General features: G+C 70.6%; 57 protein-coding genes and 4 pseudogenes (1 of these 61 cut by a window edge). 30 read left to right on the top strand and 31 right to left on the bottom strand.

Annotation, left to right across the window (positions count from 1 at the left end):
• Positions 1–306 precede the first annotated feature (306 nt).
• From E0504_RS29990 to E0504_RS30015, 6 genes and pseudogenes are all read left to right on the top strand, one after another.
• Positions 307–690 (top strand): SHOCT domain-containing protein, encoded by a 384-nt coding sequence (locus tag E0504_RS29990; protein WP_131626253.1) that lies wholly within the window; start codon positions 307–309, stop codon positions 688–690.
• Between the two features lie 19 nt (positions 691–709).
• On the top strand, positions 710–913 hold the full coding sequence (locus E0504_RS29995) for a hypothetical protein (protein WP_112107012.1): 204 nt from the start codon (positions 710–712) through the stop codon (positions 911–913).
• Between the two features lie 422 nt (positions 914–1,335).
• Positions 1,336–2,280, top strand: coding sequence for an ABC transporter permease (locus E0504_RS30000; protein WP_112107013.1), 945 nt, complete (start codon positions 1,336–1,338; stop codon positions 2,278–2,280).
• 83 nt (positions 2,281–2,363) lie between these two features.
• Positions 2,364–3,048, top strand: a pseudogene (locus E0504_RS30005) (ABC transporter ATP-binding protein).
• 263 nt (positions 3,049–3,311) lie between these two features.
• A pseudogene (locus E0504_RS30010) lies at positions 3,312–4,226 on the top strand (ABC transporter substrate-binding protein); the annotation flags it as partial.
• A gap of 103 nt (positions 4,227–4,329) precedes the next feature.
• The gene (locus E0504_RS30015) at positions 4,330–5,280 is read left to right on the top strand and encodes a TauD/TfdA family dioxygenase (RefSeq protein ID WP_112107015.1); all 951 of its coding nucleotides are present in this window, start codon (positions 4,330–4,332) and stop codon (positions 5,278–5,280) included.
• Positions 5,281–5,609: 329 nt separating this feature from the next.
• Here E0504_RS30015 and E0504_RS30025 read toward each other — a convergent pair whose 3' ends face one another.
• Both E0504_RS30025 and E0504_RS30030 read right to left on the bottom strand, forming a co-directional pair.
• Positions 5,610–6,305 carry a hypothetical protein gene (locus tag E0504_RS30025; protein ID WP_112107016.1) on the bottom strand — a complete coding sequence of 232 codons (696 nt, stop codon included), beginning with the start codon at positions 6,303–6,305 and terminating at the stop codon, positions 5,610–5,612.
• A gap of 98 nt (positions 6,306–6,403) precedes the next feature.
• Positions 6,404–7,273, bottom strand: a complete 870-nt coding sequence (locus tag E0504_RS30030; RefSeq protein WP_131626255.1) for a Fic family protein — start codon at positions 7,271–7,273, stop codon at positions 6,404–6,406.
• A 253-nt stretch (positions 7,274–7,526) separates the two neighbouring features.
• On the opposite strand from E0504_RS30030, the gene E0504_RS30035 reads away from it, so the two are divergent.
• Positions 7,527–8,609, top strand: a complete 1,083-nt coding sequence (locus E0504_RS30035) for an LLM class flavin-dependent oxidoreductase (RefSeq protein ID WP_112107018.1) — start codon at positions 7,527–7,529, stop codon at positions 8,607–8,609.
• 26 nt (positions 8,610–8,635) lie between these two features.
• On the opposite strand, the gene E0504_RS30040 is transcribed toward E0504_RS30035, so the two are convergent.
• A complete protein-coding gene (locus tag E0504_RS30040) occupies positions 8,636–9,214 on the bottom strand; it encodes a flavin reductase family protein (RefSeq protein ID WP_112107019.1) in 579 nt (192 codons plus the stop codon).
• An 81-nt stretch (positions 9,215–9,295) separates the two neighbouring features.
• A complete protein-coding gene (locus E0504_RS30045; protein ID WP_131626256.1) occupies positions 9,296–10,720 on the bottom strand; it encodes an LLM class flavin-dependent oxidoreductase in 1,425 nt (474 codons plus the stop codon).
• A 457-nt stretch (positions 10,721–11,177) separates the two neighbouring features.
• On the opposite strand from E0504_RS30045, the gene E0504_RS30050 reads away from it, so the two are divergent.
• From E0504_RS30050 to E0504_RS30060, 3 genes are all read left to right on the top strand, one after another.
• On the top strand, positions 11,178–12,080 hold the full coding sequence (locus tag E0504_RS30050; RefSeq protein WP_131626257.1) for a LysR family transcriptional regulator: 903 nt from the start codon (positions 11,178–11,180) through the stop codon (positions 12,078–12,080).
• Between the two features lie 16 nt (positions 12,081–12,096).
• Positions 12,097–13,095, top strand: coding sequence for an NAD(P)-dependent oxidoreductase (locus E0504_RS30055; protein ID WP_131626258.1), 999 nt, complete (start codon positions 12,097–12,099; stop codon positions 13,093–13,095).
• Positions 13,096–13,272: 177 nt separating this feature from the next.
• The gene (locus tag E0504_RS30060; RefSeq protein WP_243657682.1) at positions 13,273–13,704 is read left to right on the top strand and encodes a nuclear transport factor 2 family protein; all 432 of its coding nucleotides are present in this window, start codon (positions 13,273–13,275) and stop codon (positions 13,702–13,704) included.
• Positions 13,705–13,776: 72 nt separating this feature from the next.
• Here the strand turns inward: E0504_RS30060 and E0504_RS30065 are convergent, their stop codons facing one another.
• Complete coding sequence (locus tag E0504_RS30065) at positions 13,777–15,012, bottom strand: EAL domain-containing protein (protein ID WP_131626259.1); 1,236 nt, start codon at positions 15,010–15,012, stop codon at positions 13,777–13,779.
• 78 nt (positions 15,013–15,090) lie between these two features.
• Positions 15,091–16,344, bottom strand: coding sequence for a magnesium and cobalt transport protein CorA (locus E0504_RS30070; RefSeq protein ID WP_112107024.1), 1,254 nt, complete (start codon positions 16,342–16,344; stop codon positions 15,091–15,093).
• A gap of 221 nt (positions 16,345–16,565) precedes the next feature.
• On the opposite strand from E0504_RS30070, the gene E0504_RS30075 reads away from it, so the two are divergent.
• Positions 16,566–16,976 carry a helix-turn-helix transcriptional regulator gene (locus E0504_RS30075; protein ID WP_112107068.1) on the top strand — a complete coding sequence of 137 codons (411 nt, stop codon included), beginning with the start codon at positions 16,566–16,568 and terminating at the stop codon, positions 16,974–16,976.
• Positions 16,977–17,070: 94 nt separating this feature from the next.
• On the opposite strand, the gene fabG is transcribed toward E0504_RS30075, so the two are convergent.
• Both fabG and E0504_RS30085 read right to left on the bottom strand, forming a co-directional pair.
• A complete protein-coding gene (gene fabG / locus E0504_RS30080; RefSeq protein WP_020461636.1) occupies positions 17,071–17,832 on the bottom strand; it encodes a 3-oxoacyl-ACP reductase FabG in 762 nt (253 codons plus the stop codon).
• A 194-nt stretch (positions 17,833–18,026) separates the two neighbouring features.
• On the bottom strand, positions 18,027–19,445 hold the full coding sequence (locus tag E0504_RS30085; protein ID WP_112107025.1) for an MFS transporter: 1,419 nt from the start codon (positions 19,443–19,445) through the stop codon (positions 18,027–18,029).
• Between the two features lie 55 nt (positions 19,446–19,500).
• Between E0504_RS30085 and E0504_RS30090 the strand changes: the two genes are divergently transcribed.
• Together E0504_RS30090 and E0504_RS30095 are read left to right on the top strand one after the other, a co-directional pair.
• Positions 19,501–19,983: a helix-turn-helix domain-containing protein gene (locus E0504_RS30090; RefSeq protein ID WP_131626260.1), complete on the top strand. Its 483-nt coding sequence runs from the start codon at positions 19,501–19,503 to the stop codon at positions 19,981–19,983.
• A 337-nt stretch (positions 19,984–20,320) separates the two neighbouring features.
• Positions 20,321–21,964 (top strand): alpha/beta hydrolase, encoded by a 1,644-nt coding sequence (locus E0504_RS30095; RefSeq protein WP_235014177.1) that lies wholly within the window; start codon positions 20,321–20,323, stop codon positions 21,962–21,964.
• On the opposite strand, the gene E0504_RS30100 is transcribed toward E0504_RS30095, so the two are convergent.
• From E0504_RS30100 to E0504_RS30120, 5 genes are all read right to left on the bottom strand, one after another.
• A complete protein-coding gene (locus E0504_RS30100; RefSeq protein WP_112107028.1) occupies positions 21,918–22,985 on the bottom strand; it encodes a hypothetical protein in 1,068 nt (355 codons plus the stop codon). The two genes, E0504_RS30095 and E0504_RS30100, sit on opposite strands and share 47 nt — an antisense overlap.
• On the bottom strand, positions 22,982–23,326 hold the full coding sequence (locus tag E0504_RS30105) for a PadR family transcriptional regulator (protein WP_112107029.1): 345 nt from the start codon (positions 23,324–23,326) through the stop codon (positions 22,982–22,984). The genes E0504_RS30100 and E0504_RS30105 overlap by 4 nt, the downstream gene beginning before the upstream one ends.
• 100 nt (positions 23,327–23,426) lie before the next feature.
• Entirely contained in the window at positions 23,427–24,008 is a 582-nt protein-coding gene (locus tag E0504_RS30110; RefSeq protein WP_131626261.1) for a hypothetical protein, read from the bottom strand.
• Between the two features lie 129 nt (positions 24,009–24,137).
• Positions 24,138–24,752, bottom strand: a complete 615-nt coding sequence (locus E0504_RS30115; protein WP_112107031.1) for a TetR/AcrR family transcriptional regulator — start codon at positions 24,750–24,752, stop codon at positions 24,138–24,140.
• Between the two features lie 145 nt (positions 24,753–24,897).
• Positions 24,898–26,364: an MFS transporter gene (locus tag E0504_RS30120; protein ID WP_131626262.1), complete on the bottom strand. Its 1,467-nt coding sequence runs from the start codon at positions 26,362–26,364 to the stop codon at positions 24,898–24,900.
• A gap of 470 nt (positions 26,365–26,834) precedes the next feature.
• Here E0504_RS30120 and E0504_RS30125 point away from each other — a divergent pair, with 470 nt between their 5' ends.
• Entirely contained in the window at positions 26,835–27,581 is a 747-nt protein-coding gene (locus E0504_RS30125) for a dienelactone hydrolase family protein (protein WP_112107069.1), read from the top strand.
• A 39-nt stretch (positions 27,582–27,620) separates the two neighbouring features.
• Here E0504_RS30125 and E0504_RS30130 read toward each other — a convergent pair whose 3' ends face one another.
• Both E0504_RS30130 and E0504_RS50580 read right to left on the bottom strand, forming a co-directional pair.
• Entirely contained in the window at positions 27,621–28,925 is a 1,305-nt protein-coding gene (locus E0504_RS30130; protein WP_112107033.1) for a hypothetical protein, read from the bottom strand.
• A 364-nt stretch (positions 28,926–29,289) separates the two neighbouring features.
• Complete coding sequence (locus tag E0504_RS50580) at positions 29,290–29,478, bottom strand: hypothetical protein (RefSeq protein ID WP_207974613.1); 189 nt, start codon at positions 29,476–29,478, stop codon at positions 29,290–29,292.
• Between E0504_RS50580 and E0504_RS30135 the strand changes: the two genes are divergently transcribed.
• On the top strand, positions 29,411–30,346 hold the full coding sequence (locus tag E0504_RS30135) for a putative protein N(5)-glutamine methyltransferase (RefSeq protein ID WP_131626263.1): 936 nt from the start codon (positions 29,411–29,413) through the stop codon (positions 30,344–30,346). The two genes, E0504_RS50580 and E0504_RS30135, sit on opposite strands and share 68 nt — an antisense overlap.
• A gap of 128 nt (positions 30,347–30,474) precedes the next feature.
• Here E0504_RS30135 and E0504_RS30140 read toward each other — a convergent pair whose 3' ends face one another.
• Positions 30,475–31,173 (bottom strand): PHP domain-containing protein, encoded by a 699-nt coding sequence (locus E0504_RS30140; RefSeq protein ID WP_112107035.1) that lies wholly within the window; start codon positions 31,171–31,173, stop codon positions 30,475–30,477.
• A 305-nt stretch (positions 31,174–31,478) separates the two neighbouring features.
• Here E0504_RS30140 and E0504_RS30145 point away from each other — a divergent pair, with 305 nt between their 5' ends.
• The gene (locus E0504_RS30145; RefSeq protein ID WP_112107070.1) at positions 31,479–32,450 is read left to right on the top strand and encodes an epimerase; all 972 of its coding nucleotides are present in this window, start codon (positions 31,479–31,481) and stop codon (positions 32,448–32,450) included.
• Between the two features lie 119 nt (positions 32,451–32,569).
• Here E0504_RS30145 and E0504_RS30150 read toward each other — a convergent pair whose 3' ends face one another.
• Genes E0504_RS30150 through E0504_RS53585 form a run of 3 tightly spaced genes read right to left on the bottom strand, consistent with a single transcriptional unit; the run spans position 32,570 to position 35,175 of the window.
• A complete protein-coding gene (locus E0504_RS30150) occupies positions 32,570–33,262 on the bottom strand; it encodes a uridine kinase (protein ID WP_071063363.1) in 693 nt (230 codons plus the stop codon).
• Positions 33,259–34,278, bottom strand: coding sequence for an aminoglycoside phosphotransferase family protein (locus E0504_RS30155; protein WP_112107036.1), 1,020 nt, complete (start codon positions 34,276–34,278; stop codon positions 33,259–33,261). Before E0504_RS30155 ends, E0504_RS30150 begins: the two co-directional genes overlap by 4 nt.
• A 51-nt stretch (positions 34,279–34,329) precedes the next feature.
• Complete coding sequence (locus E0504_RS53585; RefSeq protein WP_112107037.1) at positions 34,330–35,175, bottom strand: pentapeptide repeat-containing protein; 846 nt, start codon at positions 35,173–35,175, stop codon at positions 34,330–34,332.
• A 259-nt stretch (positions 35,176–35,434) separates the two neighbouring features.
• On the opposite strand from E0504_RS53585, the gene E0504_RS30165 reads away from it, so the two are divergent.
• Together E0504_RS30165 and E0504_RS30170 are read left to right on the top strand one after the other, a co-directional pair.
• Positions 35,435–36,139: an SDR family oxidoreductase gene (locus E0504_RS30165; protein ID WP_112107038.1), complete on the top strand. Its 705-nt coding sequence runs from the start codon at positions 35,435–35,437 to the stop codon at positions 36,137–36,139.
• Positions 36,140–36,225: 86 nt separating this feature from the next.
• Complete coding sequence (locus tag E0504_RS30170) at positions 36,226–36,720, top strand: GNAT family N-acetyltransferase (protein ID WP_112107039.1); 495 nt, start codon at positions 36,226–36,228, stop codon at positions 36,718–36,720.
• Positions 36,721–36,768: 48 nt separating this feature from the next.
• Here the strand turns inward: E0504_RS30170 and rox are convergent, their stop codons facing one another.
• The 3 genes and pseudogenes from rox to E0504_RS52395 form a co-directional block, all read right to left on the bottom strand.
• Entirely contained in the window at positions 36,769–38,193 is a 1,425-nt protein-coding gene (gene rox, locus E0504_RS30175) for a rifampin monooxygenase (RefSeq protein WP_112107040.1), read from the bottom strand.
• A 255-nt stretch (positions 38,194–38,448) separates the two neighbouring features.
• Positions 38,449–38,583 carry a hypothetical protein gene (locus E0504_RS53590; protein ID WP_255565710.1) on the bottom strand — a complete coding sequence of 45 codons (135 nt, stop codon included), beginning with the start codon at positions 38,581–38,583 and terminating at the stop codon, positions 38,449–38,451.
• A 43-nt stretch (positions 38,584–38,626) separates the two neighbouring features.
• Positions 38,627–39,399, bottom strand: a pseudogene (locus tag E0504_RS52395) (dienelactone hydrolase family protein).
• Positions 39,400–39,669: 270 nt separating this feature from the next.
• Here E0504_RS52395 and E0504_RS30185 point away from each other — a divergent pair.
• From E0504_RS30185 to E0504_RS30200, 4 genes are all read left to right on the top strand, one after another.
• Entirely contained in the window at positions 39,670–40,200 is a 531-nt protein-coding gene (locus E0504_RS30185; RefSeq protein WP_165938650.1) for a toxin-antitoxin system HicB family antitoxin, read from the top strand.
• Between the two features lie 58 nt (positions 40,201–40,258).
• Positions 40,259–41,128: a hypothetical protein gene (locus E0504_RS30190; RefSeq protein WP_112107042.1), complete on the top strand. Its 870-nt coding sequence runs from the start codon at positions 40,259–40,261 to the stop codon at positions 41,126–41,128.
• 67 nt (positions 41,129–41,195) lie between these two features.
• Positions 41,196–41,453, top strand: coding sequence for a hypothetical protein (locus tag E0504_RS30195; protein WP_112107043.1), 258 nt, complete (start codon positions 41,196–41,198; stop codon positions 41,451–41,453).
• The gene (locus tag E0504_RS30200) at positions 41,429–41,635 is read left to right on the top strand and encodes a Tn3 family transposase (RefSeq protein WP_112107044.1); all 207 of its coding nucleotides are present in this window, start codon (positions 41,429–41,431) and stop codon (positions 41,633–41,635) included. Before E0504_RS30195 ends, E0504_RS30200 begins: the two co-directional genes overlap by 25 nt.
• A gap of 669 nt (positions 41,636–42,304) precedes the next feature.
• Here E0504_RS30200 and E0504_RS30210 read toward each other — a convergent pair.
• A complete protein-coding gene (locus E0504_RS30210; protein WP_112107045.1) occupies positions 42,305–42,505 on the bottom strand; it encodes a hypothetical protein in 201 nt (66 codons plus the stop codon).
• Positions 42,506–42,680: 175 nt separating this feature from the next.
• Entirely contained in the window at positions 42,681–43,016 is a 336-nt protein-coding gene (locus E0504_RS54405) for a hypothetical protein (RefSeq protein ID WP_112107071.1), read from the bottom strand.
• Between the two features lie 22 nt (positions 43,017–43,038).
• On the opposite strand from E0504_RS54405, the gene E0504_RS30220 reads away from it, so the two are divergent.
• The 3 genes from E0504_RS30220 (at position 43,039) to E0504_RS30230 (ending at position 45,658) form a co-directional block, all read left to right on the top strand.
• On the top strand, positions 43,039–43,614 hold the full coding sequence (locus E0504_RS30220) for a PaaI family thioesterase (RefSeq protein ID WP_165938651.1): 576 nt from the start codon (positions 43,039–43,041) through the stop codon (positions 43,612–43,614).
• Positions 43,615–43,860: 246 nt separating this feature from the next.
• Positions 43,861–44,076 (top strand): hypothetical protein, encoded by a 216-nt coding sequence (locus tag E0504_RS52400; RefSeq protein ID WP_235014183.1) that lies wholly within the window; start codon positions 43,861–43,863, stop codon positions 44,074–44,076.
• A gap of 346 nt (positions 44,077–44,422) precedes the next feature.
• Positions 44,423–45,658 carry an epoxide hydrolase family protein gene (locus tag E0504_RS30230; protein WP_112107046.1) on the top strand — a complete coding sequence of 412 codons (1,236 nt, stop codon included), beginning with the start codon at positions 44,423–44,425 and terminating at the stop codon, positions 45,656–45,658.
• A 235-nt stretch (positions 45,659–45,893) separates the two neighbouring features.
• Here the strand turns inward: E0504_RS30230 and E0504_RS30235 are convergent, their stop codons facing one another.
• Entirely contained in the window at positions 45,894–46,268 is a 375-nt protein-coding gene (locus E0504_RS30235) for an HAD family hydrolase (protein ID WP_207974611.1), read from the bottom strand.
• 189 nt (positions 46,269–46,457) lie between these two features.
• Here E0504_RS30235 and E0504_RS30240 point away from each other — a divergent pair, with 189 nt between their 5' ends.
• Positions 46,458–46,703: a hypothetical protein gene (locus tag E0504_RS30240; RefSeq protein WP_112107048.1), complete on the top strand. Its 246-nt coding sequence runs from the start codon at positions 46,458–46,460 to the stop codon at positions 46,701–46,703.
• A gap of 120 nt (positions 46,704–46,823) precedes the next feature.
• On the opposite strand, the pseudogene E0504_RS30245 reads toward E0504_RS30240, so the two are convergent.
• Positions 46,824–47,039, bottom strand: a pseudogene (locus E0504_RS30245) (ATP-binding cassette domain-containing protein); the annotation flags it as partial.
• Between the two features lie 133 nt (positions 47,040–47,172).
• Here E0504_RS30245 and E0504_RS30250 point away from each other — a divergent pair.
• From E0504_RS30250 to E0504_RS30260, 3 genes are all read left to right on the top strand, one after another.
• On the top strand, positions 47,173–48,315 hold the full coding sequence (locus E0504_RS30250; protein WP_112107049.1) for a sensor histidine kinase: 1,143 nt from the start codon (positions 47,173–47,175) through the stop codon (positions 48,313–48,315).
• Complete coding sequence (locus E0504_RS30255) at positions 48,312–48,968, top strand: response regulator transcription factor (RefSeq protein ID WP_112107050.1); 657 nt, start codon at positions 48,312–48,314, stop codon at positions 48,966–48,968. Before E0504_RS30250 ends, E0504_RS30255 begins: the two co-directional genes overlap by 4 nt.
• A gap of 244 nt (positions 48,969–49,212) precedes the next feature.
• A complete protein-coding gene (locus E0504_RS30260; RefSeq protein ID WP_112107073.1) occupies positions 49,213–49,692 on the top strand; it encodes a DUF6326 family protein in 480 nt (159 codons plus the stop codon).
• A gap of 348 nt (positions 49,693–50,040) precedes the next feature.
• Here the strand turns inward: E0504_RS30260 and E0504_RS30265 are convergent, their stop codons facing one another.
• Complete coding sequence (locus E0504_RS30265; RefSeq protein WP_131626265.1) at positions 50,041–50,715, bottom strand: transposase; 675 nt, start codon at positions 50,713–50,715, stop codon at positions 50,041–50,043.
• Here E0504_RS30265 and nhaA point away from each other — a divergent pair.
• A complete protein-coding gene (gene nhaA / locus E0504_RS30270; protein WP_112107052.1) occupies positions 50,714–52,009 on the top strand; it encodes a Na+/H+ antiporter NhaA in 1,296 nt (431 codons plus the stop codon). The two genes, E0504_RS30265 and nhaA, sit on opposite strands and share 2 nt — an antisense overlap.
• Before the next feature lie 101 nt (positions 52,010–52,110).
• On the opposite strand, the gene E0504_RS30275 is transcribed toward nhaA, so the two are convergent.
• From E0504_RS30275 to E0504_RS30290, 4 genes are all read right to left on the bottom strand, one after another.
• Positions 52,111–53,067, bottom strand: a complete 957-nt coding sequence (locus E0504_RS30275; protein WP_112107053.1) for a site-specific integrase — start codon at positions 53,065–53,067, stop codon at positions 52,111–52,113.
• A gap of 461 nt (positions 53,068–53,528) precedes the next feature.
• Positions 53,529–53,693 carry a hypothetical protein gene (locus E0504_RS50585; protein WP_165938652.1) on the bottom strand — a complete coding sequence of 55 codons (165 nt, stop codon included), beginning with the start codon at positions 53,691–53,693 and terminating at the stop codon, positions 53,529–53,531.
• Between the two features lie 116 nt (positions 53,694–53,809).
• Positions 53,810–54,598, bottom strand: a complete 789-nt coding sequence (locus tag E0504_RS30285; protein ID WP_131626266.1) for a hypothetical protein — start codon at positions 54,596–54,598, stop codon at positions 53,810–53,812.
• A gap of 178 nt (positions 54,599–54,776) precedes the next feature.
• Positions 54,777–54,841, bottom strand: the 3' portion of a protein-coding gene (locus E0504_RS30290) for a hypothetical protein (RefSeq protein ID WP_131626267.1). The gene runs 334 nt beyond the window's last position; the window shows 65 of its 399 coding nt (coding positions 335–399); its start codon lies off the right edge, out of view — the gene reads right to left on this strand; it ends in the stop codon at positions 54,777–54,779.

Consider the following 54,841-nt stretch of genomic DNA (forward strand, 5'->3'; position numbering starts at 1 on the left):
TCCCGGCCCGTGGGAGTGGGACCGGACCAGAACGAACGTGATTTCGCGGCGCTCGCCGAGGCCGCGCGGTCCGGACGGATCAGTACGGCAGGTCAACGAGCGGGGCCGGGGACCCGTCGGCATCGACCGTCCCCGGCCCCAGTGGCCCGGGTGAAGGCCGGCAGACCGCGAATGTCGTCGGCGGTCGGACCACGCGGGGGTGCCGGCGCGCTGTCAGGGACGACCGAGGGCGGGCGCCGAAACCGCGCGGCGGACCCGTGAGACGTCGTTGACGATCGTTGTTGACGCGCGCAAGGGGGCTCCGTAATGGATTATCCACTTCTGTCAGTATTCTGGATGATGCTGCTCTTCTTCGGGTTTGTCCTGTGGCTGTACCTGCTCTTCATCGTCGTATCGGATGTTTTTCGTAGTCGCGACCTCTCCGGCTGGGCGAAGGCCGGTTGGTTGGCGGCGGTAATCATCATTCCACTGCTGGGTGTCCTGGCATACACCATATTCCGTGGCGATTCAATGGGTGAGCGGGCGTTTGAGGACGCGCAGCGGCAGCATGCCTTGCATCAGGCATTTCGGCCGTCCGCGGTGCAGTCTCAGGGGGTTGCCGATGAGATGGCGAAGCTGGTCGCTCTCCGGAGGAACGGTGAGATCAGCGAGGAGGAGTTCCAGCAGGCGAAGTCGCGGGTCCTGGCCTGAGCGTGCTACGGATCTGTGAGTGTGTCGCTGCGGCGTCTGGCGCAACCTAGTCGGGCCCGGCACCAGCGCCCCGGCCGCGCCGGGGATCGCCCGCGTCCCGGACGAGTCGACGTTCCGCCGGGTCTTCGCCCTGCTCGACGCGGCCGCGCTGGATGAGGCTTCGACCACGACCATGCGGTCGTCCTCGGCCAGCTTGGCAGAGGTTCCGGGCTTTATCTACTAAATTGGTAGACATAGTTCTGGCCTGCCGGTACCGTCCCTGACATGAGCGGTCATGCAATCTTGGTCGACCGCCCGCACGTCGACTACGGGCGGGTAGCCAGCGCCCTCTGTCGACGCTGCCGCTGAGCCTGCCGCTCACTCCACGAAAGTCTCCTCGCTGATCGTCCGAACTTGCTCGTCTGACAGTTCCGACGTCGCGCACTCGTAGCTGTGCCATGCCACCAGCGCAACCGAACATCCCACCTGCGGCGGCGCCGGGCGGCTGGCCGGTCCCGCCTGGCAAACGCTCCGATGTGCGAGTTCGCCCTGACGGTCAGTCCTCCCGTCTGACACCGATTCCCGGCTGGGTGACGGCAAGGACGTCAGAGGGGACGGACGCGCTCGAACCACGTCACAGAATCAGCGCAGCAACGGAAGGCTGACATGTCACCACCCGACGCGTCGGACCTGCTCGTCGAGGCGGCGTCCCGGCAGGCGGTGCCCCCACCCGCGGTGACGTCCCGGCAGAAGGACGAATCCCCGCCAGCCTCGGACCCGCCGGGGGAGAGGGCCCGGCCCATGCCCGCCGTCGAGACGCTGTCCGGGGCCGGACTGCGGCAGCGGCGCAGCCTGCCCCGGCCGATCCGTCGGCTGTTCGGCCCCGTCCTGCTGTTGACGATCTGGCAGGTCGGCTCGGTCGTCGGTTACATCCCCGAAGACACGATCGCGGCTCCGAGCGCGGTGGCCGGCACCGGTTGGGACATGATCGTCGATGGTTCGCTGCCGGAGGCGCTGGCGGTCTCGTTGCGCCGGGTCGGCTACGGGCTGGTCCTCGGCGGGCTCGCGGGGCTGGTCCTCGGCCTGCTCTCCGGCCTGTTCCGGCTCGGCGAGGATCTCATCGACGCGCCCATGCAGATGCTGCGCACCGTTCCGTTCCTCGGCCTCATCCCGCTGCTCATCATCTGGTTCGGGATCGGCGAGGCCCCGAAGATCGCACTGGTGACGCTGGCGGTCGCCTTCCCGCTCTACCTGAACACCTACGCGGCCATCCGTGACGTCGACGAACGCCTGGTGGAAGCCGCCGGCACACTCGGGCTCAACCGCTGGCAGCTGGTCTGGCACGTCGTGCTGCCGGGATCACTGCCGGGCATGCTGGTCGGGCTGCGCTACGCCCTCGGGTTCTCCTGGCTGGCGCTGGTCATCGGTGAGCAGGTGAACGCCGACCAGGGCATCGGCTACCTGATGATGAACGCCCGCGAGTTCCTGCAGACCGACGTGATCGTGGTCTGTCTCGTCGTGTACAGCCTGCTCGGGCTTCTGACCGACGTCGTCGTCCGCCTGCTGGAAAAGGGGGCGCTGTCGTGGCGGCGCGGATTCTCGGGGCAGTGAAAGAAACCGCGGCGAACGAGAACACCGGGAATAAGAACACCACGGAGGAGAACGCCAGGCGTGGCGCCGTCACCGTACGAGGCCTGCGCCGGGTGTTCACCGATCCGGCCGTCGGAGAGAAGGCCGTCCTCGACGGGCTCGACCTGACGGTGGCCCCCGGCGAGTTCGTCGCGCTGCTCGGTCGTAGCGGCTGTGGCAAGAGCACACTGCTGCGCGTTCTGGCCGGCATCGACCGCGAGGTCGAGGGCGATGTGGTCGTCCCGACCAGACGCTCCGTCGCCTTCCAGGAGCCACGACTGTTGCCGTGGAAAAAGGTGTGGCGCAACGTCGCGCTCGGCCTCACCGGACCCGACGTGCGCCTGCGATCCCTGGCCGCGCTCGCCGAAGTGGGCCTCGACCACCGGACCGACGCCTGGCCGCTGACGCTGTCGGGTGGGGAGGCGCAGCGCGCCGCGCTGGCCCGCGCGCTGGTGCGCTCGCCGGACCTGCTGCTGCTCGACGAGCCCTGCGCCTCGCTGGACGCGCTCACCCGGCTGCGGATGCAGGCGCTGATCGTGGACCTGTGGCAGGCGGCACGGCCCGGCTGTCGTGCTGGTCACGCACGACGTGGAGGAGGCACTGCTGCTGGCCGATCGTGTCCTCGTGATGGCCGACGGCGGGATCGCCCAGGACGTCCCGGTCGAGGTCGACCGGCCTCGCCGGCTCGACGACCCCGAAGTCGGACGGCTGCGCACCCAGCTGCTCGGCCTGCTGGGGGTTCCGGTGTGACCTCGGCCGGCGCCCGCGCTGTTCCCGGCTCTCCCGCCGACGTCCCGAGAGACAGACAGACCGGCCGACGGGCCGGCCGACGGACCGAAACCGAAGGAGAACCACCCGTGTCCACCCTCGTCCGCCGCCGCCCGCGGTGGGTCGTCGTCCCGCTGGCCGCGGCGCTCGCCTTCGGTGCCGCCTGCTCGTCGAACGGCGACACCACCACCCCGGACACCGCGGCGGGCCCCGTCGACCTGTCGACGGTCACTCTCAAAGTCGGCGACCAGAAGGCCGGCACCAAGGCGCTGCTCGGCGCCGCGGGCCTCCTGGACGATCTTCCGTACAAGATCGAGTGGAGTTCGTTCACCTCAGGGCCACCCCTCCTCGAAGCGCTGGCCGCCGACGCCATCGACCTCGGCGGCGTCGGCGAGACCCCGCCGATCTTCGCGGCGGCCTCGGGTGCCGAGCTGACGCTGGTGTCGGCCTACGAGGGTGACTCGGCCGGCGCGGCGATCCTGGTCAAGGACGCCTCGTCGATCAGGACCGTCTCGGACCTGCGGGGCAGGAAGGTCGCCGTCGCCAAGGGCTCGTCAGCGAACTACCACCTGCTCGCCGCACTGGACAAGGAAGGCCTGACCTTCGGCGACATCGACCCGGCCTACCTGCAGCCGCCGGACGCGCTGGCGGCGTTCAACAACGGCAGCGTGGACGCGTGGGCGATCTGGGACCCCTACACCGCCATCGCCGAGCAGAACCTCGGCGCCCGGGTGCTGGTGAACGGCGAGGGCGGCCTCAGCACCGGCCTGACCTTCCTGGCCGCCCGCCCGGAGGCGGTGGCCGACCCCGGCAGGCACGCCGCGATCGCGGATTTCCTGGCCCGACTGCGTAAGGCCTACACCTGGACGACCGAGAACCCGGACGCGTGGGCGCAGGCGTGGGCCACCGAGACCGGTCTGACGACCGAGATCGCCAAGGTGGCGCTGGGCCGCGAGAACCGGGTCTGGATCCCGCTCGACGACGACGTCGCCAAGCGGCTGCAGGTGGTGGCGGATGCCTTCACCGACGCCGAGCTGATCCCCCGCGAGGTGGTGGTGGCCGACTTCGTCACCGACGAGTTCAACGACGCGGTCCCGGCGTCGGTCACTCCCTCAGCGGTGGCGTCGTCGTCCGTTCCGGCAACGCCGGCCAAATCGTGACCATCCACCCGCACTGGTTCCCGCCCGCCTCGCGCCCCGGGTTCTCCGAGCCGCCGCCCCTGATCCCGTCGGCCCGCAACTCCTCCCGGAAGGAAGCCGCACCATGACCAGCCCGGCCGTTGTGGACGTCGACCTCGACGTCACCCCCCTGACTCTCCGCATCGGCGCTCGCGTCGACGGTGTCCGCCTGTCCGGCGATCTCGACGCCGCGACCGTGGCGGCGCTGCGCCAGGCGCTGCTGAAGCACAAGGTGCTGTTCTTCCGGGGGCAGCATCACCTGGACCCCGACAGCCAGATCGCCTTCACCCGCACGTTGGGGGAGCTCACGCTGGCGCACCCGACGCAGACGTCGCTGGCCGGCTACCCGATCATCCACGAGCTGGACGCCTCCAAGGGCGGCCGGGCGGGCGCCTGGCACACCGACGTGACGTTCGTCGTCAACCCACCGGCGATCTCGGTGCTCCGGGGCGTGGAGATCCCGCCGACCGGCGGCGACACGGTCTGGGGCAACACCGCCACCGCCCTGACCGACCTCCCGCTCGAGCTCCAGGCGCTCGCCGAGAGCCTGCGGGTCTTCCACACCAACCAGCATGACTACGGCCTGCGTCGGCAGGACCTCGAAGGGCTGCCGGAGGAGTTCATCGCGAAGTTCGAGGAGTTCCGCTCCATCGAGTTCGAGGCGGAGCACCCCGTCGTCCGGGTCCACCCCGAGACAGGCGAACGCGCCCTGGTGCTCGGCGGATTCGTCAAGCAGCTCAAGGGAGTCTCGCAAACCCAGTCGGCACTGCTGCTGAACATCTTCGCCGAGGTCGTCAGCCGGCCCGAGAACCAGGTTCGCTGGCACTGGAACACCGGCGACGTCGCGATCTGGGACAACCGGGCGACCCAGCACTACGCCGTCAACGACTACACGACCGAGCCCCGAATCGTGCACCGCGTGACGGTGGCGGGCGACCTCCCGGTCGGTACCGACGGCCGGCCGAGTGTCGTCCGAGCCGGTGACTCGTCGGCCTACTCGCCGATCGCCGGTGCGCCCGACGCGCCTCGGCCCTGACCCCGCCTGTGGGCCGGTGTCAGCCGGGCACCGAAGCGGCGGCGAGTTCGCGGACGACCTCGGCGAACCCGGCCACGAGCGGGTCGGAGGCGCTGTTCACCCAGGCGAGGGCGACCCGTAGCGGCTCGACGTCTAGTTCGGGGCGACACAGCCCAGCAGTCGGCCGTCGCCGTCGAAGTACCCGGCCAGGAGGGGCAGGCGCGTGTCGCCAGGCCAGACCTCGGCCTGCCTGGACGCTACGCCCGCCTGCCATGGTGGGGAGATCGAGCTTGATCAGAACCCGCCGGGCAGATGGGGGTATCGACAGGCGCCTGCCACCTGTACAGCCTTCAGTTCTGCGTCGGTGCCTCCGGCTGGAGCCCCGGCTTGGTGGCGGTGATGCCAATGCACTCCCGAAGGATGCCGACGTTGAAGTCCGCGCCCGGATCGTTGACCGGGTGGTTGTTGACTTCTGTGATGTGTCCCACCTCGTGGAGCAGGGCGACGACCCGGAGCTCGTCGAGTGTCGGCTCCTGATCGAGCTGATACGTCCCGAAGATCGACCGCAGTGTCGACGCCGAGCTCTCATAGAAACTGGGGAAAAGTGTGATGACTCCCTTCTGTCCGCCCGGGAACACCACAGCATTCGCATCGTAGGTCGCGACAGTGTTCGGGACCTGCATGTCCGGAACAGGTGAACTGATGATGACGGCGTTGCGTAGTGCGTCCCTGGCCTGAGACCCCTCGAGTTCGGAGATGTGCCCGTTACAGCTATCGAAGGAGTCCAGGACGTACTGTGCCCTGTCCCGGACAGTGCGGAAGATCTCGGCGCGGGTGCGCTGTACCGGCGTCGGGGGCGGGGGCGGCGGGTTCTGCACCGGCACGAACTGCGGGTTCGGGTCGATGAAGCCGCCGGACCCGATGATCTCCCAGATGAACTGCTGGAGACAGTCGTCACTGGTATCCCAGACCGCGAACGCGCTCAGGTTGCAGGACACAGCCTCGGCCGGCGCCGGAACGGCGACGGCCTGGACCGCGCCGAGCATTGCGGTAGCCGCCGTCATCACAGCGAAGGAACGCCGTAGCCGCGCTCCGCGGCGTGGGCGAGCTTCCTCTCCGGTCGGTGCAGACGCCCGTCTGATCCTCATGGACGATGGCCTTCCTTTCGAAACGGTTCGGTGGAGGTGGGAGCGAGGGCGGCGGCATGGCCGCTGCGGCCGGCTGCCGGCGCGAGGACATCGGTCGCCGCGGTCGAGCACCGCAGTACCGAATCGGCGAAGAAGGCGCACCACCGGTCCACGTCCCCGGCGCGGTACGCCGCGTGCGCCGCCCGGTAGGCCGCCGCGTTAGCCAGGAAGTACAGACCCATCGGGGCCACCAGATCGCGGACCAGCCCGCGCCGGCGGGGCATCACCTGCAGCAGCCAGCGGCCCAGGCGGCCGTTGCCGTCCGTGAACGGGTGAATCAGGACGAGCTGTGCGTAGCCGATGGCGACCTGCGCCACCGGGCACAGGTCCTCCCGGTCCAGAAAGGCCGCCAGGTCGGCGAGCAGCCGGTCGAGTTCCTCGACCGGCGGCGGGACGAACTGCGCCCGAGCGGGCGTGGGCACACCGCCGATCCAGACGACACCGGTCCGCACGGTGCCCCCGCCGGGCGCGACGGCCCGGTGGGCGCGCCGCAGTTCGTCGGGGCCGATCCGGCGGGCGGTCACGGCGTCCGCGCAGGCCCGAGTGAATCGACGGAGCTGCTCGTCACCGACATGCCCGGGCGCCACCACGCGTCCAGCGGCCAGTGCGGCAATCTGCCGCGACGACAGGCATTCCACCCCGAGCAGCGCCCGGACGCGGGCACGTGTCCCCGCTCGGCCCGCCACAGCGTCCAGCAGCCGCATCCCGTCCGCGGCCGCGGTCAGCGTCGGCGCGCCGACCAAGTCGCCGACGAGTGCCGGAACAAGCATGTCGTACCGGGTGCCGTCCTTCCACACCCGGGTGACCCGCCGTTCGATACCTGCCATGCACACAATTCGCGCCGGGTGCGCCGCCGGATCACATCAGTTCGAGTTCCGGGCGGTGGGCCGGCCGGCGGCGCCGGAAGCGGTCCTTCGAGGGCTACGGCGATCACGCGCAAACGACCTCGCCGCATCACCCGGTCGCTGAGTTACCTCGACCGCTGAACCGACAGGACTGGCCGGTCTAAAGTTGACAGCGGCGTCGCGGAGTTGGCAGCGGGTGTGATTCCTCGCTTGATCCCGGTGGAGGCCGTCGGTCGTGAAGTTCCTGGCCAGCACGTTGGTACCCAAACAGAGCACCGGCGCCGGGCGTCCACCGCTCAGTCAGCGCGACCGGTTCCGTGAGGTCGTGGACCTTGCCCTGTGGGCCGAGCGGATCGGCTACGACGCCTTCGGAGTCGGGGAGCGGCACAACCCGGCCCTGTTGTCCTCGTCGCCGGCGGTGATCCTGTCGCACATCGCGGCGCGGACGACCCGGATTCGCCTGGTCACCACCGTCGCCGTGCTGTCCCTGACGGATCCCGTCCGGGCGGCCGAGGATTACGCGACCCTCGACCATCTCAGCGACGGCCGCCTCGATCTGATCATCGGCAAGGGCGGCGATCCGGTCGCACCGGGTGTCTTCGACGTCGCCGACGCCGATCTGTGGGACCGCCTGGAGGAGGGCTACGAACTGGTCCGCCGGCTGTGGCGGGAGGAGAACGTCACCTGGGAGGGCCGCTTCCGCCCGAAGCTGACCAACGCGACCATCGAGCCCCACCCGTTGCAGCGGCCGGCTCCCCGCGTGTGGCACGGCTCGGCCACCAGTCCCCGCTCCACCGAGCTCGCCGCACGCTGGGGTGATCCGCTGTACTCGGCCAACGGACTGCGCAGGGTCGACCACTATCTGGATCTCGTTCGCCACTACCGGGAGCGGCTCGCCTTCCACGGCCACGAGCCCGACACCGCCTTGGTCGCGGTCGGCGTGCACTCACCGATCATCACCGACCGCTCCCAGGACGCACTGGCGATCACCCGGCCCGCCTACGAGGTCTCGGTCCGCGAGCACTTCGGTGACCGGGCCGCCTTCCCGTTCGACTCCCTGGAAGATTTTCTGCAGAACGGATCGGCGCTGGTGGGAACGGCTGAGCAAATAGCCGAGAAGCTCATGGGCCTGCAGCAGAAGTTCGGCAATCAGGTCTTCGGGGTCGGCGTGGAGGGCTTCTTCTCCACCTACACGAACGAGCTGGGCTCGACCCGCGACCACCTCGAGCGTTTCTTCGCCGAGGTGGCCCCGATCCTACGGTCGGAGATCCCCAGCACGATCTGGGAGACAGGGCCGGTCGCCGCCCAGCCGGTGTAGCTTCCGGACCTGGCCACCCACGGCGTTCACCTGCTGGTGATCCCGCGCGCCCAGCGTTCGAGCCTGCGGAACTGGCTGGCGTGGAACACCAGTGGGCTGATGTCGTGGTCGGCGTCCAGGTCGTGCACGCGCAGCACGACGATGTCGTGGTCGCCGGCGCGTACCTGCTGGTCGATGCTGGTTTCGATCCAGGCGCTGGCCCCGTCCAGCAGAACGGCCCCGTCGTCGGTCACCCGCCAGCGCAGCTCGGCGAAGCGGTCGCCCTGCCTGCCCGCGAGCTGACGGGCCGCCCGTTCCTGCTCGGCGCTGAGGATGCTCAGCCCGAGCCGCGGCGCGGCGCGCAGCGCGGGCCAGGTGCTGGACGTGTGGCCGATGCACAGCGAGACCAGCGGCGGGTCCAGGGAGACCGAGGTGAACGAGCTTGCCGCGATCCCCACCGGCACATCCTCGACCAGCGCCGCCACCGCCGCCACGCCCGAGGGGAAGGCCCCGAAGACGTTCCGCAGCCGCCCGGGATCGAAGATCTGCGTCGCGGCCCGTCCGGCGGTCGGCACGTCGCCGAGGACACCGCGGTGCGGCGGGGGAGCGGTGCGGTGGTAGGTCATGGGATCACACTCCTGCCCCTTCGGGGAACGCGCCGCCGACGGCACCGCCGCGCGGGACGCCGGTGCCGTCGCGGCCTGGACTCAGGAAATAAGTGCCGGCTCCGTGGCCGCGGGGGCCGTCGCGGCCACGGAGCCGGTGCCGAGGACGGGCGCGGTGTCGACAGCGGAGTGCTGCTGCTGGCGGCGGGCCGCGGTGTGCCGGTTCTCCGGGATGGGCAGGCCGAGGTTGCCGCGCAGCGTCGTGGACTCGTACTCGCTGCGGGCGATGCCCCGTTCACGCAGGAGCGGCAGCACCTGGTCGACGAACTGGGCGAACTCGCTGGGCACCGTCACCATGATGTTGATGCCGTCGAAGCCGCCGTTCTCGAACCAGCGCTCGATCTCGTTCGCGACGGTGCGCGGTGAGCCCACGAACGGCGAGCGGAACGCCTCGAGCTGGTGTTCGACCACCTGGCGCAGCGTGAAGTTGTTCTCCCGGGCCAGCTTCTTGATCCCGTCCGCCTGGGTCCGGAAGCTGAGCGCGCCCGCGTCGCCGACCTCGGGGAACGGCGCGTCCAGGTCGTACTGCGAGAAGTCGTGCCAGCCGAAGGGACGGCCGAGTTCGGCCAGCGCCCGCTCGAAGCTCTTCGCGCCGAGGGCCGCGTCCTCCTTGGCACGGGCCTCCTCGTCGGTGTCGGCGATGATCGGGAAGATGCCCGGGATGACGAGCAGCTGCTCGGGGTTGCGCCCCTTGGCTGCCGCGCGCGCCCGCAGCTCGCTGCGGAACGCCTGCGCCTGCTCGAGGGTCTGGGCGTGGCTGAAGATCGCGTCGGCGATGCTCGCCCCCAGGTCGCGGCCCTCTTCCGAATCACCCGCCTGGAAGATCACCGGCTGGCCCTGGGGGGTGCGCTCGAGGTTGAGCGGCCCGACCACAGAGAAGTACTCGCCCTTGTGGTTCAGCGCGTGCTGGCGGTCGCGGTCGAAGAAGACGCCGCGGTCCTTGTCCCGGGGGAAGGCGTCGGCCTCGTAGGAGTCCCACAGCCCCTGCGCGATCCGGACGTGCTCGTGCGCCCGCCCGTACCGCGTGGCGTAGTCGTAGTGCTCGTCGCGGCTGTAGTTGCCCGCGGTCCCGGCGTCACCGCTGGTGACGACGTTCCAGCCGGCCCGGCCGCCGCTGATGTGGTCGAGCGAGGCGAGCCGGCGGGCGACGTTGAACGGCTCGTTGTAGGAGGTGGTGATCGTCCCCACCAGGCCGATGTGGCTGGTGTGCACGGCGACCGCGGACAGCAGCGTCAGGGGCTCGAGCCGGCTGAGGTAGTGGTTTGGCGAGTCCGGGGTGATGAACTGGCTGTCCACGATGAAGATGTGGTCGAACTTCGCGGCCTCCGCCTGCTGCGCGCGGGCGATGTACCAGCGGATGTCCACGCTGGCGTTGCCCGGGATCTCGGGGCTGAGCCAGGTGTTGTGCTGCCCGGGGCCGCCGACCCCGAAGAGGACGGCACCCAGCTTGAGCGTGCGAGCGGACATCGGTGGAACCTTCCTGATGATCGCGCGACGAGCGCGTGGGGGTGGCCCCGTCCACCGGATCGCGCCGGATCCGGTATGACGGGCGCGCCGGTGGGACGGGAGGGGATCTGAACGGGATGTGCCGCCTCGTCCTCCGGTCGGCGCCTCGCACGGACTGGTCAGGTCAGATCGGCGACGGTGCGGATCGATGGTGACGCAGGGCAACCGGGAGTCGGTCCTCGGCCCGATCGGGTCGGCGGACGGATCGGGTCAGCGACAGCGGGTGGCCTGACTGCGTGCATGGTCCAACCAGCGACGACACGTGAGCAGCACGGTGGTCGACTGGGCCATGCCGATCAGCATGCGGGGTGCCTGACCGGATGTCCAACGACGCTTCGCGATGGAGACCCATCACGACTCGTGATGATTTTCTATTATCCCGATGAACATAAAGAGTTTGACAAGTAGCGTGTGTGGCATGCGCCGGACTCTGGACATCGCGCCGCTGCGCAGCTTCGTGGCTGTCGCGGACTGTGGCGGTTTCCAGCGGGCCGCGACGGCACTGCATCTCAGCCAGGCGGCGGTGAGCCAGCACGTGCGCCGCCTCGAATCCGCCACCGGACGGGTCCTGGTCGAGCGCCAGGGGCGTGGATCCCAGCTCACCCGGGACGGCGAGCAACTGCTCGGCCAGGCCCGGCGGATCCTGAGCCTGCACGACGAGACCCTGCACGGCTTCGGCCTGGAGGAGATCGAGGAGACCGTGCTCATCGGCTCGACCGAGCACGGCGCGGCCCAACTGTTGCCGGTCCTCGCCGCGGTCCTGGGGCAGTCGCTGCCGCAGCACCGCGTCCGGTTCCGCATCGACCGGGGCACCACGCTGCGCGAAGGGCTCGAGGCCGGCCGGATCGACCTGGCGTTGCTGATCGGCCCGGCCGACGACCCGCGCACGTGGCCGGTCGGCGAGCTGGAGCTGACCTGGTACTCCGCCCCGGCCTGGCGGCGGCCGGCGGCGGCGCAGCCGATCTCGGTGGTGGCCTTCGACCAGCCCTGCGCGCTGCGGTCCCGGGCCCTGGAGACGCTGTCGCTGCACGCGATCGAGACGGTGATCGGCGCGGAGGCCATGCAGCTCGCCGGTGTGCAGGCGGCGGTCGGGGCCGGTCTGGGGATCGCGTTGATGGCGACCTTCGGTCAGACCCCCGAGGGCCTCGTCGCCCGCGACGACCTGCCCAGGCCGGCCCCGCTGCCGCTGGCCCTCTGGGCCAGGCAGGGCCTTCCCGCGGAGACCTCGCAGCGCGTCGCGGAGGCACTGCGGCAGGTGCTCGCGCAGCTGCCGGCCGCGCAGCGGAACGCCACGCATCTCGAACTCGCCACAGGAGCCTGACGGGAGCCAGCGCACCATGTCGCTCACCTCAATCCCCGGCGCCTCACCTCGCGCCCGGCCGGGCACCTCCGTGGTGATCGCGGCGGTGCTGCCGAGCCCGTTCGTCGACCAGGTCCGCTCCCGGCTCGGCACCGAGGCACACGTCGTCGACGTCCTCGGTGGAGAGGCCGTGCCGGCGGAACCGCCCGGACCGGTGACAGCGCTGGTGATGCCCGCGGTGCTGCGTGGCGCGCGGCCGCGCGCCGTGCTGGCGGCGGTCGACCGGGCCGACTGGGTGCACTTCCTGTCGACCGGTGTCGACGGCTTCCCACTCGATCGCCTTTCCGGCCGCGCGGTGACGTGCGGCCGAGGGGCGAACAGCCCGGCGATCGCCGAGCTCACCGTCAGCCTGCTGCTCGCCGCCGAGAAGCGGATCCCGCAGATCTGGGAGGCCGAGACGAACGAGCCGTTCCTCACCGAGCCGCTGGGCACTCTCGTCGGTCGGACGGTAGGGCTGATCGGATTCGGGTCCATCGGTCAGGAGCTGGCTCGCCGGCTGGACGGGTTCGGGACCCGGTTGCTGGCCCTGCGTCGCAGCGGACGCCCGGCCGAACAGCCGACCGTGACCGTGGTGCGGACCCTGCCCGAGCTGGTCGGCGAGGCGGACCACCTCGTCGTGGCCGCGCCACTGACCCCGGACACGGACCGGCTGCTGGACGACGCGGCGTTCGCCGTCACCAAGCCCGGTCTGCACCTGGTCAACGTCGCCCGGGGGCGGATCGTCGACACCGACGCGCTGGTCCGGGCGCTGGCCGCCGGGACGGTGTCCCGCGCCAGTCTGGACGTCACGGACCCCGAACCGCTGCCGGCCGACCATCCGCTGCGCCATGACGCCCGCGTCCGGATCCTGCCGCACCTGTCCTGGTCGGCTCCCGGCGGCCTCAGTCGCGGCTTCGACCTCTTCGCCGACAACCTGCAACGCTGGCGCGCGGGCCGGCCGCTGCATGGCGTCGTCGACGTCGAGGCCGGCTACTGACTCGGATGGAACTCTCCAGGGATGACCCGGACGAGAGCAGGTTCGACCTCTACCTACCACCCTGAGGCGACGCGCGGCGCGGCGACCGTGCTGTGCGACCGGGCGGTGCTGCCGAGAGAATTATCTTGACTGAGTACAAATTTTTTGGTCAAGCTACTCGCCATGAGCAGAAGCAGGTTGAGCCTCGAAGAGCGCGTGCAACTGCTGGAGGACCGGGAGGAGATCCGGCAGAGTCTGATCGACTACGGCGAGCTGCTCGACGCACGTGACCTCGATGCCTGGGCCGAGCTGTGGGCGGAGGACGGCGAGTTCGAGATGAGTACGGGTCGGACGGCACGCGGGCGGGCCGCGATCAGGGAGATGCTCGCCGCGGTGATGGAGAAGAACCCGCCGGCAGTTGTCCGCATGGAGATGAACCCGCGGATCACCGTCGACGGTGACACCGCCCGTTCCACGATGCTCTACGGAGTCGGCCGCACCCAGGACGACGGGCTGACCCGCGTCATCTGGTTCGGACACCACCACAGCCGGCACGTGCGCACTCCGGACGGCTGGAGGATCCACTACCGCCGCAACACCGTCGACCTGCCGGAGACCGGCCACCCCTGAACCGGACCCGGTGTTCCGCGGAACACCGGAACACCGGCGCCGTACGTCGGCTCGCGCCCCGTCGTGCGGGGGTCAGCCGGGGTAGTTGGCGAGTGCGACGGCCGGGGCGCAGGCGGCGCGTGCGGTGCGGGCGGGTGCGCCGAGCAGGTAGCCCTGGCCGAAGTCGATGCCGGCGTCGATGGCGACCCGCAGCTCGGCGGTGTTCTCGATGCCCTCGGCGATCACGCAGCCGCCGATCTCCGCGGCGACGTCCACGATGGCGGCGGCGACGGCGCGGCGGGCGGGGTCGCCGTCCATCCCGTGGGTGATCAGGTAGTCGAGTTTCACGATCTCGGGCCGCAGGTGGATGAGCTGTTCGAGGCCGGCGTAGCCGGTGCCGATGTCGTCCACCGCGATCTGGGCGCCGAGCGCGCGCAGCGCGTGGATGCCGCGCATGACCACCGGGTCGGCGCTGAAGTACTCGTGCTCGGTGATCTCGACGATCAGTCGTTCGCAGGCCGGGAACGGGGCCAGCAGGCCGACCAGACCGGAGGTGATGGTGGCCGGTGAGGCGTTCACGGCGAGGGTGACCGAGCGGGGCAGCTCGGACATCACGGTCAGTGCGCGCCGGATGGCCGTCAGCTCGAGGTCCGTGCCGAGCCCGACGCTGCTGGCGACGGCGTACCAGCCCTCCGGGTCGTCGGTCGATCCCGGGAAGCGTGACAGTGCCTCGACTCCCACCACGCCGCCATCGGAGAGGTCGACCACCGGCTGGAAGACGATCTGCGGGCCACCGGCGTCGATGAGGTCGTTGATCACCCGGGAGACCCGGCTGCGCGTCTCCCACACCCGGTGCAGGTCGATGACGGCGTCGCTGAGGAACGCGGCCAGCAGGCTGAGGAACCGGCCGTCGCGTTCGCGCAGCTCCGGGCGGGGCTGGTGCGCGAGGCAGCCAAGGATGCCGTAGATGTCGTTGTCGTTGTCGTAGACCGGCGTGGCCACGTACGCCCCGATACCCAGTACCTGGACGGTGCCCGCGCCGGCGGTCCGCGGGTCGCGGTGGGTGTCGGGGATGATGACCGGCTGATTGTGGGCAAGTACCTGGGCGTACAGAGCCGCCTCGCGGCGGATCGTGCTGCCCGGCGCGATGCCGAAACCGGCCGCGTCGCCGTTGACGACCTGTAGCACCAGCAGGTTGCCCTCGACCCGGCCCAGCCAGGCGAGATCCATGCCGAGGTGGCGGCGCAGCACCCCGAGCAGGTCGGCCACCGCGGGGTCCGGTTCCACGACCTCGATCGGTGGGCCCAGTGGCGACGCCGGACGCGCCATGGGCACCACCTCCTCGCTACGGCATGCCCAGGCCGGTGCGGCACACACACCGCGGCACGGCCGAGGGCTCCCGAGGAGTCAGAGCCAGCCGTTGCGGCGGAACGCCCGGTACAGGAACAGGCAGGCGGTCGCGATCGTCACCAGCACGGCCGGATAGCCCCAGACCTGCCGCAGCTCGGGCATGTGCTCGAAGTTCATTCCGTAGATCCCGGCGACCGCGGTGGGCACGGCCCCGATCGCCACCCACGCACTGATCTTGCGCATGTCCTCGTTCTGCGCGATGGTCACCTGCGTCAGTGTCGCCTGCAGGATCGACGACAGCAGCTCGTCGAGGTGGGTGATCCGTTGTGTGGCCTGCACGAGATGGTCGAAGACGTCCCGAAAGTGGTCGCGCACATGCGGGTCGATCATCGGCAGTGGGGTGTCGGACAGCGACCGCAGCGGGGCGGTCAGCGGGCTCACCGCGTGCTTGAACTCGAGGATCTCGCGCTTGAGCTGGTAGAGCTTCTCCACCGACGGCCGCGCCGAGTGCTCGAACACCGACGCCTCGGCGGCGTCCACGTCGGCCTCGATGCGGTCGACGACCGCCAGGTAGTCGTCGACGACCCGGTCGCACACGCCGTGCAGCACCGCGGACGGCCCGTGGCGCAGCATCTCCGGCCGTCCCTCCAGCTGGCCGCGCAGCTGCTGGAGCCCACCGTGCGCACCGTGGCGGACGGTGACGACGAAGTCGGAGCCGATGAAGACCATCACCTCGCCGGTGACGACGACCTCGGTGTCCGCGGTCAGCTCGCCGTGCTCGACGTAGCGGGCGGTCTTGAGCACCACGAACAGCGTGCTGCCGTACCGTTCGATCTTGGGTCGCTGGTGGGCGACGACGGCGTCCTCCACGGCGAGCGCGGGCAGGCCGTAGATGCCGGCGATGGATTCCAGCTCGGAGTCGGTGGGCTCGAACAGGCCCAGCCAGGCGAACGCGCCATGGTGACGGCGGGCGATGTGCGCGGCGGTCAGCATGTTCGACCCGTCGGGGACCCGCTGGCCGTCGGCGTAGACGTGGCAGGCGACGACCTGCCCGGAACGGACCTGCTCGGCGGTGGGCGTCGGGGGCCGCTTGGGACGGGTGCGCACCAGCGACACCGGGCGCGCCAGGGCACCGGCGAGCAGGTCGCGCAGCAACCCGCTGCCGTGCTCGAGGTCGAGCCCGTCGTCGAGCCCGTTGCTGTCGTGTCCGTGCCCGTGGTGTCCGCCGGTGCCGGAGCCGTCCTGGTCGTGCCCGTTCACGCCGTTCTCCTCCGCGAGCTCGCTGCGGCCCCTGTCCGGCCCGGAGTCCATCCTTGCGGACGGCGCAGGCGGCCCCGGCCCCGGATGAGCCCTGGGCCCACGGCAGTGACCGCGGCGGGACGAACAGTGGCGGCCGGTCGCCGCGCCCTGTCCTCAACCAACTGGTTGACGACCTGGGTGAGGCGACCTAAGCTCGGTATTCAACCAATCGGTTGAGGAAGTGGCCGGCTGATCGTGGCCGGCCTGGGGAATGCGGAGGGGGAGTGCCGGTGGTGGCGGCGGACACGCTGTCCCGGGTGTTCTCGGCGCTGGCGGACCCGACCAGGCGCGACATCGTGGCGCGCCTGGCGGTGGGGGACGCCACCGTCAACGAGCTCGCCGCACCCTACGACATGACCGTCCAGGCGGTGTCCAAGCACCTGCGGGTGCTGCAGGACGCCGGCCTGGTCAGCAGCGGCCGGCAGGCACAGCGGCGTCCGATGCACCTGGAGGCCGACGTCCTCGACCTCCTGACGACGTGGCTCGAGCGGTACCGCCGCCAGGCCGAGGAGCGCTACCGGCGCCTCGACGACGTCCTGCGCGCCATGCCCGACGACGTCGACCCGATGCCGCCCCGCCACCCACCCGACCTGACCGAGTCACCCGACCCGACCCGACCGAACCGACGACCTGACCTGGCCTGACCGCCGAGCCTGACAGGAGCATCGACATGCCCGCCACCGACACGAACCCGACCACGATGAGGTCCGCCCGCCCGGGCTGATCGTGCAGACAGGCTCAGGCCTTCGGGCCGCCGGCGACGTAGAGGACCTGGCCGGACACGAAGCCGGCGCCCTCGCCGACGAAGAACGACACCGCGTGGGCGATGTCGTCGACCTCGCCGGGCCGGGCGACCGGGATCTTCGACTTCGCCACGGCCAGGTAGTCCTCCCAGCCGACACCCAGGCGCTCGGCGGTCGCCCGCGTCATGTCGCTGACGATGAACCCGGGCGCCACGCAGTTCACCGTGATGCCGAACTTGCCCAGCTCGATCGCCAACGTCTTGGTGAAGCCCTGCAGGCCGGCCTTGGCGGCCGAGTAGTTCGCCTGGCCGCGGTTGCCCAGCGCGGAGATGCTGGAGAGGTTGACGATCCGGCCCCACTTCGCGTCCACCATGTACTTCTGGGTGGCCCGGGCGGTCAGGAACGAGCCACGCAGGTGGACGCCCATGACCGCGTCCCAGTCGCCCTCGGTCATCTTGAACAGCATGTTGTCGCGGGTGATACCGGCGTTGTTGACCAGCACCGTCGGCGCGCCGAGCTCGGCGGCCACCCGGGCGACGGCCGCGTCCACCGCGGCGGCGTCGGAGACGTCGGCACCCAGGGCGATCGCCTTCCCGCCCGCGGCCGCGATCGCGTCCACGGTGGTCTTGGCCGCTGACTCCTCGAGGTCGAGCACGGCCACCGCCATGCCGTCACGGGCCAGGCGCTGCGCGATGGCGGCGCCGATGCCGCGGGCCGCTCCGGTGACGATCGCGACGCGGGACGGGGCTTCGGACACGGACCGGCTCCTCACACCAGACGCCACGCGCGACGGCGTGGCGATCGGACACACGCCGGCAGCCGTCCGCCGCGGGCGAGTCGCCGGTGCGACCGGACCACCGCCGGCACCGGGCCCACACCGGCCCGGCGGCCTAAAGTCAACCGGTTCGCGGCCCCGAACGCCACCGGTCGACAACGTCGCCGGTCGGGTGCTCAAGCCGCGCGGGCGGGGCGGCGCAGGAGGGCCACGGCGGGCACGATTCCGGCGACGGACAGGGCGGCGGTGACCCACCAGACCCGGGTGAACAGGTGCAGCGGGATGCCGCTGGCCACCGACGACTCGCCGAGCACCGCGATGGTGACGGCGACGCCCAGGGCGATGCCGGTCTGGCGCACCATGTTGACGACCGCGGAGCCGGTCGCGAACGACTGCGGGGGCAGCGACGCGGCGGCCGTGGACATCATGGTGGGCAGGGTCAGGCCGACGCCGATCCCGGTGAGGGTCATGCCGCCGAGCACGCCGGAGACGTAGTCCGGCTCCGTGGTGATCGCGAGCGCCCACCAGGCGACCCCGCCGCCGAAGATGACACTGCCCAGCCCGATGACGCTCGCCGGCCCGTAGCGGGCGATCAGCCTGCCGGTGATGCCGAACGAGACGAGCGGGACCATGAGCGGCCCAGGCGCCATGGCCAGGCCGGCCTGCAGCGCGGACCATCCCCACTGGCCCTGCTCCCAGAGCACGATCGACAGCAGCATCGCGCCGAAGGAGGCGGAGAAGAACAGCGCGACGACCGAGGCGCCGGTGAAGTGCCGGGAGGTGAACAGGGACGGGTGCACGAGCGGGTTCCGGCTGGTGGCGCAGTGGACGGCGAACAGGACGAGCAGGCCGACCCCGCCGGCGAGGGATCCCACCAGCGCCGCCGAGGACCAGCCCCAGTCCGGCCCCCGGACCAGCCCGGCGGTCAGCAGGCCGACCCCGCCGGTGGCCAGCAGCACACCGACGGCGTCGGGCCGCTCGGTCGGCTGGCCGGCCAGGCGTGGCAGCCGGCGCCAGCCGACGACGAGGGCCGCGAGGCCGACCGGGACGTTGACGAGGAACGCCCAGCGCCAGCTGGCGGCGACGAGCAGCCCGCCGACGACCGGGCCGATCGCCGCCGACATCCCGCCGACGGCGGTCCAGGTGCGCACGGCGCCCTGACGGCGCTCGGGTTCGTGGGCCGCGAGCACCAGACCCAGTGAGGTGGGTGTCACCAGCGCGGCCCCGGCGGCCTGCACGAGCCGGAAGCCGATCAGCATGTCGACGGTGGTGGCCGCCGCGCAGGCCGCCGACGCGAGCGTGAACACCGCGACGCCGAGCAGGAAGCCGAGGTCGCGGCGGTACCGGTCGGCGAGCCGTCCGAAGAAGACGAGCAGCGCCGCGTAGACGACCGCGTAGCCGTTGAGCACCCACGACAGCCGGCTCAGGTCGGTCTCGCCGAGATCGTGGGCGATCTGCGGCAGCGCGACGTTGACGATGAACAGGTCGAGGCTCGCCAGGATCACGCCACTGCAGACGATCAGCAGAACCTCGCGTCCGGACGCCTCGCGGCGTCGTGAGGGCGAGACGCCCCGGTCCATCATCAGTTCTGTCATGCAACTGAACTTAGGGCGCTGGCGTTCCGTCACGCAACTGACTAACGTGCCGGTCATGGAGCGCAAGAGCTTCGCGGACATGAACTGCTCGGTGGCCCAGTGCCTCGAGGTCGTCGGCGAGTGGTGGACGATGCTGATCCTGCGCGACGCCTTCCTGGGGGTGAGCCGCTTCGACGACTTCCAGCGGCGGCTCGGGATCTCCCGCAACGTGCTCACCCAGCGCCTCACCGGTCTGGTCGAGGCCGGCGTCCTGGCCAGGACCGCCTACCGGGAGCATCCGCCGCGCTACGACTACCGGCTCGCCGACAAGGGCCGCGACCTGTGGCCGGTGCTGTCCGCGATGCGGCAGTGGGGCGACCGGTACGCCGCGCCCGCGGGCCCGCCGGTGAACGTGCGGCACCGCGGCTGCGGCGAGGTCTTCCACACGGTGCCCACCTGCTCGCAGTGCGGCGAGCAGGTGGGCCCGGGCGACGTCCGCGCGGTCGTCGGCCCCGGCGGCAGCGCGGATCTCCTGCCCGCCCGGTCAGCGCAGGCCTGAGCGTACGAAGGCGTCGACGACCTGCCGCTGGAACGCCAGACAGATGCGGTGGGGGAGCGGCGTGTCCGCCCCGCGCCCCTGCGCGGTGTCCCGAGACTCAAGATAGTCAACGGTGTTGACGCCACCGCCTTCCAGTTTATGATCTTGATCAGTCGGCCACCGACTCCTCCTTGAACACCTTTCAACCCACATACAAGGCAAACGGAATCCCCGAGTGCCTCCAAATAACATCAATGTCGCCTTGATCATGGAAACGCCCGGTTTCCCGGGACCTCGGGGAAAAGGCCGTCCGCGTTGATCCTGACTGGCGATGAGACGAGATGAGAAACGCACGTGGATGTGCGGTGTCGTTGTCGGCGCCGCGGCCCTCGTCGGGGTCAGCTCCTTCGCCGGGCCGATCCCCGGGGCGCTGGCGGCGGACGGCGCGCCCGATCCCGCCCCGCCCGGTGTGGCGAGCCTGAACCCGGCCCTCGCCCCGTTCGAGAACCAGCCGGTGCGCTGGCACGAGTGCCGGACCGGCCCCAACGACGCGATCGGCTCCTACCTGGACGCGGCCGGCGCGCAGTGCGCCGGGATCAGCGTCCCGCTGGACTACGCCCGCCCCGACGGCCGGGAGATCACCCTCGGGGTGTCCCGGATCAGGGCGGCCGACACCGCCCACCGGCGCGGCATTCTGATGATCAATCTTGGCGGTCCCGGCGGCCCCGCTCTGGACGCCACCCTGGACCTGCGTGGGCTGCTCGGTGAGGCGGCGGACGGCTTCGACGTGGTCGGGATGGACCCCCGTTTCGTCGGCCGCAGCGCACCGCTGGACTGCGGGCCGATCCTGAAGCGGCCCTGGCCGCGCGCCGGCGGCCCCGACCAGGACAGTTTCGATCGCACCGCCGACGGTCAGGCCGCGATAGCGCAGGCGTGCGCGGTGCACGCCGATGTGCTGCCGTTCGCGTCGACACGGAACACCGCTCGTGACATGGATATTGTCCGTGCTGCGCTTGATGAGCGGAAGACGTCCTTCCTCGGCTTTTCCTACGGCACCTACCTGGGTGCGGTGTACATGCAGATGTTCCCTGACCGGGTCGATCGTTTCGTTCTCGACAGCGTGGTGGATCCGACGACGTACAACCCACGGGTGCTGCGCGACACCGGGGATCTGCTCGAGGGCGCGCTGCGGGAGTGGGCCGGCTGGGCCGCCGGGCGGGACGCCCAGTTCGGGCTTGGCAGCACGGCCGCGGAGGTGCTGGCCACCGTCGACCGGATCTACGCCGCGGCCGCGCGCGGTCCGCTGACCGTGGACGGCGTGGAGTACGACGCCGGGGACATCCCGGGGCTGCTCATGGATGCACTCGTCGACGACAGTGCGGAGGCGTCCGACATCCTGGCGATGGGTGTGCGGGCCTTCGCCGACGCGGCGGATGGCCGCGCGCCGGCGGAGAACCCCTACCTCGACGAGTTCCTGGACGGGGTCGCGACCGGCGGTCCGACGCTGCCCGGCGGGTCACCCGGGCGCCGGGTGGAGGCGGTGCCGGAGGGGTCGATCAGCGCGTTCCAGAGCGCGCAGCTCGCGGTCCTGTGCGGGGATGTGCCGGCGTCCCGTGTGGCCGGTGAGTACCTGGCGGACATCCGCCGTCATCAGCGGGCGCAGCCGCATGTGGGTGCGGCGATCTGGAACCTGACCCCGTGCACGTTCTGGCCGGTGCGCCCGGTGGAGGCACCGACCCGGGTGGCGAACGCCGTACCCGCGCTGGTGGTGGCCGCGGAGAAGGACAACCGCACGCCGTACGCGGGCAGCCGGGCGCTGCACCGGGCGTTGTCCTCGTCGCGGCTGGTGACGTTGCGCGGAGCACGGGTGCACGGCGTGTACGGCGGGCGCAGCGGCTGTGTCGACGACGCAGTCAATGCCTACCTGCGGTCGGGCACCCTGCCCAGCGCCGACCTCACCTGCACCCGTCCGCCGGCTCCCCCGGGTTCGCTTCCGGAGTGACAGCCGTGTCGGTCCGGACAACTCTCAGTCCGGCGGCGCGGAACAGGTCGATGGCGGCTGCGATCGTGATGAGGCCGAACAGGATGACGAATCCGCTCCCGGCGTAGTTGTCCTCCCATGCCCAGCGCCCGTAGCGGACCGAGTTCGCGATCGGCATGAGTGACCAGGTTCCGCCGACCACGGAGGTCGTGAGGATCCAGCCGGGGTGCCGCACGCTGACCCCGGTCGCGGCGAGGGCGCCAATGACGATGGCAGCCGGGATCGTCATCTCGAGGGTGTCGAGGAGCCCGGTGGGGCCGCGGTAGGCGAGCAACGGGTAGCTCCAGTAGTTCCAGGGAGCGCCGGAGTAAGCCTGGTGAAAATGCGCCATGCTGCGGGCGGTCGCCACGGCGAGGAACAGGCCGAACACCGCCGCCGCGGCGAACAGGTCGCGTCGGCGGATCGTCGGCGGCAGGCCGGCGGCCGCCATCGCGGCCAGCAGGCACAGGACGACGAGCAGGTACATCTGGGGCCGTTCGGCGTCGCTGTGCGCGGCGGCCGGCACCGTGGCGCACACCGCGAGGCAGGTGAGCCCCAGAAGTGCGCGTGCGGCGCTCCGGGCGCCGCACGCGGCGGCGGTGAACGCGAGGATCGGCAGCGGGTAGACGAGGACGCCGAGGGTGACGAACGGGCCGAAGCTCAGGCCGGTGCTGGTGGGTGCGCCCGAGGGCGGCCACGGTTCAGGGAGCCACTCCGCGACGACGAGCAGGCCCGCCGACAGCACGGCGAGGGACGCGAAGGCCGTCGTGGCGATGCGGTGCCACACCGCGGCGGGAACCAGGCCGAGTGAGGCGCCGCACCGGGTGGCGAGTCCGTGCACGACCAGATCGGCGACGTCGCCGGGGGTCGGCCTGGTGCGTCCGTCGGCGTCCGCCGCGTCGAGGAGGGTGGCGACGACCTCGTCGCCGTTGTCCTGCCGCCAGCGGTGTGGGTAGCACCGCAGCAGCTGACGGTAGGTGATCTCGAGGCGCGGGGTGCTCATGCCTGGGCCGTCCGCAGGTGGGCCCGGGAGCGGAGCCGGCGGTCAGCCTCGGCGGCGTTCGCCCGTAGTCGGTCGGCCTGTGCGGCGAGGACCTCGGCGCCGGCGTCGGTGAGGTCGTAGTAGCGCCGTAGCCGGCCGTCGACGACCTCCTCGCCGCGTTGGCGGACGAGGCCCTGGTCGGCGAGGCGGGCGAGGGCGGCGTAGAGGGTGCCCGCTCGGAGAGTCACCCGGCCTTGGGAGATGGTGTCGACCTCGCGGATCAACGCGTACCCGTGTTTGGCGCCGTCGGCGAGTGCCGCGAGCACCAGGAAGGTCGGCTCGCGAATGTCCTCAATACCCACATCATCAGCATATACCGGTGATCTGTATATCTGTGGACGTCTCTGCGGGGCCGGCGTTCCAGCGTTGCCGATCGGGGTCGATCGGCGCCGTCGGGGTCGGTCAGACGGGGCGGAGAGAGGCGAGGAGGTGGTGGGTTGTCTCGAGGGTTTCAGCGAGGTCGAGGGCTCCGTGGCGGCGGCCCGGGGTGCGTGCGCCGGCCGCGGTGTCGAAGTAGCGCTGGGCGAGCATCGCGGCCTTGAGTCGGGAGGCGCTGTGCGGGCAGGTGACGCTGAGGCGGCGGGCGGCGCGGCCGGCGGCGGTCAGGAGTTCGGGTGGGGGCGCTGTCGCGCCGCCGGCGGCGGCTTCCTGGCGTACGCGCAGGTAGTGGTAGGCCAGGTCGTCGACCCGGTCGTAGGGCAGTCGCTCCCGGATCTGGGCGCCGGACCGGCTCCCGAAGATCGCGGCGTAGCCGAGTGTTCCCGCGGCGGCCAGGACGATGGCCGCGGCGGTCCAGGGGGTGCCCGGGTGGGTTCCGGTCAGGTGCCGCGCGATGGTGGCGGCGGCCAGGGCCCAGCCGGGGGTGAGGAGTAGCGCGCCGATGCCGATGCCGGCCAGGCGGCGGCTGCGCCGGTAGCGGGTCGCCGCCTTGGTGACCGCGTCGTCCACTTGTGGGTGTGCCCGTTCCCGGGCGGCGAGCGTCACGACCAGACAGCCTCTCCTGATCATTGTCAGGAGTCAGATGGTATGTCGAACCCACCGGCCGTCCGCGGGTTCGACACGCCCGTGCGGCCGGTGGGTCGAGGTCTGCCGGTGGACTTCTGTTGTTCCCGGTTACCGCTGGACGGAGGCGGGGCGCATGCCGGCGAAGATGAAGTCGAGGTGGCGCTGGCAGGCCTGGGCGGGGTTGTCGCCGGGGGCCTCGACGACTCCGCGCACGGAGCGCAGGGTCATCAGGACGTCGGTCAGGGTGACGTCGTCGCGGATCACGCCGGCGGTCTGGGCGTCGCGCAGCAGGTCCGCGACCGTGTGGCGCATCTTCTCCTGTTCGGGTGCGGGGGCGCGTTCCCACAGGCGGGCCAGGCAGCCGCGGTGGGCGGCCATGGTGTTGGCGACGGCGCGCGCGTAGCGTTCCAGGCCGTGCCCGCCGGGCGCGTTGCGGGCGGTTTCGGCGGCCCCGGCCATGTCGGCGAGGATCTCGTGGATCAGGTATTCGATGAGTGCCTGTTTGGTGGGGAAGTGGCGGTAGAGCGTGCCGATGCCGAGCCCGGCGCGCTGCGCGATGTGTTCGACGCCGGCTTCGATGCCTTCGTCGTTGAAGACCTCGATCGCGGTGGTGATCAGGCGCTGACGGTTGGCGGCGGCGTCTCGGCGCAGCCGCGGCCCGGCGTCGGTCGCGGTGCTGTCTCCGGTGTTCTGGTTCCCACCGCCGGTAGCCGTGGAGATCACTGTAGTCCGCCTCAGCATCGTTACACGATCATCGGCTACCACCATAGCCGTGGGCGCCGACGGACCGTGGTCGGCCTGACGGGGGCGACTGGTCTGATTGTCCCGGCTGGTAGGGCCCTAGCCGGTACGCACCGGCTGGTGCGGTCTACTCCGGGTCGGCGCCGAGCAGGGCGCCGCCGGGCACCAGCCCCAGCTCGGCGTGCGGCAGGTCCTGGGCGGTCGCCGGGTGGCCCCGGCGGGCGGCCGGGATGGCGAGGGCGGCGATCAGGGCGAGCACGGTGGCGCCGGCGAGCATGGCGAAGCCGTTGGTGTAGCCGGATTCCTTGGGTATGCCGTCGGATCCGGCGCCGGAGGTGACGATGGTGGCCATCAGTGCGGCGCCGATCGAGCCGCCGATGGTGCGGATGTTGGCGTTCATGCCGGAGGCGACGCCGGTCTGGTGGGCGGGGACGGCCTCGACGATGAGGCTGGCCATGGCGGAGAAGGCCAGGCCGAGCCCGATGCCCATCACCGCGGTGGCGATGTAGACCTCCCACTTGTCGTGGTGGGCGAAGGCGATCAGGGCGAAGGAGATGATCGTGACCGCGGAGCCGGTGACGACGACGGCCTTGGAGCCGTAGCGGGCGGCCAACGGGCCGGAGGCGATCCCGACGGCGAACATCGTGATGCTCAGCGGCAGCAGGATCAGCCCGGATTCGGTGATGGTGGCGCCGAAGCCGTATCCGGCGGAGGCCGGGGTCTGCACGAACTGCGGCAGGAACGCCATGAGGGCGTACATCCCGACGCCGATGAGCAGGGCGACGAGGTTGGTGGTCCACACGGCCGGCAGGCGCATCATGGTCATGTCGATCAGTGGGGCGGTGGAGCGGGCCTCGACGACGACCCACGCTCCGCCGATGACGACGGCGCCGGCGAGCAGGCCGAGCACCTTGCCGGACGTCCAGCCCCAGTCGGGGCCTTCGGAGAGGCCGAGCAGCAGGCAGACCAGCCAGGCGGAGAGCAGCAGTGCCGAGGTGATGCTGATCCTGGAGGGGGTGCGGATAGCGGATTCCGGGATGAACACGACGGCGGCCGCGGTGGCCAGCAGCACCATGATCAGGGGAACCCAGAACAGCCAGTGGTAGTCGAGCAGGTCGACGATCGGGCCGGCCAGGACGAGGCCGAGGCCGGCGCCGACCGCGGTCAGCGCGGCCAGGACGCCGATGGCGCTGGAGACCTTCGGGAGGGGGAACTCGTCGCGGATGATGCCGAAGGCGAGCGGGAGGATGCCGCCGCCCACGCCCTGGATGACACGGGCGATGATCATCAGGGTGATGCCGGTGGCGATCGCGGCCAGCGCCGAGCCCGCGGCGAGTGCGCCGAGGGCGACCAGCAGCATTTTCTTCTTGCCGACGGCGTCGCCGATGCGGCCCATGATCGGGGTGAAGATCGAGGCGGAGAGGAGGTAGGCGGTCAGCACCCAGGTGACCGTGGTCTGGTTGGTGTGCAGGCTTTCCATGATCGTGGGTAGCACGGGGGTGACCAGTGACTGCAGCAGGGCGTAGGTGGCCACGGCGAGCGCCAGTACGGCGAACGTGACCTGGTGGTGGGCTCTGCGGGCAGGTTGGATCATGAACCCTCCAGGTTCCGGAACGGAGCCTCCGCTCCGCAAGGAGCGTAACAGGAGTCGATCCTCCGTTCCCGTCGAGGCCCGGGCCTTCCTCCGGCGACGGATCGCCGCTGTGAGCCGTGAGCCGGGCGCCGGCCGTTGACGGTGCCGTGCGGGCGGTGGGCCGGGCGGGCCCCACCCACCGTCCCGTCGGCGCCCCCTTGTAGACGCGGCCAGGTGGCGCTGGTGAATGCTTTGGACGGCGGCCGGCGTCATCCGGCGTCCCGTCCCCCGCCGGTCGCGGCGGGTGGACCGGGGTGTCAGGCTCCCGAAGGGCGTCGGATTCCCGGCTCCGGACCATCCGGAGCCGGATGCCGGACCCTGGCGGCCGGCGCGGCCGCGGACTGTGGGTGGGCCACGTGGTGGCCGTCCCCGCCGGGATCCGCCCACCGGAGCCCGGGCGCGGGGGGCGGCATGAGTGGAAGGTGATCCCGATGGCGGTGTCCCGACGTGACGTCCAGACGGCAGACGGGCTGATGGACGTCGATCTCCATGCCCCCGACGGCGGCGCCCCCGCCCCGGTTGTGATCATGTACCCGGATGCCTACGGCGTCCGGGAGACGGTGCAGCGGATGGCCGGGCGGCTGGCGGCGGCCGGCTACCTGGTGGCCCTGCCGAACATGTTCTACCGCGCCGGGGCCGACGCGGCAGCACCGGAGAAGATCGACTTTGCCGACCCCGAGCAGCGCGCCCGGCTGGGGCGGGTCGTCTCCCAGGCGACCCCGCAGCGGGTGATGGCCGACACCGGCGCGCTGCTGGACGCCCTGGCCGACGAGCCGGGCGCGCTGCCCGGCCCGGTGGGGACCATCGGCTACTGCGTCGGCGGCCGGATGGCCTTCACCGCGGCGACGGCACACCCCGATCGGGTCGCGGCGGCGGCGTCGATCCACGGCGGCGGGCTGGCCAGCGACGACCCGTCCAGCCCGTACCTGGCGGCGGACCGCATCCGCGCCGCCCTGTACATCGCGATCGCCACCGGCGACGCCCACCACACCGACGCCGACCACGCCCGGCTCGTGGCGGCGCTGGACGAGGCGAAGGTCGACTACGAGGCGGAGATCCTCCCCGCGCGGCACGGGTTCGCGTTGGTCGACTTCCCCGTGTACGACGAGGCGGCGGCCGAGCGGCACTGGGAGAAGTCGCTGGCGCTGTTCGCCCGCACTCTGCGTCCCGCAGCCTGATCCCACCCCGGTTCCCGACTCATCGCGGGGCCGGCAGGCTCACTCGACCGCCGGGCGACCCGGCGGCACCGGCACCTCGCCGGCCGGACGTCCACCGGCTGGCGAGGGCTGGGACGGGGGCTGGGCACGGGCAGTGCGTAGCTCGGCGGTGAGCTCGTCGACCTGCCGTTCGGCGCGTTCGGCGCGGGTCCGGGCCTCGGCGCGGGCATCGGTGAGCACGGCGAGCCGTTCGGCGGCGGCCTGCTGCTCGGCCGCCAGCCGGGACGCCGCCTCGGCGCGGGCCCGCTCCAGCTGGTCGGTGGCGGCCGCCCGTTCCCGCTCGAGGTCCTCGGCGGCGGCCGCGCGGACCCGGGCGGTCTCGGCCTGGGCGTCGGCGTGCGCCCGGGCCAGCTCGTCGCGTTCGCGGCGGGCGTCGTCGCGGATCCGGTCCCGGTCGGCCCGCAGATGGTCGCGGTCCGCCCGCAGTTCGCGCAGGGCCGCCGCGTCCCGCTCGGCGGCCCGTTCCGCGGCCCGCAACGCCACGGTCAGCCGGTCAGTCTCGGCGGTCAGCTCGGCACGGACCCGTTCTGCCTCGGCGTGGACCCGACCGATCTCGGTGGCCGCCTCCCGCCGGGCACGCGCCACATCGTCGTCGGCCCGGGCCTGCGCCTGCTCGACGCGGGCGTCGGCGTCAGCGCGCGCCGCCTCCACCGCCGCGGCGGCCTCCCGGCGGGCCGTCTCGGCATCGGTGACCGCGCCCGCGTGCGCCGCCTCGGCGGCGGCCAGGCGCCGTTCGGCATCCTCGAGGGCGGCGACGGCTTCGGCGGCCACCGCCTCGGCCTCCCCGCGGGCGGTCTGCTCCGCCCGGGCGGTCTGCTCCGCGCGCACGGCCCGGGCCACCGCCTCGGCGACCCGCTCGGCGGCATCGGCCTCGGCCGCCTCCACCTGTGCCTCGGCGCGGGCGACATCCCCGAGGCCGGCCATCTCCCGGGAGAAGCCGTCCAGGGAACGGGTCAGGTCGGCGGCCAGCACGCGGATCTGGGCGGCGAGCTCGTCGGCCCGCAGCCGCCCGGCGGCGATCGGCCGCGCGACCGGCGGACGCACGGCCGCCGGGTCACCGCCGGCGGGCGGGGTGCTCTCCCGGCGGGCGAGGTCGCGGCGACGGCGGTAGGCCGCGAGCCGGTTGTGGGCCGGGTCCTCGCAGTAGGACGGTGGCCGTCCAGGCCGGTCGGCGGGTGCGGTGGGCCGCTCGCAGCCAGGGAAGCCGCACCGCGACGACGGTGGTGCCGCCGTCTGGGCACCGCCCGTCATGGTGGCGGGATCGTCGTCTGCCGGTATCGCCCTGGGATCGTCGGCCGAGCTCATGCTCCGGTTCTACCGGACGAACCCCGAAGCGGATCGTGCGCGACCCGCGTGGCGACCAGGTCATTCGCGTGTTTCGCCCGGTGCGGCCGCCCACCGCGCGTGACGTGGTGCCACACGCCCGACGCCAGCCCGGAAACGCAGCGGGTGGCCGTCCGCGTGGGGTGGACGTGGCAGGGTGTGACGCGGTAGGAACGGGACCTGCAAACGCGCTGGTGACGGCGGGCCGCCGAGCTGGATCGGCTGCCGTTCCGGCACCGGCGGTGTCCGCGCCCGTGCCGGGGTCACCAGGTGACCCGAGGTGTCGGCCGACCTGGGGAGGTGAGCCCGATCCCGCTGCCGCAGGCTGGGCGCTCTCCCCGCGCGTTCACCAGGCCCGCCGGCCGACCCGCTCGCCGCGCCGCCCACTGAGGCGTCCGACGCCGAGCGGCGCCGCGCGGAGGACCGGTGCACCGTGCAGTGCGCCCTCGGTTTTCCGGAAGGTCCTCATGTCGGGTTCCACCGCCTCTCCCGCTTCACCGTCTTCGTCGTTCTCCGTGTCTTCGTCGTTCGCCACCCCGTTGCCCACCGCTGCGCGCCTCTCGCTCGACCGGTCGGCCGTCGTGGCGACGCTGCGCGGGGCCGGTTGTGTGTTCGCCGAGGACGAGGCCGCGCTGCTGCTGTCAACCGCGAGCACCCCCGACGAGCTCGCCGTGATGGTCGCCCGTCGGGCGTCCGGGCTGCCGTTGGAGCACGTGCTGGGCTGGGTGTCGTTCCGCGGCCTGCGGGTGGCTGTCGACGAGCGGGTGTTCGTCCCCCGCCGCCGCACCGAGTTCCTCGTCGACCGCGCCGCGGCGATCCTGGCCGCCGGCGCGACCGTGGGGGACAGGGCCCGTTCGGCGGTGGGTTGGGTGGTCGTCGATCTGTGCTGTGGGTCGGGCGCGGTCGGCGCGGCGCTGGCCGGCGCCGTCCGCGGGCCGGTCGACCTGCACGCGGCGGACGTCGACCCGGTCGCCGTCGCCTGCGCCCGGCGCAACCTGACCGGTCCGGGGCGCATCACCCCGGCACCGGCCCGGGTCTACACAGGTGATCTCTACGCGCCGCTGCCGCCGGTGTTGCGCGGGCGGGTGGATCTTCTGGTGGCCAACGTTCCGTACGTGCCGACGGGTCGACTGGGGCTGTTGCCTCCCGAGGCGCGGGTCCACGAGCCCCGGGAGGCCCTCGACGGCGGTTCGGACGGGCTGGACGTGCTGCGCCGGGTGGCCGCCGAGGCGACAGACTGGCTGGCGCCCGGGGGGAGTCTGCTCGTCGAGACCAGCCGGGCCCAGGCGCCGCTGGCGGGGGAGACCTTTCTCCACGCCGGCCTCGTCACAACGGTCGCGACCTGTGAGGACCTGAGCGCCACTGTGACAGCCGGCCGCTACGTGCCGGGGGACGAGGCCTGATCAGCCCTCGGGTGGCTGCCCGCTCTGTCACCGACTTGAGCGGGCAGCCACCCGAGGAAACAGGCTAATCACTTCCCACCCTCAAGATAATCAACAGTGTTGACCGTCCTTCGTCCCCATGTTGATCTTCACAAACAATCTCCAAAACCAACAAACAAAAATCGCTGCAGAACCCTCGTGTTGACCTCAAGGACCTTGCCGGCCGTTGCCAGCACGCGCAGCACGTGGCGGTACTCCTCCTCGAAGTCGTAGGGGTCGTAGGGCTGTGCGTCTGCGGGCCAGTAGCGGACCGGATAGTCGATGTGAGCCAGGATCTCGAACGCGTCGAACCGCTCGATCAGGCGCACGGTCTCGGTCAGGTAGGACCGCACGACCCGGTCCGGCGGCTGATCCTTGTACCGGGCGGAGACCTCGGTGAAGCCGCCGCCGCCGGCGGCCGGTGCGGAGTGGACCGAGGCCAGTACCCGCTCGAAGGCGCCCCTGCCGAGCAGGGCCTCGGCGTGGGAGGTGTGCCAGTGAGGTTCACCCAACTCGATGCCCGACAGGATGCGCAGGTCAGGATGACGTTCCCGGCACGATTGCAGACATTCCCGATAGCCGTCGACGTCGAGTGGAGGCGGCGTCAGGACGCCTTCTGCGACTAGAGGACGCCACGCTTCCGGAACTTCCTCCCCTGGCTTGAGAGTCCAGGCAGTGAGGTCAGCATGCTCGGTGAACGCCACCGAGGGCAGCCCGAGCTCGAGTGCACGTAGACAGGTGTCCTCCATCGATCCCGCTGCTGCATCCCAGGACCACTGGCTGTGCACATGACTGTCCGGTGGCAGCATGACCTTCTCCTCCTTCGATCATTGCGATGAGGCGCCCAGCTACCTGGGGGTCGGCCTCCGTCTGTCATGGTCGCCGGGGGTGTATTCGAGGGCTGCGTCCAGATCGTCGACATCGGGGAACGGGCTGCGCCAGAGGGCCTCGACGCGCTCCTCGCCGAGGCGCGGCAGGCCTGATCGGCTGTTGCTCGGGCACGCTCGGCGGCGTGAACCCTGGTGACGGGATGGTTTCTCTGCGGCGCATCGGGATCGGGGCGCGCGTAAGACTGGCTGTGGTCGCGTGCCGGTCGAGCGGGAGCGGGGAGATCGTGAAGATCGTTGTTCCGGGTGGGACGGGGCATCTGGGGTTACTGCTCACGGGTGCGTTCGGGAGTGCGGGGCATGAGGTGGTTGTCCTCAGCCGGCACGCCGATATTCAGGTGCCCGGTGCGCGGACGGAGTGTTGGGATGGTCGGACCGAGGGCGCATGGGTGGCCGAGGTGGATGGCGCCGACGCGGTGGTCAACCTGGCTGGGCGCAGTGTGAACTGCCGGTACACCCGGGCGAATCTGGCGGAGATGATGGCGTCGCGGGTGGATTCCGCGGCTGTGGTGGGGGCGGCGATCGCGGGGGCGGCTCGTCCGCCGCGGGTGTGGTTGCAGATGAGCACCGCCACGATCTACGCGCACAGCTTTGACCGGGCCCATGACGAGGTGTCGGGGATTGTCGGCGGCGGCGAGGAGGGTGTGCCGGCGTACTGGGCGTTCAGTGTTGACATCGCCCGGCGGTGGGAAGCCGCGCAGGCGGAGGCGGCGACGCCGGATACCCGCCGGGTGGCGCTACGGACGAGCATTGTGATGGCGCCGGGCCGGGGTGGTGCGTTTGACGTGCTGTGGCGGATGTCCCGGCTGGGTCTGGGTGGGCCGGTCGCCGGGGGCCGGCAGTACATGTCGTGGATTCACGACCGTGATTTCGTCCGGGCGGTCGTGTTCCTGGTGGAGTGTGACGATCTGGTGGGGCCGGTGAATCTGGCGTCGCCGAACCCGTTGCCGTACCGGGAGTTCGTCGCGGGTCTGCGGGCGGCGGTGGGCGTGCGGGTGGGGTTGCCGGCGACGGCGTGGATGGCCGAGGTGGGTGCGTTCGTGATGCGTAGCGACACTGAGCTGCTTCTGAAGAGCCGGCGGGTGGTGCCGGGCCGGCTGCTTGGGGCGGGGTTCGTGTTCGATCTACCCGAGTGGCCGGAGGCCGCCCGTGATCTGGTGGCGCGTAGTCGGAGGCCTTCCAGGCGGGCGTCGGGCTAGTGACGGGACGGGTGCAGGGTTCTCTGACGATCGCTGTCGCGCAGCCTCCGCGCACTTCGCTGGATGGCGATCTGGGCCGGACGGCAGCGTGCTCACCGACGCTCGGATCAGGGGCCTCGTCACCCGGGCCAGCGCAGAACGCGGGGAGTTTCTGGACGTTCGTGGTCGATCAGCACGTCGGCGTGGTCCCGGGGCGCGGCGGAGGCCTGGTAGAGCTTTTGGCCGGGCAGGTAGCGCGCCTTGTAGCGTTCGCGGACCGCGTCGGGTGAGCCGAACAGGGCGACGTCGCGGCGCAGCGCGCGGCGCAGCGATTCGGCGGGGCTGATCTGGAGGAACACGGCGAGGTCCCAACAGCCGAGTAGTTCGTGGCGGAGGAGGAAGACGCCGTCGACGATGAGCACCGCGTTGCCGGCTGCCTCGCGGGTGGGGCTGTCGAGCGGGGAGTCGCTGCGATGGTCGAACGCCGCCGTGCGATAGCGCCGGTCGCCGTCTGGGCTGAGCGGGTCGATCAGGAGACGCCGTAGAGCGGGGTAGTCGAACGCGTCGAGGAAGTAACCCTCCGGGGACAGCGACCCGCGGCGGCGGCGCACGGCCTGGGGCTGGTGGAAGCCGTCGACGCTGGCGCGGATGACGGGCCGGCCCCGGTCAGCGAGCGTGCCGGCGAGCTCGTCCGCCAGGGTCGTCTTGCCGGCGGCGTCCGGGCCGTCGATCGCAACACGTAGCACCCGGTCCGGGCATGTGCCTGCCAGCAGGCCGATGAGCGCGTCCACGACATGGTCACGGGACGGTACCGAAACAGGATCGGTGATCATGTGATGTGACGGTAGCGAGGAAGTTCCTGGTCATCGACTGTGCTCGCCCGGGGCGTAGTGGGTCCAGGTTTCGCCGGCGTCGGCGCGGTGCCGGTGGGCGGCGGCCGGGATGGATCGGTGATGGCCTCGTCGATGGTGTGCCGGGCGATGTGGGCGAGTGTGGGGTTGCTGTCCTGGTAGTAGGGCAGGGCGATGAGTCCGAAGGACAGCGCCCAGCCACGGCCCCGTGCCCAGGTCGCGTCATCGGCTCCGATCGTGCTCCGGAACGCCTCGCGGCTTTCGGTGGACAGCAGCGTCCAGGCGGCCATTACGTCGCAGGCCGGATCTCCCACGCCCAGGCCGCCGAAGTCGATGACGGCATGCAGCCGGCCGCCCCGGGTGAGCAGATTCCCGGGGAGAAGGTCGCCGTGGATCCATACCGGCGTTCCCTGCCAGCGGGGCGCGTGCACGGCCGTGTCCCACGCCGCGGTCGCCGCTGCGGTGTCGAGGGTGGCCCGTAGGGAGTGGATGGCGGCCCGGGTGGCCGCGTCCCGCCGGGCGAGCGGGGCGCCACGGAAGAAGTTGTGCGTCCCGGGAGGTGGTCCCCCCGTGGGGTCGACCTGTTGCAGGGCTGCGACGAAGTTTCCCAGTTCGATGGCCATGCGGTGTAGGTCAACGGCAGGTTCGGCGAGCAGGTCCTCGCCCTCCAGCCACCGGTGGACCGACCAGGGCCACGGGTAGCCCTCGCCGGGTGTGCCCGTCCCGAGCGGGACCGGGATGTCCAGTGGCAGCAGCGGCGCGAGCTGCGGCAGCCACCGGTGCTCCTTGTCCACCTGCCCGGCCGCTGCGGGGATGCGGGGCAGCCGTACTGCCAGGTCCACGCCGAGGCGGTAGATCGCGTTGTCAGTGCCTGCGGAGCGGACCGGTTCGAGGGGAAGGCCCGCCCACTCGGGGAACTGCGCGGCGATCAACCGGCCCACCAGCGAGGTGTCGACGACGACCTCGCTGGCGTGCATCTTCCGGTCGGACTCGGACATGGTGCCTCCGGGCTGCGAACCAGGTGTGGTCGACGGTGACGTGGAGACGAATCAGACCGCATCCGCTACCGGAGGAGGCTTGGTGTGCCAGTGGCGGGGCCGGCTCAGCGTTGCGGGGATGGTGGTGTCGAGGTTGCCGTGCGCGGAGTCGAGCTGTGTCTGGGTCAGGAAGAGGGTGTCGGCGAGGCGTGTGCCGCGCAGGTTCGCGGCGCGTAGGTCGGCGCCGGTCACATCGGCTGTGGTCAGGTCTGCGTTGCGCAGGTCGGCGCCGATGAGTCGTGCTCCGCGCAGGTTGGCCCCGTTCAGGTCGGTGCGTCGCAGGTTGGCGCCGGTGAGGTCAGCGCCGCGGTACTGCGGCCGGCGCCGGCCCGCCCGTGCGCGTGCCAGGTCGCTTGCCTGTTGCAGGAGCAGGTTGACGTCATGGCGGTGGCGGGTGATGTCCAGTGCGGTGAGTTGCTCTGGGGTGGCGTGGGTGAGTCGTCGAGTCTGGTCGCGGGCGGCGGCCAGCTCGGGGTGTATCGGCTGGGCCGGCCCGAGGTCGAGTGCGGCGGTCAGGTACCAGAGCAGTTCGTGCAGTTGGCGCATGACGGGGAAGACCGCGAACATCTGTCGGGCGAGGCGGGGGGTGTGCCGCCAGTCCTGTCCGTCGAAGGTGACCTGGCTGACGTGTTGTCCCGCACCGAAGCAGTCGAAGACGGCGCATCCGGTGAAGCCGCGGTCGCGTAGCTGGCCGTGGACGCCGCAGCGGTTGTCCTTCTGCAGGTTGGGGCAGGGCTGCCCGGCCTTCTTGTCGATGGCGAAGTCCGCGGAGGCGGCGAAGGCCGGTGCCACGCAGCACAGGCCGAAGCAGTTCCCGCAGTCGCCGCGCAGCGGATCGGGTAGGGCCATGGCGACCATGATGAACCGTCCGTTGCCGCGGGCGGCCGGGAGCCGGCGTCGCCGCGGGCGGCGGGCGCGTTACCGGCGGGGAGATCTCCCGAGCTGACAGTGGTGGTGGGTGTCATGGACACGCCTGGCGGGGCGGCCCCCCCGGTCAGTTCACCCGGCGGTGAGGATCTCGCGTTCGCCGACGGTGCCGGCCTGCGTCAGGCGCAGTGTCGGGGGGCGCGGCGAGGGCTCCTGCATGCGGGAAACCTAGCGGGCACGATGTGTCGGCATGACCGCACCCGTTCTCCTGATCACCGGCGCCTCTTCCGGCATTGGCGCTGCGACCGCACGCCTGGCCGCGGGTATGGGCTGGTCGCTCGTGCTGGCCGCCCGGTCCCGCTCCGCGTTGCGCGCTCTCGCCGCGGACCTCGGCGGCCCAGCCAAGGCCGTGGTGGCGCCCTGTGACGTGCAGGACTGGGCTCAGGTCGCCGCCCTCCCCGCCTGCGCCGAGGATGCGTTCGGCCGGCTCGACGCGGTGTTCGTCAACGCCGGGGTGTTCACTCCGACCTCGTTCCTGCACGCCACCGGCTCCCCGGAGCAGTGGCGCGAGATGGTGCTGACGAACGTCTACGGCACCGCTCTCGTCGCCCGCGCCACCCTGCCCACTCTCGCCCGCTCTCGTGGGCACCTGGTTCTCACCGGATCGGTGGCTGGCCGTGTCACTGTCCCCGGCCAGCTGTACTCGGCGACGAAGTGGGCTGTGACCGCCCTCGCCCAGTCGATCCGCGCCGAGGCCACCCACACCGGTGTCCGCGTCACCCTCATTCAGCCTGGCCTGGTCGACACCGGCGAAAGATCACCCGACCGTGTCACCGACCCGGTGCTCGATGTGGAGGACGTCGCCCGCGCTGTCCTGTTCGCCCTCGACCAACCCGACGCTGTCGACATCAGCGAGATCGTCATCCGTCCGACCGGCCAGCACCCTCACCGCTGAGGACGGCACGCGATGTTGGCGGGGTACGGCGGTTCGCGCTGTTGATCCGTGTTGGTCAGCGGACGTCACGGTGGGATGATCGTGATGTGCAGGTCCGTCAGGCTGGTGTTGCCGATGCCGAGGGGATCGCGCGGGTGCATGTGCTGTCCTCGCAGGCCGGGTATCGGGGGTTGTTGCCGCAGCCGCTGCTCGACGGGTTGCGGCCGGCGCAGCGGGTGCCCCGGTGGACCGCGACGGTGCGGCAGACGAGTTGGCCGGGGCGGGGTGTCCTGGTCGCGGACGATGCGGGTGCCATTGTCGGTTTCGTGGACCTGCGTCCCGCTGAGGACGACGACCCGGACGCGGTCGGGGTCGGGGAGATCACCGGGTTCTATGTTCTACCGGCGGCCTGGCGGCAGGGGGTGGGGCGTCACCTGATGGCCGCGGCGGTCCGCGGGTTGCACGCGGCCGGTTACATGTCCGCGATGTTGTGGGTGTTGGAGGCGAACACCCGCGCGGTCCGTTTCTACTCGCAGCTGGGTTGGGAGCCGGACGGCTCCTCCAGGGACAGGCTTGTGCGGTATCGGCGGAACCTCGGCTGACCTCGGGTCAGGCGCTGTAGTGGCGCCGGCCGGCCACCGGGGGCGCGTTCAGGTGGTGGCGGCGCCGAACCAGGCGGGTAGGTGGCTGAGCAGATCCTGCTGGTTTTCGCCGACCCAGGCGATGTGTCCGTCTGGGCGTAGGAGCGCGGCGGGGACGTCCAGTTCCTCGCTGACGTCGACGACGTGGTCGACCCGGTCCGCCCAGCCGGCGACGGAGAGTTGGCCGGTCTGGTCGAGGAGCAGTCCGCGGCCGCGGTGCATCAGCGCGTAGAGGCGGTCGTGTTTTAGTGCGATGTCGCGCATCCGCCGGCCGAGCAGGTGATGGCCCTCGCCAAGGTCGTAGCGGATCCCGATCGCGATGATCTTTTCGGTGAGGTGCCGGTTGACGTCGTCGAAGTCCATCAGTTCGGTCAGGAGTCGGCGGACTGCCTGGGGGCCGGGTTCGAGGGACATCAGTTCCATCTGCGCGCGGGTGTTGTTCAGGACGTCGGCGGCTACCGGGTGCCGTTCGGTGTGGTAGCTGTCCAGCAGGCCCGCTGGTGCCCAGCCGGTGATCTCGGCAGCGAGTTTCCAGCCGAGGTTGAACGCGTCCTGGACGCCGAGGTTGAGTCCCTGCCCGCCGGCCGGCGGGTGGATGTGTGCCGCGTCGCCGGCGAGCAGGGCCCGGCCGGTCCGGTAGCGTTCGGCCTGCCGGGTGGCGTCACCGAAGCGGGAGAGCCAGCGTGGTGAGTGCGCGCCGAAGTCGGTGCCGGCGAGCTTGCGCATCTGCTGCTTGAGCTCGTCCAGGGTGGGCGGGGTGCGGTCCTCGGTGACCCCTTCGGCGGGTGCGACGAGGCGGTACACCCCGTTCTCCAGTGGCACGGCGCCGAACCGTTTGTGGGTTTTGCGGACCTCGGTCACCACGGCGTTCACCGTTTCCGCCGGCGCGGTCAGCTCCACCTCGCCGAGCAGCGTCTCGTGTCTGGTGGGCTCGCCGGGGAAGGCGACGCCGAGCAGTTTGCGCACGGTGCTGCGGCCGCCGTCGCAGCCGACGAGGTAGCGGGCGCGTAGCCGGGTGCCGTCGGCCAGTTCAGCGGTCACCGCGTCGTCGTCCTGGCGCAGGCCGACCAGTTCGTGGCCGCGTCGGATCTCGGCGCCGAGTTCGGTGGCGTGCTCGGCGAGCAGCCGGTCGGTGATGGGCTGTGGGATGCCGAGGGCGTAGGGGTGTGCGGTGTCGAGCCGGTCAGGGGCGGGTTTGCTGATGCCGGCGAAGAATCCACCGACCGGGTACTGGGTGCCGAGTGCGAGGAACCGGTCGAGCAGGCCGCGCTGGTCCATGATCTCGATGCTGCGGGCATGCAGGCCGAGTGCCCGCACGACCGGGGTCGGCTCGGTGTCCTTCTCGAGCACGAGCGCGTCCACGCCGTGCAGTCGCAGCTCGCTGGCCAGCATCAGGCCGGTCGGTCCGCCGCCCACCACTATCACGTCAATCATGAATCCTCATTCACCATTCACCGAGAGTGCGTTTTCGGCCAGGTGCGTCGCGCGGTCCGGCGGCGCGGATATCCGCGCCTGCGCGTGCGTCGCGATCCCCGATTTCCGCAGGTCCTGGCTTCGGCTGGAGATTCTGCAGCACCACCCTGGTCTTGCCGCAAGCCCCCCGGTGTGCTATATCTTAGAAGTGGCAAGGAGTGGGTAGACTTCCTTGCCTTCTTCTTTTCTTCGCCCGTTGTGGGTGGAGAAGTTTCGCTACGGCGGCGGGCCGAGTTCGCGGGCGATCAGGCCGGTGAGCAGGACGACGGTGCCGCCGGCGAGCGCGAGTGCTGCGAGTCCGCGCCACGCGGCGGCGGGGCGGGGTCGTTCGACGTGTGCTGCGGCACGCACCCGCTCATTGTGTGTGCCGCAGCCTGATCGATGTCAGTGCGGGTCAGAGCGGGTTCGACTGGGGCTTTCCGGTGAGGTGGTGGGTGAGGAAGCGTTCGTCGCTGTCCATTTCGACCCTGGGAGGTCGACGTGCCGGCCGGGGTTGGCGTGCAGCGTCTTGTCCGGGGAGGCGATGGCGTCGAACAGGGCGAGGCCGGTCTCGCGGGGTACGAGTTCGTCGTCCCACTGGAGCAGGAACCGTACCGGGACGGTGAGGCGGGCTGCGGCGTCGGTGAGGGTGTCGCCGGTACGGGTGTCGCAGCCGACGAGACCGAACACGGCGGCGGTGATTCTCGGTTCGGCGGCGACGAACGGCATGCCGATCCTGCTACCCAGCGACACACCCCAGTAGCCCACGGGGCCGGCCGCGCCGACGTCGTCGACGTTCTGGAGGGCGTCGAGGGTGGCCTGCCATTCGGGTACGGCCTGGGTGGCGCGGCGGGCGTTGTCCTGGGCGATCAGCGCGGCGACGGGCTCGCCGGTCGCCATCTGCTGCCGCAGCCGTGCGGTGAACTGCTCGTCGTGCGCGGTTTTCGGCCGGTCGCCGTGGCCCGGTGCGTCGATCGCCGTCACCGCGAAACCGTGGCGTGTCACGTAGCGGTGGGCGCGGGCGAGTAGGCCTGGGGCGGTCTTGTACTGGCCGCCTCCGTGGCCGAGCAGGACCAGGGGGCGGGGACCGTGGGCGTCGGCCGGGGTCCAGAGCGCGCCGGGGATCCCGCCGTGGGTGAACAGGCGCTCGGTGACGCCGTTGCTGACTGTCTGCGAGGTGAGACGCATGGTGGCGTTGCCTTCCGGGATGCGTGGGGATGCTCCCGGCGGCCACCTCACGTCAGAGGCGGTGCCCCGCGGTGCGGACGAGGGAGAGCACCCGTGTGAGTGGAGCGGAAACGGGTCTCACCTCCTCAGGTCGCGGATCGACGTGGGCACAGTACCAGTCGATGGTCATCGCTTCCCTGGGAGCGGGGCCGGTGGGTGGGCCGGCCGCGCGGCACCGGGATGACGGCATCCCGCTTGCGGGTGACGCCGCTATGGCGTCATGATGGCGTCATGGAGCTTGCGTCGTATGTCGACAGTCTGCGTCGGGATCTTGCCGTCGCCGCGGAAGCGGGCGGGCCGGAGGCGCGGGCCCTGGCCGAGCGGCTCGCCGCCCCGCTGGAGTCGGCGGCCAGACTTGTCCTGCTGGAGGCGCTCGCGGCCGCCGCCGAGGAGATCAGCTGCGAGCTGGCACCCGGCTCGGTCGACGTGCGGCTCCGCGGCAGCGACCCCGACTTCGTCGTGACATCACCATGGCCGGCCGAAGATGTCAGCGGTGACGTCACCGCCGACGTGCCCGCGGCGCCGCCCGGCGGCGGCATGGCGACAGAGGTGCCAGGAGACAGCGAGGGCCGCACGGCGCGGATCACGCTGCGCGTGCCGGAACATCTCAAGCCCCGCGTCGACGAGGCCGCCGCCCACGCGGGCATGTCGGTCAACACCTGGCTGGTGCAGGCGATCACCACCGCCCTCGACCCGACCGCCGCCACCCTTCGGCGTGCCGACCCGCCGCGCGGCTACCGCTACCGCGGCTGGGTCCGCTGACCGCAGCCCCCACAGCACCATCCACCCGTCCCCATATCCACCCTTGAGGAGACCTGCCATGGCGACGTTCGACACCCCGACCCCGATCCTCACCGTCCTCGACGTGGGCGCCGGCACCGTACGCATCGACGCCGAGGAACGCACGGACACCGTGGTGACGGTGCGCCCCCGCGACCCGGGCAGCGACCATGACACCCGGGCCGCCGAGCAGACCACCGTCGACCACGCCGACGGGCGGCTGGTAATCCGGGGCCCGAACCGGACGGTGCGTTCCCTGTTCGGTGGCAGCGGCGCGGTGGTGGTGACGATCAGCCTGCCGGCCGGCTCCCGCGTCGAGGCCCGCACCGCGGCCGCTCTCACCACCAGCGGCCGGCTCGGGGACTGCCAGTTGCACGCCGCCGGCGGCGCGGTGACCCTCGAGCGGACCGGCGGCCTGCGGCTACGTACCTCGCACGCGGCGGTGTCGGTGGGGTGCGTGGACGGCGACGCCGACATCGCCACCGCCCGCGGCCCGATCCGGGTCGGGCGGGTCGAGGGGGCCGCGCGAATCCAGACCGCCCGCGGTGAGATCCATCTCGGAGAGGTCGCTGGTCCACTGACAGTCGCCAGCGGCGCCGGGCCGATCAGCGTCGAGCGGGCCGGCGCCGGTGTGCACGCCCGCGCCGGCCGCGCCGCCATCTGTCTCGGGGAGGTCGTCCGCGGCACGGTCACACTGGTCTCCGGCCACGGCCGGCTGGAGGTCGGGATCCGCGAGGGCACCGCCGCGCTGGTGGATCTGCTGTCCGGGCACGGCCGGGTCCGCAACGACCTGTACGCGACCGACGAGCCCGACCCGGACGAGGAGACCGTCTCCGTGCGCGCCCGCACCGGCCACGGCGACATCGTGATCCGCCGTGCGACACCTGCCACGGAGAAGACCCTCGCGTGAACGGCGAGCGGGGCGGCCGGTGGCATCGCTGGTCAACAGTCCGACAGTCTCGGCAGAGCATGGTGCGGTGGCAGACCTGCATCGGCGTGAGATCGGTCGGCTGTTCAACGAGGTGCCGGAGCTTTACGACCGGGTCCGGCCGAGCTACCCCGACGAGCTGTTCGTCGACGTTTGCGGATCACCGGCCTGGCCGACACCCGGGCCGTGGCGCACCCGCCCCGACGTCGACTACGGGCCGCTGAACAGTGTCTCCGGGCACGTCGTGAACCTGGCCCGGATCGTCGAGCACTGGCAGGAGACATGCTCCGCGTCGCCGGCTCCCTGATCACCGGGGAGGTCCGCGCCCACGACGTGATCCGCATGCTCACCCGGGACGGGAACCCGACCGGGCTCGGCAACGCCTTCGTCGCCTACGGCCGGCTGTTCAAGACCCTCCACGTCCTGCAGGTCCTACATGACGAGTCCTACCGGCGAATGATCGGCGCCCAGCAGAACATCGCGGGATGAGCCTGTCCGGCGAGATCCGACAGGACTGCCGGGATCCCAAGATCGCCCTGACGGACCGCCTTCACCGTCACCGGCCAGGCCGGGGCCACCGCCGCCACCTGGAACCCCACCCTCGTCATCACCACCCCGACGACGCTGACGGCCGGCACCTACACCGCCACGATCACCTACTCCGTCGCCTGAGTCAGCGGGTGCGGCGGCGAGTGGCGGGGTCGACGTTTGGAGCGAGCGGGCGAGGCGGTCGAGCGCGGGCACGACGAGGGTGTCGTCGGGGTGCCTGAACTCCGTCAGCCGAGCACGCCCTCATCCATGCCGTGCCCCGGGGCTGACCGCCGCCACCGTCCATCCGCCCCACGGCGCCGACCCGCACGCCGCCCTAACCCACCACACCGCCGTCTGACGGTCCGGCGCCGCTATCCGGAGAGCGCGAGCCGGCTGGTGATGTCGAGCTTCACTTCGCCGTCTCCACGCCTGTCGGGCAACAGGGGTCTGAGGCCGCTGGGCAACCTCGCCCACGACCTGCCCTCGGATCTCGGCAACGTGGTCCTGACGGCCGCGGACGACATTGTCAACGTTGATCGACCCGCCAGCACGGTCGTCACGTAACGATCGAACTTTCGGCAACCACGCCGGCGCAGTCCTGACTTCCCGCAACGATCATGCTGTCGCTCAGTACCCCCGGCGCCACCGCTCCTTCATCTGCCGGTACTGCTCGTCCCGCCGCCTGTTGGAGTCGCGGGTATCCCAATAGGCCTGCTGGTCCCTCTTCCACTTCTCGTCCGAGGGAGGACCGTTCCTGACTCTGCCGTAGATGTTCAGAGCCGCGAGCGCTAGAAGCCCGAGCCACATCATGATCGCTACACCCGACATGATCCTCCTCTGTGGAACCGCGACGAAGACCAGAACGCGCCTGGCCAGGGCGGCGGCGCGAAGCAGTCCAAGTAGCCGCCGCCTGTAGAACGATCACACAAGCGGAACGATCCCGGACGGTGTACGTCCACACGAAGCGCGTCAACGGGCGCCGGCGTCATGCGGGCAGGCTCCGTCACGACGCACGCCGCGTCGAAGCCCGCACCGTGGCCACCCTCACCGCCCACGGGGCCGGCTCGGGGACTGCCTGCTGCACACCGGCGGCGGTGAGCTCACCGCCGCGCGGCACCGGCAGCGGAGAAGACCCTCGTGTAAACAGCGAACCTGTCAGCTCAGGGGGGCCTCGCGCAGGCGACGCTGAACGCCCACCTCGGCGCCGAGGCTGATGCCGTCCCGGCGGAGGAGCCGCCGGGCGTCCCGATCGGCGGCGGGCTTGTTCAGGGTCGGCCCCGAGTCGGGTGAGTAGGTCGTTGCCGCCCCGGGTGTCCTCACCGAGTAGGCCGAGCAGCAGGTGTTTCGGTAATGTCCGTCGCGTGACGGAGTACCGTGCGGACCTCCCGCCGGATCTGACAGTGCCGGAACGGCACCCCGAGGCCCCCGCCGCAGGAGTGGAACTGCCCTCGCACTATGTGCGGTGCTTCGGTTGCGGTTCCGGTGAGCCCGACGGCCTGCACCTGCGGGCCTTCGCCGGCCCAGGGCTGACGCTGCAGGCCAGGTTCGACGTCACCGAACATCATCAGGGCGCCCCGGGTCTGGGTCATGGCGGGTTGCTCACCTGCGCCTTGGACGAGACCCTCGGGCTGCTCAGCCATCTGACCCGCACGAGCCGGGTCACCGCGCGCCTGGAGACCGACTTCCGGCGGCCGGTCCCGGTCGGTTCCACCTTGTTCATCGATGCACGGGTGGACGGCGTTTCCGGTCGGAAGAGCTACGTGAGCGCCGAGGGCCGACTCGATACCGCGGACGGGCCGGTTGCCGTGCAGGTGCGGGGGGTGTTCGTCGAGGTGACGCTCCAGCACTTCATCACCCATGCGCGCGCCGACGAGGTTAGGGCGATCGAGCAGGATCCCGGCCTGGTCGATCTGGGCGACTACACCGTCAATCCCTGATGAAGGATCTCGCTCCGGCGGCCCGGACTTCAGCCGTTTCGTGGACAATCTGCGTCATCTGCTCGACGTCGTTGCCGGTGTTCGGCCGCCGTCCGAGGTGGTGACACAGGTCGCCGATCAGTTCGCGCGGATCAGCGCCCGGCTGGCGCCGTTCACCGTGCCGGAGTCCGCGAGGGCGACGGGGCTCCGTCTGGATCTCCCCGGCCGCGGTCAGACGATGGCACCCGCTTCGACGAGGCGCTGGCCATGCTGGCCAACACGGGGCGGCCCTTCGCCCGGTTGGTGTACGTGAACGTCACCTTCCGCTCGTTGACCCGTGTCGACGTGCCGCTGCGCCTGGACGCGACGGTCGACCGGGTCGAGGGCCGCAAACTCTTTCTCACCGGTCGTCTGTTCGACGGCGACACGTTGTGCGCCGACGCCGAAAGCCTGTTCGTCCAGCTCAGACCGGCTCAGCCCTGAGTGACTTCGCAGCCAGGAGGTGCGGTGTCCGAGGGGAGGATGCACGCCGGCGATGTGGACATCGACAGGCGCGGGTGGGCCGATTGATCGCGACGCGTTCCCACGTGGGCGGATCTTCCCCTCGTACCGGGGTCGCCGAAGTATCCGCCGAAAATCGGGCGGATACGGCTGACCAGCGCTGATCCGATGGCGTTCAGGCCGTGCGCGGTGAGGTGGTCGGGGCGAGCGCGGTAGCGGGCATGGAGCAGTTCACGGCGGTGTTCCTTCGCCTGGCGTCGGTAGAGCAGACGCCGCGTCGCTCAGGCCGACGACACCGCTTCCCGCCATCCAGCAGGAGAATCACGCCATGACCCCCCCGCGCGCCTTCCCCCTGGAGCCCGCCCCGATCCATGTGTCCGACGACGTCCTCGATGACCTGCGCGCCCGTCTCACACTGACCCGTCCGCCGCTGGACGAGGGGAATGAGGACTGGTCCTACGGCGTCCCGGACAGCTATCTGCGTGAGCTTGTCGCCTACTGGCGGGACGGCTACGACTGGCGCAAGGCAGAGACCGCCATCAACGCCTACGAGCACTACCAGGTGAGCGTCGCCGGTGTCCCGGTGCACTTCATGCGCAGGCCCGGCCGCGGCCCCCGCCCGATTCCGTTGATCCTCACCCACGGCTGGCCGTGGACGTTCTGGCACTGGTCGAAGGTGATCGACCCGCTCGCCGACCCGGCCGCGTTCGGCGGTGACCCCGCCGACGCGTTCGACGTCCTCGTGCCGTCCCTGCCCGGCTTCGGTTTCCCCGGCCCGCTCACCGGCTTCTCCGACGTCAACTTCTGGAAGGTCTCCGACCTCTGGCACACCCTGATGACCGAGACCCTGGGATACGAGAAGTACGCCGTCGGGGGCTGCGACATCGGCGGGATCGTCTCCAGCCAGCTCGGCCACAAGTACGCCGACGAGCTGTACGGCATCCACATCGGCTCCGGGCTGCCGCTCGACTTCTTCACCGGCCCCCGCGCCTGGGACTTCGCCCGGAACCGGCCCCTCACCGACGACCAGCCCCCCGACGTCCGCGCCCGGATCATCGAGCTGGACCACCGCTCGGCGTCCCACCTCGTCGTGCACATGCTCGACGGCGCCACCCTGGCCCACGGGCTGAGCGACTCACCCGCCGGACTGCTCGCCTGGCTGCTGGAACGCTGGAACGCCTGGAGCGACAACGGCGGCGACGTCGAGTCCGTCTTCACCAAGGACGACCTGCTCACCCACGCCACGATCTACTGGGTGAACAACTCCATCGCCACGTCGATGCGTTACTACACCAACGCCAACCGCTACCCCTGGGCCCCCGCCCACGACCGCACCCCAGTCGTGCAGGCCCCGGTCGGCCTCACCTTCGTCACCTATGAGAACCCGCCCGGCATCCACACGGCGGGCGAGCGCGTCCAGGCGTTCAAGACCGGCCCGCAGGCCGACTGGTTCAACCACGTCAACGTCAACGCCCATGACCACGGCGGCCACTTCATCCCCTGGGAAAATCCCGACGCCTGGGTGAGCGACCTGCGCCGCACCTTCCACGGCCGCAGGCCCTGAACGACCCTGCGGGCTCGTCTGGCGACGGCCAGTCGTGAGCGACGCGAGAGCGACGTCGCGGCAGTTCCGGCGGCGATTATCGGACGGTGATCGCCGCCGCCGTACCCACCTCGCACAGGACTCCCCGAACACGGTGAGGTAGCGGTCGGCGATCCAGGCGTCCAGAAGGCCGGGACTTTCCGGAACCGGCTCGCCGAGCATCGGCAGGAAGGAACGGAGCCTGCGTCGGTGGTGCTCAGCGAAGGAGCACTGACCGGCCAGGTATTCCCGCATGTGGCGCCCCTCCAAGCGTCCACCACAGCATCACCAGCTCCTCCGGTGGAGCCGCCGCGTTCGGCGCGGCCTGGACGATCTGACCGATCGCTTCCAAGACCGCGCTTCGATGATCGACCAGGGTGCCGTCCAGATCGAAGAAAATCACATCCGCCATAGAGATGATCATCTCGTGGCGCTTGTCCCTGACGCCAGAGGAGTCGCCGGCCGGACCCGCCACGAACTCGCCGCCGAGCCACAGGCCATCTAGATCATCGCCGTTTGCGGCTGGTGACACGTTTCTTACCGGCACCCCAATGCGCGGAACGTCACCACGGACCCCGTGACGGCCAGACATCTACGCTTGTCGGGGGTCGCCGTAGCATCGGAGAAAAATCGGGCGGATATGGCTGACCTGCGGTGATGCCGAGCTACACCTGGTGGGGCAGGCTGGAGAGCGCCTCGGTGGCCTGGCGCACGGGAGAAGCGGGCCCCAAGCGGTGGGTCGCGGTCTTGCCCGCCCGCCGGGTAGCGGAAGAATTGCCTTGTGCTCTATCGGATCATCCAGCGTAGGCATACGGGTGGTACCTACGGGCCCTGGCAGCCAGTCACCGACACGCTGCTCGTCTCTCTCGACCCAGCCGAGAACGAGATCGAGTTCTCGGCTGACGACCGCCGGCTGGACACCGACCAGGCGACGCCGTGCGACTGCAACCTCTTCCCAAGCGATCACCGGCACCGGGTGGGGGCGAGTCCGACAGGCATACGCGGCCCCAGGCCCGCCGACGACTGAGCGCCCCCAACCTCACCGGACGGCCCCGGCTATCCGGGGTCCCGGTAGGAACGGAACGAAAAACCGGTGTTGCTGTCAAAATTTTTGACGGCCCGAGGTCGAGTCCGCCAAGGTGGCGAGGCCCGGGTTTGGCAGGTCGGCGTACCGGGCGCCGAGGACCTCCACGTGGCCGGAGGTGGCCGGGCTCAGGCCGACCATGATCCGCATGGTTGTCGACTTGCCGGCCCCGTTGGGGCCGAGGAAGCCAGTCACGCGGCCCGGTCGGGCGGTGAACGAGACGTCGTTGACGGCGGTCATGCCGCGATAGCTCTTGGTCAGGTGGTCAACAGTGATCATGACCGGAAGCCTCGCCGCGGCCGGCCTTCCGGCACATCGGCGTCGAGGCCGGACCCGCCTCTGCCATTGGGGGGAGCGGCGTCTCGTTCTTTCGGTGGGTCTCCGACGCCTGGGCTGTCTCTAGGCTGGGTGTGTGTTCACTACCGGCCTGCGCTCGCTCTGGGACGAGCCCCGCGCCGCGGACACGCCCGAACGGGTGTGGCTCGACCGGGTGCTGGTCGGCGTGGTGATGGTGGCGGCGTTGCTCGAAGGAACCCTCCGAGAGGACGTCACCTGGGGGCCGGTCGTGACGATCGTGACGGTCGGACTTGCGCCGGTGCTGCTATGGCGGCGTGCTCACCCGTTGGTCTGCGTCGTGGTGGGCTTCGGCACCGGGATGGCGTTAGGACTGGCGAGCTGGCTGGGCGGGACCCCAGGCGTGGGCCTAAACACGATGATCTACATCCTGGTGCTCGTCTATTCGCTGGTCCGCTGGGGCACAGGGCGTCAGATCGTGATTGGGCTGCTGGTGGTTGCGGTCGCCGCGGTGTTCAGCTTTGCGACCGACTACACCGGGCCAGCCGAGCTCTTCGGCGGGTTGGCGGTCCTGGCGGCGGCGGCAGCGGGCGGAGCGGCGTTCCGCTACCGCGCCGAGAGTCGGCGCCGGGCGCTCGACCAGGTCCGCAGCCAGGAGCGCGTCGGCCTCGCGCGCGAGCTGCACGACTCGGTCGCCCACCACGTCTCGGCGATCGCTCTGCAAGCGCAGGCTGGCATGACGATGGCCGCGAAGCGACCTGAAGCGGCGCTCGAGGCGCTTGCGATCATCGAGGGGGAAGCGTCGCGGACGCTGGCGGAGATGCGAGCGATGGTCCGGGTGCTGCGTGACGGAGCGCCGGCGGAGTACGGTCCCCAGCCCGGCGTCGCCGACCTGGTGTTCCTCGCCCGCCGCGAACCGGACCCCGTCGTCGACGTGGAGTTGGCGGGTGATCTGGCCGGACTTCGGCCCCAGGTCGACGCCGCCGTGTACCGGATGGCGCAGGAGGCGCTGACCAACGCGCTGCGGCACGCCCGAAACGCCTCGCGTGTGGAGATCAGGGTCGTCGAGGGCGCAGGAAGGCTGCGGCTCCGCGTGACCGACGACGGCCAGATCGACCCGGCGCGGCCAGCGACCCACGGTTTCGGGCTGCTGGGGATGACCGAGCGCGTGCAGCTGCTCGGCGGCACGCTACGCGCTGGGCCGACGCCCGAGGGCGGGTGGGCGGTCGACGCCGAGCTGCCGATGGATTTGCCCCTATGACGACGCGCGTGCTGGTGGCAGACGACCAGGATCTGGTGCGCACCGGCCTGTCGATGATCCTTGACGCCCAGCCCGACATCGAGGTCGTCGGCCAAGCCGCCGACGGCAAGGCCGCCGTCGAGCTGGCGCATCGGCTCCGCCCCGACGTGTGCCTGGTCGACATTCGGATGCCCGGGCTGGACGGCATCGAGGTGACCGAGCTCCTCGCAGGGCGGGGCGTAGCGGACCCCATCGCGGTGGTGGTGATCACGACGTTCGACCTGGACGAGTACGTCCACGGCGCGCTTCGGGCCGGAGCCCGAGGATTTCTCCTCAAGGATGCCGGGCCAGAGTTGCTGGTGCAGGCTGTCCATGCCGCCACCGTCGGCGATGCCCTGATCGCGCCGAACATCACCCGCAGGCTGCTAGCGACCCTTGCCGCGGGGGCCTCATCGAAACGCCGTACCCAACCTATCGAGCCGCTCACCCAACGCGAGGAGGAGGTGCTGAAACTGGTCGCTGTCGGCCGCACGAACGCGGAGATCGCCGCCGAGCTGTTCATCAGCTTGACGACCGCCAAGACCCACGTCGCGAGCCTGCTGACCAAGATCGGCGCCCGGAACAGGGTCGAGATCGCGATGTGGGCCTACGACACCGGCCGGGTGGGGCACTGAACCGAACCTGACGTACATGCACGACGACTGGTCCCGGCCGGGGGCGACCGAGGCCCACAACGAGCGCAGCGCCTTCGTCACCTTCTGTCCAGTGTAGGGACAGCGCGGCAGCGGCGGATCAGCCGAAAGCACGAGAGAGAGACCATCTCATCGGCCAGGCGAACTCCGGCCTCCGGGCCGGTGTGCCCGCCGCCGGGCTCAGCGATCGTGGACGTACCGATCCTCACCAACGACGGAGCCCATGATGAGAACGCGTCAACCCACCACCACACTGGAGGACCAGCCGATCCCGGTGAGAGCCAAGCTCGCCGCGGCGTGGACCAGCTTCATGTTCCTGTACGCCTACGTGGACATTCTCAACTTCTTCACGCCCGGCGTCATCGAAGACATCCTCGACGGCAAGGTCTTCGAGTTCGACCTCTCCCAGACCTTTTCGACCACGGCGCTGACCCTAGTGGCCATCCCGATCCTCATGGTCGTGCTGTCGATGACGCTGCCCGCCCGGGCGACCCGCATCACGAACCTCATCGTGGCCTCGCTCTACGTTCCCGTCACGGCATTCAACGCGGTGGGCGAGTCCTGGCTGTACTTCTACGGCCTTGGCATCGTACTGGAACTGATCCTACTCGCCCTCATCGTGCGGTACGCCTGGACCTGGCCCCGCACCGCACCGTCGGCGACCAGCCCGGACCGTGAAACCGTTCGCGCCCAGCAGCAAGCGTGAACCCAAGAACGGTCCCCGTCCTGTTCGGAGCCATCTGCCTCGGTGCCGCGGTGTGGGCCTCTCGTGGCGGTGGGACACCAACTACCACCACTGGGACGTCGCGTAGGGGCCTTCCAAGGCCACTACCGGCAGGTCAGGTCATCGGATGCGCACACAGGCCCACCGCAGTAGGAGGCCGTGGCCGGGAGGCGCGGGATCGTCGGGGTCCGGTAGGTACGGAGCAGGGAACCGGGTTGGTAAACATTCACGTGGCTTAGAGATCTTGCTGTAAGTGACGGTCTTTGGGCAGTGCTGTGGACCGCGCCGGTGGTGCCGGCGTGGTGGGCCGAGGCTGGTCCGGTCCGCGGGTCAGGTGGGGACGGCGGCCGGGGGTGTCCAGGGCGCGCCGCGGAAGGCGTCGATCATGGCTTTCAGTTCGCTCTGGCCGTGTTTGCGGCCGCTGACGAGGTAGCTGTAGACGGTGAGCCGGTCGCGGGTGGCGGTCTCGGAGGTGAGCCGGCCGGAGATGTTCTCCTGGGTCCGCCAGGGCCTGAGATCCCTCTCACTGATGTTGTTCGTGGGCCAGACGCGCAGGTCACCGACGAAGCGGAGCACGTCTTCCTCGCGGTCGCGCAGGCACTCGAGCAGGTTGCGGGCGGGTGGCTGTTTCCCGCTGGCTGCCCGCGGGACGCTCGCGAGGCCGACCTTGACGGCGTCGCGGAACTCGGTGACCCCGACCAACACGGCGGCGAACGGGATCCGGGCCAGGCCGGCGGCACGCGCCTGGTTCCAGGCGTGGACCAGCCCACGAAGGGCCCGCTGAGCCTGCTCGGGCCATGCCTGGTCGGGGTAGGACTCCCGCGCATCCTCAAGATCCCTAAGAAGGTGCGCGGCGCACAACTGGTGCCCACCGATGGTCACGAACAGCACCGCGTCGCCAGCCGGGTCAGCGGCGTCCAGGGCAGGCTCTCGACTACCGTCAGAAGCGGTGCGCCGGGAAGTCTGGTCGGCAAGATCTGACCCCTTCCCGGAAGGATGCCGCATGACGGTGCCCCGTGGCCGCACGCCCCGCCTGTTCGCCCGCGGTTCGTGGCCTGAGGCCAGGCGGATCGCCGACATCCTGCGCCAGGAGACCGTCGGGGGTGTGCTGCTGCTGACCGCGGCCGTGGTCGCGCTGGGCTGGGCCAACTCGCCCTGGGCAGACACCTACGAGTCGCTGCGTGGCCTCTCGGTCGGGCCAGGATCGCTGCATCTGGACCTCACCCTGGCCCAGTGGGCCTCCGACGGCCTGCTCGCGGTCTTCTTCTTCGTGGCCGGGCTGGAGCTGAAATCGGAGTTCCTCGCCGGGGATCTGCGTGACCCCCGCCGCGCGGCAGTCCCCGTCGCGGCGGCGGTCGGCGGCGTGATCGTGCCAGCCGTGCTGTTCACCGCCGTGAACCTGCAGGCGGGCCAGGGCGCCGCCCGCGGCTGGGCGATCCCGACGGCCACCGACATCGCGTTCGCACTGGCCGTGCTCGCGGTCATCGGCCGACGCCTGCCATCCGCGCTGCGGACGTTCCTGCTGACGCTCGCCGTCGTCGACGACCTGCTGGCCATCACGATCATCGCGGTGTTCTACACCCATCATCTCGACCCGCTCCCGCTGATGCTCGCCACCGTCCCGCTGGCCCTGTTCACCGCGCTGGTGCAGCGGCGGATCAGGTCGTGGTGGCTGCTGCTGCCGCTGGCGGGAGCGACCTGGGCACTGGTACACGCATCCGGGGTACACGCCACGGTCGCGGGGGTGCTGCTCGGCTTCACCGTCCCGGTGCGCGGCCGGAACAGCGGACCCGGACTGGCCGGGCAGTTCGAACACCGCTGGCGTCCGCTGTCCGCGGGAGTAACGGTCCCGGTGTTCGCCTTCCTCGCCGCGGGAGTGCCCCTCGGCGGCGGCAGCGGACTCGCCCAGACGCTGACCGTCACCGTCGCCGTCGGGATCATCCTCGCTCTCGTGATCGGCAAACCGGTCGGGATCTTCGCCGCCGCGTACACCGTCGCCCGGTTCACCCGCGCCGACCTCGACGAGAACCTGTCCTGGCTCGACGTCCTCGGGCTCGCCCTGCTCGGCGGGATCGGTTTCACCGTGTCCCTGCTCATCGGCGAGCTCGCCTACGGCGAAGGCAGCCTCCGCGACGACCAGGCGAAGGTCGCCGTCCTCACCGGCTCTTTGCTCGCCGCCAGCCTCGCCACGCTCGTGCTGCGCGCCCGAACCCGCACCCACCGGCGGATCCGCGAAGCCGAAACCACCGACGTCGACCGCGACGGCACACCCGACATCTACCAGACCACCGCGACGTGAGCCGACGCAGGAAACATCGCCGGCAGCATGACCTGACCTCCGCCGGCTGTCAAAAAGTTTGACAGCAACACCGGTTTTCCGTTCCGTTCCTACCGAGACCCCTATCCCCGGCGTCGCGGGCTGGACAGCGCCTCGGTGGCCTGGTGCACGGCCGCGAGGCCGGGTTTGACGTAGCGCTGGACGGAGCGCAGCGACCTGTGCCCGGTCTTCGCCATGATCACGTTGGCGGAGGTGTTGGCGTCGCCGAGGTGGGTGGCCGCGCTGTGTCGGAGCTGGTGGAGGCGTAGGCCGTCGCCGTACTGGCCGAGCGGGATCCGGGCCCGGTCGTAGCCGAGGCGGGCCCGGCCGGTGTCGGGGCACAGGTCGCGCGGGTCGGTCGTCGCGCGCCGGTGCGGGCCGGGCCGGTGGGCGGAGAGGAATAGCGGGCCGCGGGTCCGGCCGGCTATCAACCGGGGTAGCAGATGGGCGGTGTCGGTGCCCCAGGTGATCCACATGGTGTCGCCGCCCTTGACGACAACCCGGGCCTGCTTGTTCGGCAGGTCGAGGTCCTCGATGTTGAGCGCGAGGACCGCGGAGGCTCTGCTGGCGGACTCGTAGAGCATCCGCCACAGCGTCTTCTCCCGCAGCGGGACGTCACGGCGGCGGCAGAGCCGGTCGATGCGGGTCCGGGAGACGGCCTTGGTGTCGTCGGCGGGTTCGCGGCGCCGCTCGGCGGCCGCGGGCACCGCCGGGGCGGTCCAGTGCCGCCGGGTCGTGCACCAGCCCAGCCAGGAGCCGACCGCGGCGCGGTTGCGGTTCCACGTCGTCGGCTTCGCAGCGCCCCACAGCTCGGCCAGAGCGTCGCCGATGTCGTCGGCGACGAGGTCGGCGAGCGCTTGGTCCGGGCCGAGGAGTTCGGCGACCCGGTCGAGCACGTTCGTGTAGGCGCGCAGCGTGTGCGGATTGCCCCTGACCGCCGGCGCGTCGAGGAACGCGTCGACGGCGGCGCGCACCGTCGGCCCGCCGGCCGGGCCGGGTCCGAGTCGGCGGGCGTCGAGCTGGGTCACCGTCGCCGCCATACGGCTCCGCCTCCGTCGTCTCGGTCGACCTACCGGATAACGCGCGCGAGTCGTGTCCTCGCGGTCGCTGCGTTTCCGCTGGCCGCCAAGGCCCGGCGTGGATCAAGTTACCGGATAATGGTCCGTTATCCGGTGGGTCGGTTCCGGGAGAGCGGTAAGAAACGCGCCACCAGGTGCAAACGGCGATGATCTAGCTGGCCTGCGGCGGAGCGGCGTCGAGCTGGTGGCGGGCCCGGCCAGCGGCGCGTAGTTCGCGTAGGTCGGGGATGTGGTTGTAGAGGGGTGCCGGGGCTGACGCCGAGGAGCTTCGCGATCGAGGCGACGCTGGCGTCCGGGTTGGGGAACAGGTCGCGGGTGGCGCGGATGAACTCGGAGGTGGCGACCGTGAGTCGGCCGCCGACGCGGCCGCGTTCGCGCGCGGCGGCCAGGTCCTCGAGGGTGCCGGCGACGATGAGCCAGCATCAGGGTCGCGGCCCGTACTCAACAATAAGTTTTTGTGGAACTATGCGCAGGTAGACCTTGTAGGAGCCCCCGCCGCCGGAGAACAACAACTCGCGGGCGAAGAGGTTCTCGTATGGAAAGTTGGTGTCGATGTTCGGCGGCAGTTCGCTTGCCGGGTATGCCACGCCGGATTGGTCGAAGGTGCCATCGTCAACCCAGCCCCTGAGGACTCGTGCTGGTATGCGCCACGTCTTCTCGTCGATCTTGTCGTCGCTGAATACGTCGGTAAGTGCCCCGAGGGTCAGATCCCCGAGGGTGTCGAGTAGGTTGTCCTCAAGTGCCTGCTCTCAATAGCCCTCTGGACGTCTACGCCCGCAAGGTCGCCCAAATCTTTTAGGGACTGCGCTAGGCGGTTAGCCTGTTTTTGGAGCTCTGCTCGAACCGCCTCGGGACTGCCGTGCTCCTGGTCGACTATGGCGATCTTCAGGGAAATTCCGTGTTCGCCGACGACGACGTTCTCGAACACGAGCTGATCCTGGGCGAAGATCTCTCCCCGCTCGACACCTTCAAAGACCTGGGATCTCCACACCTTTGCGGTGTTCTCTGGAATCCCGCAAAGGGGCGGCGCGGGGTTGATGACGGTAAAGAGCAGGTAGGGCTCGTCGGCGCCGCCTGGGTCGTCGGTTCCCCAACACTTCACTGCGGCGATGAAGATGTCAGCGGCGTAGTATGTGCAGGGAATTCCTCGCCAATCTCCCATTCCTCCGAGGGGTCTGACATGGACCTCCCCGAACTCGAAAGTTCGATTGTAGTAGCCATTCTTAGACCAGTTGACATCACTTGTCGGCACACCAAGCGCAAGTCGCGCGGGGTGGCCAGCGATCAGCTCAGCCGCCTTCTTCTTCCAATTCCCCACCCAGGTATCCCCCGAGGTCCCGACGATGCTGAAGGGTGGGCCGATGAAGGCCGGCGCGCCGTTCTCGCCCAGTACGGCGCCTCGCCGCAGGAGCTGGTGGCCGTTCATATACCAGATCTGGGTTTCACCGGTCTGGCTGTTGTACCAGACGATGCTTGGTTCGACAGGCTCCACGCCCACTACCCTCCGTCAGACAGACGGCGTCACCAAGGCTTCGACGAGGTCGCCCTGCGCAACTAATGCTAACTCAATGCAATCAATCCCCGCAGGCGGCGCCACGTTGATAACGTCGCAGACCTTCTACCGTGGTTCGATTTTCGTGATCGAATGTGCGAAGCCCTGCGGCATAGCCTCACTTTGGCGAGGCCCAGCATATGGCCTGCGAGACCGAGGTATTAGGAAATCCCTGCAACAGAT

It is taken from the genome of Parafrankia sp. BMG5.11 (assembly GCF_004337455.1).

Excerpts from the sequence above, each read along its gene's own strand:
- E0504_RS29990 (WP_131626253.1), top strand. The coding sequence starts at position 307 with ATGGATTATCCACTTCTGTCAGTATTCTGGATGATGCTGCTCTTCTTC.
- E0504_RS30000 (WP_112107013.1), top strand. The coding sequence starts at position 1,336 with ATGTCACCACCCGACGCGTCGGACCTGCTCGTCGAGGCGGCGTCCCGG.
- E0504_RS30015 (WP_112107015.1), top strand. The coding sequence starts at position 4,330 with ATGACCAGCCCGGCCGTTGTGGACGTCGACCTCGACGTCACCCCCCTG.
- E0504_RS30025 (WP_112107016.1), bottom strand. The coding sequence starts at position 6,305 with ATGCTCGGCGCGGTCCAGGCCGTCGCCGTTCCGGCGCCGGCCGAGGCT.
- E0504_RS30030 (WP_131626255.1), bottom strand. The coding sequence starts at position 7,273 with ATGGCAGGTATCGAACGGCGGGTCACCCGGGTGTGGAAGGACGGCACC.
- E0504_RS30040 (WP_112107019.1), bottom strand. The coding sequence starts at position 9,214 with ATGACCTACCACCGCACCGCTCCCCCGCCGCACCGCGGTGTCCTCGGC.
- E0504_RS30045 (WP_131626256.1), bottom strand. The coding sequence starts at position 10,720 with ATGTCCGCTCGCACGCTCAAGCTGGGTGCCGTCCTCTTCGGGGTCGGC.
- E0504_RS30050 (WP_131626257.1), top strand. The coding sequence starts at position 11,178 with ATGCGCCGGACTCTGGACATCGCGCCGCTGCGCAGCTTCGTGGCTGTC.
- E0504_RS30055 (WP_131626258.1), top strand. The coding sequence starts at position 12,097 with ATGTCGCTCACCTCAATCCCCGGCGCCTCACCTCGCGCCCGGCCGGGC.
- E0504_RS30065 (WP_131626259.1), bottom strand. The coding sequence starts at position 15,012 with ATGGCGCGTCCGGCGTCGCCACTGGGCCCACCGATCGAGGTCGTGGAA.
- E0504_RS30070 (WP_112107024.1), bottom strand. The coding sequence starts at position 16,344 with ATGGACTCCGGGCCGGACAGGGGCCGCAGCGAGCTCGCGGAGGAGAAC.
- E0504_RS30085 (WP_112107025.1), bottom strand. The coding sequence starts at position 19,445 with ATGACAGAACTGATGATGGACCGGGGCGTCTCGCCCTCACGACGCCGC.
- E0504_RS30090 (WP_131626260.1), top strand. The coding sequence starts at position 19,501 with ATGGAGCGCAAGAGCTTCGCGGACATGAACTGCTCGGTGGCCCAGTGC.
- E0504_RS30095 (WP_235014177.1), top strand. The coding sequence starts at position 20,321 with ATGTGCGGTGTCGTTGTCGGCGCCGCGGCCCTCGTCGGGGTCAGCTCC.
- E0504_RS30100 (WP_112107028.1), bottom strand. The coding sequence starts at position 22,985 with ATGAGCACCCCGCGCCTCGAGATCACCTACCGTCAGCTGCTGCGGTGC.
- E0504_RS30120 (WP_131626262.1), bottom strand. The coding sequence starts at position 26,364 with ATGATCCAACCTGCCCGCAGAGCCCACCACCAGGTCACGTTCGCCGTA.
- E0504_RS30125 (WP_112107069.1), top strand. The coding sequence starts at position 26,835 with ATGGCGGTGTCCCGACGTGACGTCCAGACGGCAGACGGGCTGATGGAC.
- E0504_RS30130 (WP_112107033.1), bottom strand. The coding sequence starts at position 28,925 with ATGAGCTCGGCCGACGATCCCAGGGCGATACCGGCAGACGACGATCCC.
- E0504_RS30135 (WP_131626263.1), top strand. The coding sequence starts at position 29,411 with ATGTCGGGTTCCACCGCCTCTCCCGCTTCACCGTCTTCGTCGTTCTCC.
- E0504_RS30140 (WP_112107035.1), bottom strand. The coding sequence starts at position 31,173 with ATGCTGCCACCGGACAGTCATGTGCACAGCCAGTGGTCCTGGGATGCA.
- E0504_RS30150 (WP_071063363.1), bottom strand. The coding sequence starts at position 33,262 with ATGATCACCGATCCTGTTTCGGTACCGTCCCGTGACCATGTCGTGGAC.
- E0504_RS30155 (WP_112107036.1), bottom strand. The coding sequence starts at position 34,278 with ATGTCCGAGTCCGACCGGAAGATGCACGCCAGCGAGGTCGTCGTCGAC.
- E0504_RS53585 (WP_112107037.1), bottom strand. The coding sequence starts at position 35,175 with ATGGTCGCCATGGCCCTACCCGATCCGCTGCGCGGCGACTGCGGGAAC.
- E0504_RS30165 (WP_112107038.1), top strand. The coding sequence starts at position 35,435 with ATGACCGCACCCGTTCTCCTGATCACCGGCGCCTCTTCCGGCATTGGC.
- rox (WP_112107040.1), bottom strand. The coding sequence starts at position 38,193 with ATGATTGACGTGATAGTGGTGGGCGGCGGACCGACCGGCCTGATGCTG.
- E0504_RS30185 (WP_165938650.1), top strand. The coding sequence starts at position 39,670 with ATGGAGCTTGCGTCGTATGTCGACAGTCTGCGTCGGGATCTTGCCGTC.
- E0504_RS30190 (WP_112107042.1), top strand. The coding sequence starts at position 40,259 with ATGGCGACGTTCGACACCCCGACCCCGATCCTCACCGTCCTCGACGTG.
- E0504_RS30200 (WP_112107044.1), top strand. The coding sequence starts at position 41,429 with ATGCTCCGCGTCGCCGGCTCCCTGATCACCGGGGAGGTCCGCGCCCAC.
- E0504_RS30210 (WP_112107045.1), bottom strand. The coding sequence starts at position 42,505 with ATGTCGGGTGTAGCGATCATGATGTGGCTCGGGCTTCTAGCGCTCGCG.
- E0504_RS52400 (WP_235014183.1), top strand. The coding sequence starts at position 43,861 with ATGCTGGCCAACACGGGGCGGCCCTTCGCCCGGTTGGTGTACGTGAAC.
- E0504_RS30230 (WP_112107046.1), top strand. The coding sequence starts at position 44,423 with ATGACCCCCCCGCGCGCCTTCCCCCTGGAGCCCGCCCCGATCCATGTG.
- E0504_RS30235 (WP_207974611.1), bottom strand. The coding sequence starts at position 46,268 with ATGTCTGGCCGTCACGGGGTCCGTGGTGACGTTCCGCGCATTGGGGTG.
- E0504_RS30255 (WP_112107050.1), top strand. The coding sequence starts at position 48,312 with ATGACGACGCGCGTGCTGGTGGCAGACGACCAGGATCTGGTGCGCACC.
- E0504_RS30260 (WP_112107073.1), top strand. The coding sequence starts at position 49,213 with ATGAGAACGCGTCAACCCACCACCACACTGGAGGACCAGCCGATCCCG.
- nhaA (WP_112107052.1), top strand. The coding sequence starts at position 50,714 with ATGACGGTGCCCCGTGGCCGCACGCCCCGCCTGTTCGCCCGCGGTTCG.
- E0504_RS30265 (WP_131626265.1), bottom strand. The coding sequence starts at position 50,715 with ATGCGGCATCCTTCCGGGAAGGGGTCAGATCTTGCCGACCAGACTTCC.
- E0504_RS30275 (WP_112107053.1), bottom strand. The coding sequence starts at position 53,067 with ATGGCGGCGACGGTGACCCAGCTCGACGCCCGCCGACTCGGACCCGGC.